The sequence below is a fragment of the Paenibacillus melissococcoides genome (assembly GCA_944800085.1).
Classification (GTDB): domain Bacteria; phylum Bacillota; class Bacilli; order Paenibacillales; family Paenibacillaceae; genus Paenibacillus_B; species Paenibacillus_B melissococcoides.
Map to the genome: position 1 here is coordinate 56324 of CALYLO010000007.1, position 53442 is coordinate 109765.

General features: G+C 53.7%; 74 protein-coding genes, 1 tRNA gene and 3 pseudogenes (2 of these 78 only partly in view). 7 read left to right on the forward strand and 71 right to left on the reverse strand.

What is annotated here, in order from left to right; translation table 11 throughout:
* The 10 genes from aroE to spoVAC form a co-directional block, all read right to left on the reverse strand.
* On the reverse strand, positions 1 to 618 hold the 5' portion of the coding sequence (gene aroE / locus OCY70_RS23085) for a shikimate dehydrogenase (RefSeq protein WP_213428323.1). The gene continues 276 nt to the left of window position 1, outside the view; 618 of the gene's 894 nt are visible here — the first part of the coding sequence; its start codon is at positions 616 to 618; its stop codon lies off the left edge, out of view.
* 27 nt (positions 619 to 645) lie between these two features.
* Positions 646 to 1764: a ribosome biogenesis GTPase YqeH gene (yqeH, locus tag OCY70_RS23090; RefSeq protein ID WP_213428322.1), complete on the reverse strand. Its 1119-nt coding sequence runs from the start codon at positions 1762 to 1764 to the stop codon at positions 646 to 648.
* Positions 1761 to 2285, reverse strand: coding sequence for a YqeG family HAD IIIA-type phosphatase (locus tag OCY70_RS23095; RefSeq protein ID WP_213428321.1), 525 nt, complete (start codon positions 2283 to 2285; stop codon positions 1761 to 1763). Before OCY70_RS23095 ends, yqeH begins: the two co-directional genes overlap by 4 nt.
* 144 nt (positions 2286 to 2429) lie before the next feature.
* Positions 2430 to 3152, reverse strand: a complete 723-nt coding sequence (locus tag OCY70_RS23100) for a DUF4129 domain-containing transglutaminase family protein (protein WP_249725108.1) — start codon at positions 3150 to 3152, stop codon at positions 2430 to 2432.
* Positions 3137 to 4684 (reverse strand): transglutaminaseTgpA domain-containing protein, encoded by a 1548-nt coding sequence (locus OCY70_RS23105; protein ID WP_249725106.1) that lies wholly within the window; start codon positions 4682 to 4684, stop codon positions 3137 to 3139. The genes OCY70_RS23100 and OCY70_RS23105 overlap by 16 nt, the downstream gene beginning before the upstream one ends.
* Positions 4675 to 5928 (reverse strand): DUF58 domain-containing protein, encoded by a 1254-nt coding sequence (locus OCY70_RS23110; RefSeq protein WP_213428320.1) that lies wholly within the window; start codon positions 5926 to 5928, stop codon positions 4675 to 4677. Before OCY70_RS23110 ends, OCY70_RS23105 begins: the two co-directional genes overlap by 10 nt.
* A gap of 1 nt (position 5929) precedes the next feature.
* A complete protein-coding gene (locus OCY70_RS23115) occupies positions 5930 to 6886 on the reverse strand; it encodes an AAA family ATPase (RefSeq protein ID WP_249725105.1) in 957 nt (318 codons plus the stop codon).
* A gap of 556 nt (positions 6887 to 7442) precedes the next feature.
* On the reverse strand, positions 7443 to 7793 hold the full coding sequence (gene spoVAE, locus OCY70_RS23120) for a stage V sporulation protein AE (RefSeq protein ID WP_197255105.1): 351 nt from the start codon (positions 7791 to 7793) through the stop codon (positions 7443 to 7445).
* Positions 7790 to 8815 (reverse strand): stage V sporulation protein AD, encoded by a 1026-nt coding sequence (gene spoVAD, locus OCY70_RS23125; protein ID WP_213428319.1) that lies wholly within the window; start codon positions 8813 to 8815, stop codon positions 7790 to 7792. Before spoVAD ends, spoVAE begins: the two co-directional genes overlap by 4 nt.
* Positions 8816 to 8851: 36 nt before the next feature.
* Positions 8852 to 9355: a stage V sporulation protein AC gene (spoVAC, locus tag OCY70_RS23130; RefSeq protein WP_213428318.1), complete on the reverse strand. Its 504-nt coding sequence runs from the start codon at positions 9353 to 9355 to the stop codon at positions 8852 to 8854.
* A gap of 341 nt (positions 9356 to 9696) precedes the next feature.
* On the opposite strand from spoVAC, the gene OCY70_RS23135 reads away from it, so the two are divergent.
* Entirely contained in the window at positions 9697 to 10833 is a 1137-nt protein-coding gene (locus OCY70_RS23135; protein WP_213428317.1) for a hypothetical protein, read from the forward strand.
* 147 nt (positions 10834 to 10980) lie between these two features.
* Here OCY70_RS23135 and OCY70_RS23140 read toward each other — a convergent pair whose 3' ends face one another.
* Complete coding sequence (locus tag OCY70_RS23140; protein ID WP_249725103.1) at positions 10981 to 11643, reverse strand: carbohydrate-binding family 9-like protein; 663 nt, start codon at positions 11641 to 11643, stop codon at positions 10981 to 10983.
* 102 nt (positions 11644 to 11745) lie between these two features.
* Here OCY70_RS23140 and OCY70_RS23145 point away from each other — a divergent pair, with 102 nt between their 5' ends.
* Complete coding sequence (locus OCY70_RS23145; protein WP_306433932.1) at positions 11746 to 11985, forward strand: hypothetical protein; 240 nt, start codon at positions 11746 to 11748, stop codon at positions 11983 to 11985.
* Positions 11982 to 12131, forward strand: a complete 150-nt coding sequence (locus OCY70_RS23150) for a DUF2188 domain-containing protein (protein ID WP_249725099.1) — start codon at positions 11982 to 11984, stop codon at positions 12129 to 12131. Before OCY70_RS23145 ends, OCY70_RS23150 begins: the two co-directional genes overlap by 4 nt.
* Before the next feature lie 118 nt (positions 12132 to 12249).
* On the opposite strand, the pseudogene OCY70_RS23155 reads toward OCY70_RS23150, so the two are convergent.
* The 51 genes and pseudogenes from OCY70_RS23155 to OCY70_RS23405 all read right to left on the reverse strand — a co-directional run.
* Positions 12250 to 12537: pseudogene (locus OCY70_RS23155) on the reverse strand (sigma-70 family RNA polymerase sigma factor); the annotation flags it as partial.
* Positions 12522 to 12863 (reverse strand): hypothetical protein, encoded by a 342-nt coding sequence (locus tag OCY70_RS23160; RefSeq protein WP_213428316.1) that lies wholly within the window; start codon positions 12861 to 12863, stop codon positions 12522 to 12524. The gene OCY70_RS23160 and the pseudogene OCY70_RS23155, both read right to left, overlap by 16 nt.
* A gap of 199 nt (positions 12864 to 13062) precedes the next feature.
* Positions 13063 to 13431 (reverse strand): dipeptidyl aminopeptidase, encoded by a 369-nt coding sequence (locus OCY70_RS23165; protein ID WP_213428315.1) that lies wholly within the window; start codon positions 13429 to 13431, stop codon positions 13063 to 13065.
* Between the two features lie 12 nt (positions 13432 to 13443).
* The gene (locus tag OCY70_RS23170) at positions 13444 to 13569 is read right to left on the reverse strand and encodes a hypothetical protein (RefSeq protein ID WP_261944622.1); all 126 of its coding nucleotides are present in this window, start codon (positions 13567 to 13569) and stop codon (positions 13444 to 13446) included.
* Between the two features lie 76 nt (positions 13570 to 13645).
* Positions 13646 to 14089: an accessory gene regulator ArgB-like protein gene (locus OCY70_RS23175; protein ID WP_249725096.1), complete on the reverse strand. Its 444-nt coding sequence runs from the start codon at positions 14087 to 14089 to the stop codon at positions 13646 to 13648.
* Positions 14089 to 14757, reverse strand: coding sequence for a hypothetical protein (locus tag OCY70_RS23180; protein WP_213428314.1), 669 nt, complete (start codon positions 14755 to 14757; stop codon positions 14089 to 14091). Before OCY70_RS23180 ends, OCY70_RS23175 begins: the two co-directional genes overlap by 1 nt.
* Before the next feature lie 433 nt (positions 14758 to 15190).
* Complete coding sequence (locus tag OCY70_RS23185; RefSeq protein WP_261944621.1) at positions 15191 to 15847, reverse strand: N-acetylmuramoyl-L-alanine amidase; 657 nt, start codon at positions 15845 to 15847, stop codon at positions 15191 to 15193.
* Entirely contained in the window at positions 15831 to 16235 is a 405-nt protein-coding gene (locus OCY70_RS23190; protein ID WP_261944653.1) for a phage holin family protein, read from the reverse strand. The genes OCY70_RS23185 and OCY70_RS23190 overlap by 17 nt, the downstream gene beginning before the upstream one ends.
* A 134-nt stretch (positions 16236 to 16369) precedes the next feature.
* The gene (locus tag OCY70_RS23195; RefSeq protein ID WP_213431597.1) at positions 16370 to 16507 is read right to left on the reverse strand and encodes a hypothetical protein; all 138 of its coding nucleotides are present in this window, start codon (positions 16505 to 16507) and stop codon (positions 16370 to 16372) included.
* Complete coding sequence (locus OCY70_RS23200; protein ID WP_261944620.1) at positions 16507 to 16848, reverse strand: hypothetical protein; 342 nt, start codon at positions 16846 to 16848, stop codon at positions 16507 to 16509. The genes OCY70_RS23195 and OCY70_RS23200 overlap by 1 nt, the downstream gene beginning before the upstream one ends.
* A gap of 10 nt (positions 16849 to 16858) precedes the next feature.
* Entirely contained in the window at positions 16859 to 18445 is a 1587-nt protein-coding gene (locus OCY70_RS23205) for a phage tail-collar fiber domain-containing protein (RefSeq protein ID WP_261944619.1), read from the reverse strand.
* Position 18446: 1 nt separating this feature from the next.
* Positions 18447 to 19010 (reverse strand): phage tail protein I, encoded by a 564-nt coding sequence (locus OCY70_RS23210; protein ID WP_213431570.1) that lies wholly within the window; start codon positions 19008 to 19010, stop codon positions 18447 to 18449.
* A complete protein-coding gene (locus OCY70_RS23215) occupies positions 19003 to 20121 on the reverse strand; it encodes a baseplate assembly protein (RefSeq protein WP_261944618.1) in 1119 nt (372 codons plus the stop codon). Before OCY70_RS23215 ends, OCY70_RS23210 begins: the two co-directional genes overlap by 8 nt.
* Entirely contained in the window at positions 20108 to 20413 is a 306-nt protein-coding gene (locus tag OCY70_RS23220) for a GPW/gp25 family protein (RefSeq protein WP_261944617.1), read from the reverse strand. Before OCY70_RS23220 ends, OCY70_RS23215 begins: the two co-directional genes overlap by 14 nt.
* On the reverse strand, positions 20410 to 20802 hold the full coding sequence (locus tag OCY70_RS23225) for a phage tail protein (protein WP_261944616.1): 393 nt from the start codon (positions 20800 to 20802) through the stop codon (positions 20410 to 20412). Before OCY70_RS23225 ends, OCY70_RS23220 begins: the two co-directional genes overlap by 4 nt.
* On the reverse strand, positions 20799 to 21278 hold the full coding sequence (locus OCY70_RS23230) for a hypothetical protein (RefSeq protein ID WP_213431544.1): 480 nt from the start codon (positions 21276 to 21278) through the stop codon (positions 20799 to 20801). Before OCY70_RS23230 ends, OCY70_RS23225 begins: the two co-directional genes overlap by 4 nt.
* A 5-nt stretch (positions 21279 to 21283) precedes the next feature.
* The gene (locus OCY70_RS23235; protein WP_261944615.1) at positions 21284 to 22297 is read right to left on the reverse strand and encodes a phage late control D family protein; all 1014 of its coding nucleotides are present in this window, start codon (positions 22295 to 22297) and stop codon (positions 21284 to 21286) included.
* Positions 22294 to 22506, reverse strand: coding sequence for a tail protein X (locus tag OCY70_RS23240; protein ID WP_213431496.1), 213 nt, complete (start codon positions 22504 to 22506; stop codon positions 22294 to 22296). Before OCY70_RS23240 ends, OCY70_RS23235 begins: the two co-directional genes overlap by 4 nt.
* Positions 22499 to 25411 carry a phage tail tape measure protein gene (locus OCY70_RS23245; RefSeq protein ID WP_261944614.1) on the reverse strand — a complete coding sequence of 971 codons (2913 nt, stop codon included), beginning with the start codon at positions 25409 to 25411 and terminating at the stop codon, positions 22499 to 22501. Before OCY70_RS23245 ends, OCY70_RS23240 begins: the two co-directional genes overlap by 8 nt.
* On the reverse strand, positions 25408 to 25554 hold the full coding sequence (locus tag OCY70_RS23250; RefSeq protein ID WP_261944613.1) for a hypothetical protein: 147 nt from the start codon (positions 25552 to 25554) through the stop codon (positions 25408 to 25410). Before OCY70_RS23250 ends, OCY70_RS23245 begins: the two co-directional genes overlap by 4 nt.
* A gap of 8 nt (positions 25555 to 25562) precedes the next feature.
* Positions 25563 to 25859, reverse strand: a complete 297-nt coding sequence (locus tag OCY70_RS23255) for a phage tail assembly protein (RefSeq protein WP_261944612.1) — start codon at positions 25857 to 25859, stop codon at positions 25563 to 25565.
* Positions 25860 to 25874: 15 nt separating this feature from the next.
* On the reverse strand, positions 25875 to 26399 hold the full coding sequence (locus tag OCY70_RS23260) for a phage major tail tube protein (protein WP_213431420.1): 525 nt from the start codon (positions 26397 to 26399) through the stop codon (positions 25875 to 25877).
* A gap of 16 nt (positions 26400 to 26415) precedes the next feature.
* The gene (locus OCY70_RS23265) at positions 26416 to 27822 is read right to left on the reverse strand and encodes a phage tail sheath family protein (protein WP_261944611.1); all 1407 of its coding nucleotides are present in this window, start codon (positions 27820 to 27822) and stop codon (positions 26416 to 26418) included.
* Entirely contained in the window at positions 27815 to 28327 is a 513-nt protein-coding gene (locus OCY70_RS23270; protein ID WP_213431471.1) for a hypothetical protein, read from the reverse strand. Before OCY70_RS23270 ends, OCY70_RS23265 begins: the two co-directional genes overlap by 8 nt.
* Positions 28324 to 28887, reverse strand: a complete 564-nt coding sequence (locus OCY70_RS23275) for a phage tail protein (protein WP_261944610.1) — start codon at positions 28885 to 28887, stop codon at positions 28324 to 28326. The genes OCY70_RS23270 and OCY70_RS23275 overlap by 4 nt, the downstream gene beginning before the upstream one ends.
* Entirely contained in the window at positions 28874 to 29221 is a 348-nt protein-coding gene (locus OCY70_RS23280) for a hypothetical protein (RefSeq protein ID WP_213431576.1), read from the reverse strand. Before OCY70_RS23280 ends, OCY70_RS23275 begins: the two co-directional genes overlap by 14 nt.
* A complete protein-coding gene (locus OCY70_RS23285) occupies positions 29218 to 29511 on the reverse strand; it encodes a hypothetical protein (protein ID WP_213431463.1) in 294 nt (97 codons plus the stop codon). The genes OCY70_RS23280 and OCY70_RS23285 overlap by 4 nt, the downstream gene beginning before the upstream one ends.
* Before the next feature lie 14 nt (positions 29512 to 29525).
* Positions 29526 to 31574 carry a prohead protease/major capsid protein fusion protein gene (locus tag OCY70_RS23290; protein WP_261944609.1) on the reverse strand — a complete coding sequence of 683 codons (2049 nt, stop codon included), beginning with the start codon at positions 31572 to 31574 and terminating at the stop codon, positions 29526 to 29528.
* Positions 31540 to 33000, reverse strand: coding sequence for a phage portal protein (locus OCY70_RS23295; RefSeq protein WP_213431294.1), 1461 nt, complete (start codon positions 32998 to 33000; stop codon positions 31540 to 31542). The genes OCY70_RS23290 and OCY70_RS23295 overlap by 35 nt, the downstream gene beginning before the upstream one ends.
* Positions 33001 to 33008: 8 nt before the next feature.
* Positions 33009 to 33230 (reverse strand): hypothetical protein, encoded by a 222-nt coding sequence (locus OCY70_RS23300; protein ID WP_213431639.1) that lies wholly within the window; start codon positions 33228 to 33230, stop codon positions 33009 to 33011.
* Positions 33231 to 33236: 6 nt separating this feature from the next.
* Positions 33237 to 35084, reverse strand: coding sequence for a phage terminase large subunit family protein (locus OCY70_RS23305; RefSeq protein ID WP_249725666.1), 1848 nt, complete (start codon positions 35082 to 35084; stop codon positions 33237 to 33239).
* Positions 35062 to 35586, reverse strand: a complete 525-nt coding sequence (locus tag OCY70_RS23310; protein ID WP_261944608.1) for a hypothetical protein — start codon at positions 35584 to 35586, stop codon at positions 35062 to 35064. Before OCY70_RS23310 ends, OCY70_RS23305 begins: the two co-directional genes overlap by 23 nt.
* Before the next feature lie 610 nt (positions 35587 to 36196).
* Positions 36197 to 36270 (reverse strand) — tRNA-Pro (locus OCY70_RS23315).
* Positions 36271 to 36467: 197 nt separating this feature from the next.
* Positions 36468 to 36776: a helix-turn-helix domain-containing protein gene (locus OCY70_RS23320; protein ID WP_261944741.1), complete on the reverse strand. Its 309-nt coding sequence runs from the start codon at positions 36774 to 36776 to the stop codon at positions 36468 to 36470.
* Positions 36777 to 36810: 34 nt separating this feature from the next.
* A complete protein-coding gene (locus OCY70_RS23325; protein WP_261944742.1) occupies positions 36811 to 37074 on the reverse strand; it encodes a hypothetical protein in 264 nt (87 codons plus the stop codon).
* A 5-nt stretch (positions 37075 to 37079) separates the two neighbouring features.
* A complete protein-coding gene (locus tag OCY70_RS23330; protein ID WP_213430933.1) occupies positions 37080 to 38387 on the reverse strand; it encodes an SNF2-related protein in 1308 nt (435 codons plus the stop codon).
* 42 nt (positions 38388 to 38429) lie between these two features.
* Complete coding sequence (locus OCY70_RS35850; protein WP_315973934.1) at positions 38430 to 38930, reverse strand: HNH endonuclease signature motif containing protein; 501 nt, start codon at positions 38928 to 38930, stop codon at positions 38430 to 38432.
* Positions 38927 to 39208: a VRR-NUC domain-containing protein gene (locus OCY70_RS23340; protein WP_213430930.1), complete on the reverse strand. Its 282-nt coding sequence runs from the start codon at positions 39206 to 39208 to the stop codon at positions 38927 to 38929. Before OCY70_RS23340 ends, OCY70_RS35850 begins: the two co-directional genes overlap by 4 nt.
* A gap of 282 nt (positions 39209 to 39490) precedes the next feature.
* Complete coding sequence (locus tag OCY70_RS23345) at positions 39491 to 41902, reverse strand: virulence-associated E family protein (RefSeq protein ID WP_213430929.1); 2412 nt, start codon at positions 41900 to 41902, stop codon at positions 39491 to 39493.
* Positions 41903 to 41931: 29 nt separating this feature from the next.
* Positions 41932 to 42186: a hypothetical protein gene (locus tag OCY70_RS23350; RefSeq protein ID WP_213430928.1), complete on the reverse strand. Its 255-nt coding sequence runs from the start codon at positions 42184 to 42186 to the stop codon at positions 41932 to 41934.
* Between the two features lie 132 nt (positions 42187 to 42318).
* The gene (locus OCY70_RS23355; RefSeq protein WP_249725601.1) at positions 42319 to 43143 is read right to left on the reverse strand and encodes a DUF3310 domain-containing protein; all 825 of its coding nucleotides are present in this window, start codon (positions 43141 to 43143) and stop codon (positions 42319 to 42321) included.
* Between the two features lie 37 nt (positions 43144 to 43180).
* Positions 43181 to 43330, reverse strand: coding sequence for a hypothetical protein (locus tag OCY70_RS23360; RefSeq protein ID WP_213430927.1), 150 nt, complete (start codon positions 43328 to 43330; stop codon positions 43181 to 43183).
* A 13-nt stretch (positions 43331 to 43343) separates the two neighbouring features.
* Positions 43344 to 45311 (reverse strand): annotated as a pseudogene (locus OCY70_RS23365) (DNA polymerase).
* Positions 45308 to 46108: a DUF2815 family protein gene (locus OCY70_RS23370; RefSeq protein ID WP_213430926.1), complete on the reverse strand. Its 801-nt coding sequence runs from the start codon at positions 46106 to 46108 to the stop codon at positions 45308 to 45310. Before OCY70_RS23370 ends, OCY70_RS23365 begins: the two are co-directional and overlap by 4 nt.
* Positions 46109 to 46135: 27 nt before the next feature.
* Positions 46136 to 47282, reverse strand: a pseudogene (locus OCY70_RS23375) (DUF2800 domain-containing protein).
* A complete protein-coding gene (locus OCY70_RS23380; RefSeq protein ID WP_213430925.1) occupies positions 47279 to 47731 on the reverse strand; it encodes a hypothetical protein in 453 nt (150 codons plus the stop codon). Before OCY70_RS23380 ends, OCY70_RS23375 begins: the two are co-directional and overlap by 4 nt.
* A gap of 14 nt (positions 47732 to 47745) precedes the next feature.
* Positions 47746 to 48027 carry an AbrB/MazE/SpoVT family DNA-binding domain-containing protein gene (locus OCY70_RS23385; protein WP_261945042.1) on the reverse strand — a complete coding sequence of 94 codons (282 nt, stop codon included), beginning with the start codon at positions 48025 to 48027 and terminating at the stop codon, positions 47746 to 47748.
* Positions 48028 to 48113: 86 nt separating this feature from the next.
* Positions 48114 to 48239 (reverse strand): hypothetical protein, encoded by a 126-nt coding sequence (locus OCY70_RS23390; RefSeq protein WP_261944597.1) that lies wholly within the window; start codon positions 48237 to 48239, stop codon positions 48114 to 48116.
* 263 nt (positions 48240 to 48502) lie between these two features.
* On the reverse strand, positions 48503 to 48955 hold the full coding sequence (locus OCY70_RS23395; protein ID WP_261945043.1) for a hypothetical protein: 453 nt from the start codon (positions 48953 to 48955) through the stop codon (positions 48503 to 48505).
* Between the two features lie 14 nt (positions 48956 to 48969).
* Positions 48970 to 49098: a hypothetical protein gene (locus tag OCY70_RS23400; RefSeq protein ID WP_261945044.1), complete on the reverse strand. Its 129-nt coding sequence runs from the start codon at positions 49096 to 49098 to the stop codon at positions 48970 to 48972.
* Positions 49085 to 49276, reverse strand: a complete 192-nt coding sequence (locus OCY70_RS23405; RefSeq protein WP_213431529.1) for a hypothetical protein — start codon at positions 49274 to 49276, stop codon at positions 49085 to 49087. The genes OCY70_RS23400 and OCY70_RS23405 overlap by 14 nt, the downstream gene beginning before the upstream one ends.
* 104 nt (positions 49277 to 49380) lie before the next feature.
* Here OCY70_RS23405 and OCY70_RS23410 point away from each other — a divergent pair, with 104 nt between their 5' ends.
* Positions 49381 to 49557: a hypothetical protein gene (locus OCY70_RS23410; protein ID WP_213431425.1), complete on the forward strand. Its 177-nt coding sequence runs from the start codon at positions 49381 to 49383 to the stop codon at positions 49555 to 49557.
* Here OCY70_RS23410 and OCY70_RS23415 read toward each other — a convergent pair.
* Complete coding sequence (locus OCY70_RS23415) at positions 49541 to 49672, reverse strand: hypothetical protein (protein ID WP_261945045.1); 132 nt, start codon at positions 49670 to 49672, stop codon at positions 49541 to 49543. The two genes, OCY70_RS23410 and OCY70_RS23415, sit on opposite strands and share 17 nt — an antisense overlap.
* The gene (locus tag OCY70_RS23420) at positions 49669 to 49923 is read right to left on the reverse strand and encodes a hypothetical protein (RefSeq protein WP_261945046.1); all 255 of its coding nucleotides are present in this window, start codon (positions 49921 to 49923) and stop codon (positions 49669 to 49671) included. Before OCY70_RS23420 ends, OCY70_RS23415 begins: the two co-directional genes overlap by 4 nt.
* Before the next feature lie 83 nt (positions 49924 to 50006).
* On the opposite strand from OCY70_RS23420, the gene OCY70_RS23425 reads away from it, so the two are divergent.
* Positions 50007 to 50246, forward strand: coding sequence for a DUF1883 domain-containing protein (locus OCY70_RS23425; protein WP_213431555.1), 240 nt, complete (start codon positions 50007 to 50009; stop codon positions 50244 to 50246).
* Here the strand turns inward: OCY70_RS23425 and OCY70_RS23430 are convergent.
* The 7 genes from OCY70_RS23430 to OCY70_RS23460 form a co-directional block, all read right to left on the reverse strand.
* Positions 50243 to 50449, reverse strand: coding sequence for a hypothetical protein (locus tag OCY70_RS23430; RefSeq protein WP_213431553.1), 207 nt, complete (start codon positions 50447 to 50449; stop codon positions 50243 to 50245). The two genes, OCY70_RS23425 and OCY70_RS23430, sit on opposite strands and share 4 nt — an antisense overlap.
* Before the next feature lie 2 nt (positions 50450 to 50451).
* Positions 50452 to 50829 carry a hypothetical protein gene (locus OCY70_RS23435; RefSeq protein ID WP_261945047.1) on the reverse strand — a complete coding sequence of 126 codons (378 nt, stop codon included), beginning with the start codon at positions 50827 to 50829 and terminating at the stop codon, positions 50452 to 50454.
* Between the two features lie 12 nt (positions 50830 to 50841).
* Entirely contained in the window at positions 50842 to 51099 is a 258-nt protein-coding gene (locus OCY70_RS23440) for a DUF7667 family protein (RefSeq protein ID WP_261945048.1), read from the reverse strand.
* Entirely contained in the window at positions 51096 to 51299 is a 204-nt protein-coding gene (locus OCY70_RS23445; protein ID WP_213431559.1) for a helix-turn-helix domain-containing protein, read from the reverse strand. Before OCY70_RS23445 ends, OCY70_RS23440 begins: the two co-directional genes overlap by 4 nt.
* A 15-nt stretch (positions 51300 to 51314) precedes the next feature.
* Complete coding sequence (locus OCY70_RS23450; RefSeq protein ID WP_005548364.1) at positions 51315 to 52139, reverse strand: hypothetical protein; 825 nt, start codon at positions 52137 to 52139, stop codon at positions 51315 to 51317.
* Entirely contained in the window at positions 52087 to 52329 is a 243-nt protein-coding gene (locus OCY70_RS23455; RefSeq protein WP_005548366.1) for a hypothetical protein, read from the reverse strand. The genes OCY70_RS23450 and OCY70_RS23455 overlap by 53 nt, the downstream gene beginning before the upstream one ends.
* A 101-nt stretch (positions 52330 to 52430) precedes the next feature.
* Positions 52431 to 52670, reverse strand: coding sequence for a helix-turn-helix transcriptional regulator (locus OCY70_RS23460; RefSeq protein WP_005548369.1), 240 nt, complete (start codon positions 52668 to 52670; stop codon positions 52431 to 52433).
* A gap of 91 nt (positions 52671 to 52761) precedes the next feature.
* On the opposite strand from OCY70_RS23460, the gene OCY70_RS23465 reads away from it, so the two are divergent.
* Together OCY70_RS23465 and OCY70_RS23470 are read left to right on the forward strand one after the other, a co-directional pair.
* The gene (locus OCY70_RS23465) at positions 52762 to 53190 is read left to right on the forward strand and encodes a helix-turn-helix domain-containing protein (RefSeq protein WP_249725439.1); all 429 of its coding nucleotides are present in this window, start codon (positions 52762 to 52764) and stop codon (positions 53188 to 53190) included.
* 20 nt (positions 53191 to 53210) lie between these two features.
* On the forward strand, positions 53211 to 53442 hold the 5' portion of the coding sequence (locus tag OCY70_RS23470; protein WP_040736112.1) for an ImmA/IrrE family metallo-endopeptidase. It continues 188 nt past the right edge of the window; 232 of the gene's 420 nt are visible here — the first part of the coding sequence; its start codon is at positions 53211 to 53213; its stop codon lies off the right edge, out of view.

Consider the following 53442-nt stretch of genomic DNA (forward strand, 5'->3'; position numbering starts at 1 on the left):
GATATCCGCCTCGTGCGCGCCGATAGCCGGCCGTTCCCCAAGCTGGACGGCCGCTACCGTCCCGAAGGCGGACAGATCGCGTGCCAGCGCCTCGGCCCGCGCCAGCGTGCGGTTGGCGATATGCAAGCGGCGGCATCCCGCCTTCAGCAGCGCATAAGCGATGCCGCGCGCCGCCCCGCCGGCCCCGATCAGCAAGATGCGGGACTGGCGGAGGTCAGAGATCATCTCCTCCTGCAGCGAACGGACAAATCCGAGCCCGTCCGTATTGTAACCGATGAGCCGGCCATTCCGGTTGACGATCGTATTGACGGCGCCGATGACGCTCGCGCTCTCATCCACTTCATCCAGATGCGCCATGACGGCTTCCTTGTGCGGAATGGTTACGTTCATTCCGCCGATGCCGAGCGCGCGCATGCCCTGCACGGCCTGCCCCAGCTGCTCGGGCGCGACACGAAACGCCGTATATACGGCGTTCAGCCCAAGCTCCCGCAAGGCGGCATTGTGCATCAACGGCGATTTGGAATGCTTGATCGGATCGCCGATAACCGCGAACACGGCGGTCGAGCTGTCGATGCCCGCCGGAGGCCGCATCGCTCCGGCCACATCGTTCCGTACCATAGTATCCGCTCCCCCCGGTATAGTGTGCTAGATCATCGCGCGGCGGGTCAGCACCTTGACCCCTTTCGGCGCGCAGATCTCCACAAGCGCGCCTTCCTTGCCGTTGCATTTGATCCATCCGAGCCCCGAGATGAATATATCGGTCTCGGACCCTTTGGCGATCCGGTACTGATGCTTCGTCCAGGCCGGAAGCTCATCCAGGCGCTCCCGCGCCGGCGGCGCCAGCAGCTCGCCGCGGTGCTCCTCGTACAACGCGTCTGCCCGCTCCAGCTTCGTCCGGTGGATCGGAAGTCCATTCGATATATAGCATGTAAAGGATTGCCGTTCCCCTTCCACAAAATCAAAACGCGCAAACGCCCCGAAAAACAGCGTCTGTCCTTCGTTCAACTGGTAGACGGCCGGCTTAAGCGGCTTGTCCGGCAGCAGGGCCCCCAGATCTTGCCGGCTGGCCAATTCCGTCAAGCGGCTCGTATAGACGATGCCCGGGGTATCAATGATATGCTTGCCGTCATCCAGCGGAATATGTACGACATCGAGGGTCGTTCCCGGATAACGGGATGTCGTCAGCTCGCGCTCCAAATCGCTGTAATCGCGAATAAGACGGTTAATCAGCGTGGACTTGCCTACGTTCGTCGCCCCGACGACATAGACGTCGCGGCCGCGCCGCCAATGGCTCATCTGTTCCACCAGCCGATCGAAGCCGGCATTGCGCTTGGCGCTGACGAGAATGACGTCCAATATGCGGAGGCCATGCTCCTTCGCCTGCCGCTGCACCCAGTTCGTCAAGCGGTTCCAGTTCGTCGAACGGGGCAGCAGATCGATTTTGTTCACGACGAGCAGCACCGGATTGTTCCCGACGAACCGTTGGAGCCCGGAAATGACGCTGCCGTCGAAATCGAACAGATCGACGATATGGATGACCAACGCGTCCTCCTGGCCGATTCGCCCCAGCAAACGCAAAAAATCATCCTGATCCAGCGCCACGGAAGCCGCTTCGTTATAATGCTTAATCCGGAAGCAGCGCTGGCAAATCAGCGGCGAACGTTCCAGCGCGGACGTTGGGACATAGCCGATCTGATCGGGATGCCCGGTCTGCACCGTAACGCCGCAGCCGCTGCATATTTGCTTTTCTTGATTGTCCTTCACCTTTTTTCCTCCTCTTGCCACAATCCTCTCCGCTTCAACCGGGACGTGGCATAACGCTCAATGCGCCGATTGATGCGGGTTCCCCAGCCTTCGTCCTGAATGGCGATAGGCTGCACCAATATCGTAAATATGCCGAGCCGGTTGCCTCCCAGGACATCCGTCAGCATCTGATCGCCGATGACAGCCGTCTGATCCGGCTTCAGCCCCATCAGCGCCAGTGCTTGGCGAAAAGCCCGCTGCGCCGGCTTGCGGGCCGCATGTATAAACGGAAGATCGAGCGGGACGGCGAACCGGGATACGCGCGTATGATCATTATTCGATACGATGACGACCTCGAAGCCGCGTCGCTTGACTTCCTTCAGCCAGGCCGCCAGTTCCGGGGTCGCCTGCGGCACCTTGGCGCCGACCAGCGTGTTGTCCAGATCGGTAATGATGCCTCGAATGCCTTGTTCCGCCAGCTTGTCCAAATCAATATCGTATACGGAGCTTACCCGAAGACGGGGAATAAGCCTTTCCAACAAAACAGTCACCTCGTTTTCATACGAAAAACTATACCATATTCTTTGATTTTCGTGCAAAAAAAAGCCGTTCCCGTGCGGAACGGCTTCATTTCGTCACATTCCGGCTCCCTGCCTCCCGCTTTCCGCGTGACACGATAGCGGGGATCAACGCTTGCGGACGCGCCGGAACTGTCTTACCGCCTCCCGGAATCGGGCCACATCGGCTTGATCCAGCGGCTCGCCGCTGTATTTCGCCTGCTCGAACATCGGGACGATAACCTGCAGGGGAGCTTCCAGCTGCGGCAGGCCCTCGCTCCAGCGCAGGGCGGCTTCGCGCACCGTCTCGTGCGGTTCCTTGCGCAGCCCGCGAAGCCGGCAGTAGCTCAGCCACAGCTCCGTCTCAAGCACGACCCGATCGCTCGCCGATATTCGCCGGCGGAAGGTGCGCAGCCAGCGCAGCGAGAATCCCGCCTGGCCCCATTGACGGACAAGCCACGCCAGGAGTCCGAGCAGCGCAGCGCCCGCGATCGAGCGGGCTGCCGTCACCACCCATGCGGGAAGCGAAGTCTCTTCTTCCGGCTGGCCGGCCTTCTTCTCTTCCTTCACTTCGGACTGCTTTTCTTCCTCCTGCTCGGGCGGCGTGTCGGGCTTTTGCTCCTCATGCTCCGGGCTCGGCATGCTGAATCCCGGGGTCGGCTCGAAGGATATCCAGCCGTATTCCCCCATATATACCTCTACCCACGAATGCGCGTCCGCATTCGTCACGCGGAAGCGGCCTCCTTCATCGGGATCGAAGGAGCCCGTCATCACTTGACGATCCGATCCTTCGCGGGCTCCGGGGGCATAGCCCTTCACCCAGCGCGCCGGCACGCCTACGCTGCGGAGCATGACGGCCATCGAGGTAGAGAAATGTACCCTTCCTTGATCTCGAACAGAAACCCCTCGACGAAATCGCTGCTGGTCCGCTTCGAAAGATCCGGGACGTTGGTATAAGTGAACTGGGTCCGTAAATACTGTTCGATTTTTTTGGCCTTGTCGTAGTTGTTCGTCTCCCCTTCAGTCAGGCTCCGGGCCAGGTCCGCGACTCGTTCCGGAAAACGGTCCGGCAGCTGCAGGTAGACGCTGTCCGGCGCTTCGGCCGGGGGCGCGGCCCGCAGCTCCTGTTCCGAAATGATCGGGACATGGGAGACGACCGTATAGCTTGTCGGATAGCGGGGTGCGCCTCTCCCCTCGTACCGGACTTCGCTCTCTCTCCCGTTCCAGACGAGTCTATCCGTATCGCCGCCTTCCAGCTCCTCCACGGCCGATACCGAATACATGCCGAACAGGACCGGGTATATCTGATCGCTCTGAATCTGCACCTTCTGGATAATCTCCTTCGTCTGAATCCGCTTCGCCGGAGCGTCGTCGGCTTCGAACCGCTCGCCGATACTCATCGGTTCCAGGCTCTCTTCCCGCTTCGCATCGACCCAGCCCTGACCGGTGTATATAGCCTTGGCCTCCCCCCGCCAATAGCCGCGGGCTTCGGAGGTTACCGTCATTACCGGCTCATAATCCATCTGAAAGCCGTCCCCAAGCTGGCTGTCATGGTTGCTGTAACCGGAAGTCGTCGGGGTTGGCGTTCCGGTTCCGGTTCCGGTTACGTTCGAGACGATGCGCTCGACGAAGTTGCCGCCAGTGCCGTTCCGGTTCGTCCAGGCCGTATACGGATCGGTCAGGATCGGTTCCAGTCCGGGCATGTTCACCCCAACCGTGATGATCAGCGCAATGACGACGATGGCGCTCACCGCCATCTGAAGAAGATACCGCAGCGAGGTTCGCTTCATCTCGGGATAGCTGTGCTTCATCTGGGAGAAATGAAGCCCGATCAGCCATACGAGGGCCGCGCCGACGATCCAGGCCACCTGATCCCATAAGATATCCTCGGTGAAAGAATCCAGGATGCCGAAGACGATCACTTGAATGAGCAGCCACATAATGATGCGGCCGGTCCCGCGAACTATCTGGTTCAGCGCCTCATAGCAGAGCCAAATGCCGATAACGAACCAGATATAAGGATGAAAGGCTTGCAGTTTCTCCCATCGGGCTCCGTCCTCGACCCATAAATGATTGCGCACCAGCTCCATATAGATGACACGCAATACGAGCGGCAGCCCGAGAAGCAGCCGGCCAAAAAATTGCCGGGGAAATAATACGCACACTCCCCATATCATTAAGAGCGCGTCCTTGGACATCGCAATCGTCTCGTCATACCAATACGGCTCCAGCATCACGATCCACTGCCATACCATCACGGCGAGGCATGTCCAGAACAGTCGCTCGCTCCAATCGCCTAGCAGCCAGCGCTTTATCATTCCGGGCGGTGCCGGCGGAACGGAGCTTGCCGGGGAAGCGGATGCCGCCTGCCGGTTCACTTCCATGTCATCCCACCTCCAAGCAGCTTCGGAAGATGGTTCAATTCATCCAGCCATTTGTATTCAAAGCCCTGCTTCGCCAAGGCGCGCAGCAAATCGGCTTCATCGGGGCCGGCGGCGGCGTGAATGAACGTGCCGCTTCCGCCGATGGATCGGAGGCCTCCGATCGCCGCCATATCGCCGGATGATATCGCCCCGCTGATCCAGGCCACGGCCGCCCCGCGCAGCAGCGAGGCGCGCTGCGCCAGCATCGGGCCAATCCGGTCATTGATTTGCGGATTCGGCGCCTCCGGCTCAATGGTAGCCAACCATTGCTTGTATGCGGCTGGTTCGCGCAAGAGGGCCGCGGCGTCCCACCAATGCAGGGAGCCGCCGATTGCGGCCAAATAGGCGGGATGCCGGTTCGCCTTCGCATATTGCGCAATCGACACCGCGGCCGACAGCGCCAATTCGAAGCCGGCCGAATTTTCATAGGAGGTTCCTCTCATATCAAGCACGATCAGGATCGGGGCTTGCACTTCCTGATCGAACTGCTTCGATTTCAAGCTTCCGCTCTTGGCGGTGGCGTTCCAATGAATGCGCGAGAGACGATCGCCATGGGCATATTCCCGTACCCCGCTCAATTGCGTCGACTCCCGCTTCCTCTTATCCATCGCTAGCGTCTGTCCGGGCTGGACCGCTTGATGACCGGCTTGGGTCCAGGCAGGGATAGAAACCGTGGCCGGCAGGATGAAAAAGGAGGACGGCGTATAGAACTGTCCGCGCTGCTCGAAAATGCCGAATAAATCTTTGGACAAGCATGTGGTCGCATCCAAGCGGTATGCCCCGCGCGGAAGCGGCGGCGTCCGGTACGTCCATACGGCCTTCCGTCCCGCGTTCAGGGTAACGGCCGCCTCCGCCTGGCTGTACAGTTCATTGAAGCGGTACAGACCGTCCTGCACGATGACGTAGGGCAGCGGAATCCATCCCGGAACGCGAAGCTCCACGGATACCGCGATACGGGATTGGGCAGGGAGAAACCGGCTTGTCCCGGTCCGGACCATGCGCTGGCCCCGAACCTTGGCCACGCCCCCGAACCACGCGCAGGCCCAATAGAAGGCAAGCACGGTCGCCATCGAGAGCAGCATGAAGGACGTCTTGCCGCCCTGGAACAAAAAATAGAAAACACAACTGACATAAATGACAAAAGCAATCAGAAATGTCCGTCTCCGCGAACGCGGACGGCGGGGCACCAGCTGCGGCGAATTCATGCTACAGCTCCATCCGGACCGGGACCGGCACGCCTCGGACCGCATCCATCAGCACTTGCTCCGCGGTCAGCCCCTCCATCTTCGCTTCCATATCGAGCAACAGGCGATGAGCCAGGACGAATGGAAGCAGCGTCTTGACATCATCCGGCGTAACATAGCGCCGTCCCTGAATCCATGCTCGGGCCTTCACGGCCTGCATGAGCGCCACGGAAGCGCGCGGGCTTGCGCCCAGCACGATTTTCGAGTGAGTCCTCGTCGCGCGGACCACATCAATAATATAAGAAGCGACGGCATCGTCGATATGAATGCCGCGAGCGGCTTCCCGCATCTTTTCGATCACGGTAATGTCGGTAATCGGCTGAACCTGCTCGGACGGCTGTCCAAGCACATGGCGAGCCAGCATGGCCCGCTCCATCGCTTCATCCGGGTACCCCAGGTTAATCTTGAACATAAAGCGATCCAACTGGGCTTCCGGCAATGGGAACGTTCCTTCGAACTCGATGGGGTTCTGAGTGGCGAAGAGCATGAACGGAACCGGGAGCTCGAAGGTCTCCCCGTCCACCGTAATATGGTGCTCCTCCATCGCCTCCAGCAGAGCCGATTGGGTCTTCGTCGTCGCCCGGTTAATCTCGTCCACGAGCAGCACGTTGCACATGACCGGTCCGGGACGGAACACGAATTGCTGGTCTTTGGGGTGGAAAATAAAAACGCCGGTAATGTCCGTCGGCAGCAGATCGGGGTTGCATTGGACACGGCGGAACGCCCCGTCCATCGTGCGCGCGAGCGATTTGACCAGCTGCGTCTTGCCCGTTCCCGGCACATCCTCGATAAGGACGTGGCCCCCGGCCACCATGGCGGTCAGCATTAATTCAATCTCGAATGACTTCCCTAATATGCATTGATCCAAGGCAGATTGGATCTGTTCCATAATCGAATGCAGCGATGATTGCGAATGCAAGGAAAAACCTCCTCCACAACGGTTATATAAGGAAATATGCCCAAATTTTATATTTTCTCCAGCATGGGGTTCCTAAGCGAAGTTGCCTTACATTTCCTCATTTTACACCATTCTATGGTGAAGGTACATCAACAACTCCTTTCATCTTTGAGCTAATTAATGGCATAAAACAAGGGGTATCCCAAAAGTAGTATTTCACTACAGTGAGATAGCCCCCCCTGATTCTCAAAGCTCGACTCGCCGAAAAATTGCAAAAATACACCTTTCCTTTATGACGTGTACTCCGTTACAGGGAATCCTGCAAAACGGCATCAATTTCTGACTATTCAATCAATAATAGACAAAAATCGATGAAAATAATGTACTTTTGCAGGAACTTAATCAAGTAGCGGCTTAATGAGCAGAAATTGCTGCATCCACGCAGCATTTCACTGCTTCATCCATCTTTCACCGGTTTGCGTGCCGCCGTTTTTCCCGCATCCACATTCTCTGTTACCTCGTCATCTCCATCATTTTGCCATGCCTATAAGACACTCCCTGTCTGCTCGACCCGCGCTTACCCTTTGGGCCGTACGAAGAGAGATGCCAGGAAGGAGAAGACAATTGCCGCCGATATGCCCGCGCTTGTCGTCTTGAAAATGCCGCTGACGGCGCCGATCCATCCATCCGACTTCAAATCGGTAATCGCCCCGTGCACAAGGGAGTTGCCGAAGCTCGTAATCGGAACCGTGACGCCCGCGCCGGCGAATTCGATCAACGGCTCGTACCAGCCCAAGCCGTCCACGACCGCGCCGGTAACGACCAGCAGCGCCATCGTGTGGGCCGGCGTCAGCTTCGCGACATCGAACAGCAGCTGCCCGATGACGCAGATCAGCCCTCCCACGATAAATGCCCATACAAAAATCATGATTCGTCTCCTCCCATCTCGATCGTTACCGCATGAGCGATGCAAGGAATGCTCTCTCCTTGCTGGTAGGACAGCGGGGACATGAGGGCGCCGGTCGCCACGATCATGACCTTCTTCAGTTCGCCCTCCCTCATCCGCTTCAGAATATGTCCGTACGTGACGACAGCCGAGCAAGCCGCTCCGCTTCCTCCCGCTTGCACATCCCCCTTCTGCTTGGCCATGTCGTACATCATTAGCCCGCAATCCTGATAGTTCGTCGTCTGGATGTTGATGTCGTGTTTTTTGAACAAATCTTTGGCGATCCCGTAACCGACGGTGGCCAAATCTCCGGTCACAATCATGTCATAATAAGCGGGGTTGCGCTTCAAATCGGTCAAATGGGTCTGAATCGTATCGACGGCCGCCGGCGCCATTGCCGCCCCCATATTGAACGGGTCTTTGATGCCCAGATCGACAATTTTGCCGATCGTCGCGGCGGTCACTTTCGGTCCGTGGCCTTTGTTGCCGACGATGGCCACACCGGCGCCGGTCACGGTATATTGCGCGGTAGGCGGCTTCTGGGAGCCGTATTCCGTCGGATAGCGGAACTGCTTCTCTACGGAGCAGTTATGGCTGCATGTGCCGGCCATGACGATATTCGCGTTGCCGGAATCGACCAGCAGCGATCCGAGGGCCAGCGCCTCCATCGAGGTGGAGCAGGCGCTGAAGACGCCGATGTATGGCACCCCCAGCTCGCGTGCGGCGAAGGAGTTGCTAATAATCTGGTTCATCAGGTCTCCGCCGACGAAATAATCCAGGTCATCCTGCGTAATGTTCGCATTGACGATGGCGAGTTGGGAGGCCTGTTCCAGCAGCTTGCGCTCCGCCTTTTCCCAGCTTGGCTCCCTCAAATCCAAATCTTCGTGAACAAAGTCAAAGTCGGCGGCCAGAGGCCCTTTTCCTTCTTCGGGGCCAACTACGGTCGCGGTGCCGATAATGACCGGTTGATTGGCGAACCGCCATGTATGGCGTCCTATACGCATCGGATTGCCTCCTTTACCATCTGGGAACGTCCGGCATCAATGCTCGAACTGTATCCCGAAAATGAAATAGATGAGCGCAATGAAAAAGGCCGCCACCGTTCCGAACACGATGACAGAGCCGGCCAGCTTGAACATATGGCCGCCGACCCCCAGCACGAAGCCTTCGCTCCGGTGCTCCAGCGCCGCGGAGCACATCGAGTTGGCGAACCCGGTCACGGGAACCGCCGTGCCCGCGCCGGCCCATTGCGCGAGTTTGTCATACACGCCCAGGCTTGTCAGAATGACGGAGGTCAGCACAAGAATGACGACCGTCGGGCTTGCCGCCTCTTTCTTCGTCATATCGAAAAACGTGATTAATATTTGTTCAATGGCTTGTCCAATCAGGCAGATCGTTCCTCCCACTAAAAAAGCCCGTACGCAATTTTTCCATACGGGGCGGGAAGGTTCACGCTGCTTGGCGATCTGCTTATACTCTTGCTCCGAGATGGTCTTTCCACCAGAAGTCCAAGTTGTGGACCCGGATTTAGCCGAATTCGCCACTGATACACCTCCTGCATCCAATCTGATTTTCAATTGTATGCATTCAGTATTTGTCATTGGTGGATAAAATATGTCTCATCTCCATGACCCACCAAGTTTACAGCCCTAATCCGAACAGCAGCAGGCACACGATGACCAAGAGGACGAACAATACCAAGATGATATCCCACGCTTGCAGCTTCATTTCCATAAGTCCATCATCCTTTCCGGTTATCCCTTGCTTCTAACGTATGCAGTTGGGCCTGAATGGGGCACACATCCAAATGACACGATTATTAGGGAAAGGCCTCAGGCTAGAGCTGTGATAAGCCCGGTTGGCAACGCTTCCCGCGAGGTGTACAATGGAGGGCGATTCGCATGGCAGGCCACAGCGCCTGGCGGATGACCACTTCAATCAGGAAGAAGGGATGACGATGCTGAACCGGCAGCGCCCTGGCGAGAAGACGGCCTTTCAGGAAATCGCTTCGTACGAAGCTTCGATCGATCTGCAGACCGACATGGTCTTGGTGTATGGAATGGATGACACGATGGAGGAGCGGGTATGCGGCTGGTCGGCGCAAGGGTATCGCGTCGGTCTCATGACCGGCACGGCATGGGGCGAATACCAGCCTTATTTGAACGGGAGGTTCGACGGACGCCAGCATTGGGACGAGGGACAGACCCGGGCCAACGGGACCCGGCTGATTCATGAGACCGATGATGTGCCTTATATGGTGCCGACGGTGTCTTTCGCGGATTACATAACGGAACGGCTGAAAAAAGCCGTGGATGCCGGCGTAGACGCCTTCTTTATGGAAGAGCCGGAATTTTGGGTGGAGGCCGGGTATTCCCCTTCGTTCCGGCGCGAATGGGAGCTGTATTATCACGAGCCGTGGATGCCCCCTCATCAGTCGCCGGATGCCCAGTACCGGGCGTCCAAGCTGAAGACGCATTTGTATGCCCGGGCGATGGAACGCATCAGCTCCGCGCTCAAGTCTTACGCCAAGCATGCGCTCGGGCGTCATATCCATGTGTACGTGGCGACGCACAGCCTCATCAACTACTGCCAATGCTGCAGCGATCCGGTCACGCTGGAAGGCCCGTTCGTCGATTTGTTCGACGGGCAATTATCGGTGCGGCCGAGCGTGACGATCGGGCCGGGGGAGCAGGCCTTGCTGTATGATCTGAAGCAGGCGCAGCAGAGCGGCCGGGAACTGGTCCTCGTCGACGCGGCCGGACGGGTTGTCCCGCAGCCGGACGACGGCCCCGCCGATGCAGGGGACGCGGAGTCACTGCGCTATACGGCGCGCGGGCCGGCCGGTGTCCGGGCGGTGCTGCGGTTCTATGCGCCGACTGCCCCGGCGCAGGCGACCGTGCAAAGCGGCGGCCGGGCATACCCGTTCGATCTCGCCTGGGATGAAGCGTCCTCGACCTTCACGATCAGCTTCATTCACCCGGCGGGCGGTGTGGAGATTGCGATTACGCCAGGCGTAAAATAGCCGCATCCCGGTTGCTTCAGGCATGCGGCAGACCTCATGAGCAAGGCTTCCCGTGTTGGGCTGTTACAGCCGTTTGCGGGAAGCCTTTTTGATAGTTAAAGCCTGTAGGGGCTTGGTGTTGAAACTTGGGGTCATACGCAAGCTTGTCTATGCTTCGAACATAAGGTGCCCGAACCGTTCCGGCACATGGAAATTGACCGCCCCCGTCGGCGACCAGGCATCGAACGTCCGCTTTCCGTCCTCGCCCTCGTCGATCCGGAACCAATTGATCCGCCAGCAATCTCCCGGCTGAGGCGCCCGCCCCAGATCCGCGAACGCGATCGCCGCCTCATAGACAAGGAGCCGCTGCGGCTCGCTGACATAGGTTACCGTCGTCCGCAGCAGCCGGGCATCCCACTCGGGCTGGAACAGCTTGTCCTTGCCCGGTTCGCATACGATTCGCGAATCGAAGACAATATTATGCGGGCTGATATTGAATTCATAATACGCTTCCGCGTCTTCCCCCGGCCGGATGAAGCATTCCACCACGTCCGCTTCGAACAAGGGCTCATCCCGCTTCGTATAAGGGCTGACAATGCGTTCATCCTCGCATTCGAAACGAAGATATAAGCTCCGATCGGACCAGCAGGCCTGAACCTGGGTGCGGTAGCGCGGAGCTTCCCCGGTGGCGACATCGGCCAGGACGGCCGCCTTCGCTTCCTTCCAATCCGGTTCGCCGTCTGGAACGCGGCGGCATATGTAGCTGGGCACCGCGCTATCCGTTGCCTTGCTGGATACTGCTTCTGTGTTCGCCTCTGATGTCATTGCCATCTTCCTTCCTCTGTCCATCTCGTTGTTCCGGCTCGTTCATTATAGCAAATTCGCCCCGCCGGAGCAGGTGCCGGTTTGCCGCGCGGCCCATCCGGGTAAAGTATGGACAACCCTATGCAGCAAGGAGGGAAGCCGAATGCCCTGGAACGAGCACAATTATCCTCCGTCCATGAAGCATCTGTTGTCCGAGGTGTGCCGACCAAGGCGATTGAGATTGCCAACGCTTTGTTGGAGGAAGGCATGGAAGAAGGGCGCGCGATTGCGATCGCGAGCACTTCCCGGACCATTCCGGGCAGGAGCACGTCCTTCATGTCGTCCCGGCCGGCGAGGATTGGGCCGTGAAAGCCGAAGGGCGGGAGCATCCGCTCATGACGGCGCCGACGAAGCAGGAGGCCGTTCAATACGCGCAGCATCGGAAGGCGTCCGATGGAGCCGATATCGTCATTCACCGGCAAGACGGCACCATTCAGAGCCGCCGCACGACATGATGCGATGACCCCTTACGAGCGCGAATGCCCGCGCAGCACGGCTCTGGGGCCGTGTTGCACGGGACAACGGTGGAGCGTATTGGCTCAGAAAAGGGCTGGCCTTTTCGCGATGCGTCTGCTACAAGTGACCTTTATTTTTGTAAAATTCATGGTAAAGCTTCATTAACGCCCGCTTCTCTATCCGGGAGACATAGCTGCGCGAGATGCCCAACTCCTTGGCGATCTCCCGCTGTGTCCGTTCCTCTCCACCCCCATCCAGACCGAAGCGGCCGCGAATCACTTCCTGCTCCCGCTCATCGAGAATGTCCAGATTCCGGTAAATTTTGCTTTTCTCAATCTTGAGCTGCACTTTATCGACTACTTCATCGCCGTCCGTGCCGAGAATATCGATCAGCGTGATCTCGTTAACATCAGGTGTTTATCCGTTTTGTGTTTGCCGTACGCGGAAGTGATCAAGGAATCCAAAAGACCGTCTTTCTTCAAGAAATTACGCTTCAACTCGGTTATTATATTGTGGTTTCTCTGGTCTAAAAAGCATTCCAGTACATCTAACGTATTCAAAAAATCTTCATCTATTTCCAAACTTCTCGACGCATATTCATTTCTTAACATTTCAAAGCGCAGTTCATCCACTTCTAATAAACAGTCCACAATCTCTGGATATTGTTGTCCCATCTCGTAGTAGAATATAGAAATAAGAACCTCTCCATTTTGTGAGTATTGATTGATCATTTCATCAAGTCCCCCTCTATGAGAAAATGATATCCATATGTATTAACGGACATGTTTTCACTCTATCACCGTTCGCCTACATATCTTGTCGAAGGCCGTCGAATTGCATTTCAAAATCGATACTAGTATCGATTTTTCTTTACATTCCCGCATCAAATAGTTATAATAAATATTTTCAAAAACAAAAAAGAAGACCTTTCTAGGCCTTCTTTTGAATCAAGTGTTCTACGTGTTTTTTCTTTACTCTTGCCACGTTGCACGTTGCAGCATTGTCGGCAAAATGGGCGGTTATCGCGTATTTTGTTTCCGTCACCATCTTGATTCGTTTTATATTCACAAGGTTTCCATTATCAAGCTGCTTAAATTGAGGAAAAGCAACTTTACACGATTCGAGGGTCAGCAAGACGGTGAAAACCCCGACAGTCGTATGAAATCGAGGAACAAAATAATTTTTCTTTGGTTGAAATACATCTATGAAGTATATTTCCCCGATTTTGAATGAATCATACTCGCCGGTTAATCGGTCATCTACAACCCTGACTCCGAGTATTTCGATGTCTTCTTTCATTATCAATCCTACTTACTTATATTTCTTTAGTTCTGCCGGAAGCTTCGGGGAACCGATAAATGTCTTTAGATTTCGAGCGGAGATCTTCGCGCTCGTCTCCAATACTTTCGACAGTTTTCTCGCTATAATTTTCTTCATTCCCGCCCCCTCCTTTCCTCGGTAGTATTAGTATTGCCTGGATTAGAAATATTAATGCAATCGAAGATGATTGAAATTACAAATTAGATACGACAATCAAAACAGACGTAGCCTTAAATTTGAAGTTTGTTAATACCCGATCAATCGTCTCCTCATATGTATTCGGCGAGAATAGAATCATTATAATGGTTGCAACACCAGTAAATATTAGCACTAAAATACTATTAAGTACAATATGAGGCGCAATCGAGAAAATTGCTGCGGATACAATAGTGCATGCAGTTAATGATTTCATGTGTACTCCGCCTGAAAAATATCGAAGTACCCCGAAGCCGACAACTGCGATCATTGTATCTATTAATTTCCCCGTAATCCAACCAATCAAACAGCTAATTAACACGGTAAAAATAAAATTAAAGATCACTCCAAGCGCATACTCCATAACTCCGACGCTCGTTTCCCCCTCTGGATCTGCTTCTTTAATTCTGAGGGCAAGCTTATTCGCTAATCCTTCTATCATTAATCTTCAATATCCCTTCTAAGCGACTGAAAATACAATGCCGTGAATGAAATCAGCAACAACGGAGCAACATATACTATCTTCATATTTAACAATGCAGGAAGTGAAATAGATAGAACCAATAATGTCGTAACAGACCAGAATAATAATGCTTTGTTCCGGGATGTTGTATAATCCTCCTTCACACTAAAGTCGTGTGGCGGGCGGATTATAAATGAAAATCCTAGATTGAATTTTTTTAGAACATATCCAATAGTGAACGCAAGAGTGATTGATAACGCCTGAACAAAATTAACCTCAATCCCTGTGTTTTGTAAAACAATATGCTCATTCAGAAAACCAATGCCTAATAAGATACCATAAATCCCAACTTGGAGAATCAAATATCCTCCAAGTCCAGCCCCGGTTATTATCGCGCCATAAAATAGCTTGATCCGCATAACGAACCTCATAAAGAGAGTAAAGAGCAATACTTGCATGGATAAATCCATGGTTGGAACATTTAGGATGATCCTTAAAACGAATGATACAAGAGCAATAAAGACTGACATGGTGCCTAATTCTAATATATACTCCTTGACTGGAAGCCTATAGAGTTTGAGTATAAGAACAAATACCGCAAATGCATCCAGTATTCCAAGGGATATATAAGTCGCTGTTGAGCCCAAATTACCACCTCGATTTGATTTAGGATATTCCTAAGACAACATTATACTATCAGATTGACCAAAAGAAATTAAAAAGCCTCGGGACTACTCCCGGGGCTCTTGTTCTACGCTCGAACAAAAAATAAATACCCCGCCGATCACCTTCAGCGGGGTAGAAAAAGAGTATGGAGGGCCTGAGCGTCAATCAGAGCAATCCTTACCAAGAAGAAACAGGGTGGTCCCTCTGAGGTTTCCGTTGAGGGGAGAAGTCGCCCGCCTCCGCCCCGGTTGCTGGAATTATCTCTTCTTGGTACTCCTAATTTATGCGTTAAACTGAATGATTGACCCAACTAAAACCTAAAGTACACAATAGTAATGATACAATATATCTTTGATCCGCAGAAAAAAGGAGCCCCACCAGCACAATGCCAGCAGAGATCCTTTTCACCAGTGCTTATTTCCCCATCTGCTTCAAGAGCCGATCGGCTACAACGGCCATTTCAGCCCGCGTAATCGGTTCATTCGGCGCGAATCCATTCCCCCGACCATTCATAATGCCGGCGTCCATGACCCTACGGATCGACGCCTCCGCCCAATGGCCGGCATAGTCCGGCTGCTTCGGTTTCTCCAATGCCCCCAGCTCCTTCTCAATCATTTTCACAAACTCCGACCACCGCGGCAGAATCCGGCTCGGACAAGCCTTACCGCTCCAGTGCTTATGCGGTACAACACGGCTGACCGGTATGCCGTGCCGCTTGCACAACAGCGCAATCAGCTCCGCCGCCCGCTGCCACGCCTTGGGCTCATCCATGCCCTGGTACATACAGACCTCGATCCCGATTGAGGTCGTATTGCCGGCGTTGGTTCCCGCATGCCAGCCCTGCTCATCGTCACGCAAATGCTGGTAAATCTCTTTGTCATCAACCGTATAATGCCAAGATGCCTCCCGGCCACCGCTGCCGTTGAGGATATAACGGCTATGCGACTCAGCCGTAGCTCCAGGGGCGCTATTATCCGTATTGTGGATCGTGATATACTGCGGCTTCATCGACCGGCTCGGCTTGTTCGGCCGGCCGTCGGGAAGCAACCGCTGCTTAATTTCGATGGTCATCGTTAACTCCCCCTTTGCCCTTCAGCACTTCGACCGCCTGCTTAATACCGGGCGGGAGTGGCACGCCAAGGCGTCCGCCGTTCTCAATGATCGACAGCAGTTCATTGGCCAAATAGAAAAAAATCGTTGCATCTCTCAACATGTGTTGATCCCCTAGCACGCTGTCCACCTGGTGCCCCACGGCCACCACCAAAAAAATGAACACCTTTCGCGCGATGCCGATAAGGCCGATGCTACTTTTCAGCTTACCTTCGGCTCCAGCCGCCATTACGCCCGTGACATAATCAATCGCCACTACAATCAGCAATACCGTAAGTAAAGACGGCCAGCCGCCGAACGCGTGCGCAATAACAACGCCAAATAAGCTGGCCGCTCCACCGGCTGCCAGCTGCTTAGGCGCGTAGTCTCCTACGATCTGACTCAACGCCAATATTAATTTTTCCACGTCATTTCCCCCTCAATTAAAATAGCCCCCGGGTATCCCGAGGGCATAAATATAGCGCCATACCATAGGGCAGGCGCTTATTTCTCCGTTTCTTCGATGATTTCCCGACACTCTTCAGCCGAAATGTACTTAGGAACATACGACTGAAGCTTATCTTCATCAGCAAATCCCTTGCGCCAGCAGTCCATAAGAAATGCGAAAAATAGGCTCTTCATTATGCATTACCTCCCGGCGTATCCATCATACCCATGAGGGCTAGTTGCATTGCGTCGATCTGTTTGCGTAATTCTTCGTTTTCAGTTTGCAATCTCTCAATGGGTCCGGGTTCACTCTGCTTAACCCGTTCAGCTTCATAAACTGCCTCATATTCTTCAGTTGTGATGAGCAAAATATCCTCGTGTTCCGGGATATCCTCCTGCTCCGTGATGACGTAAAAATCCCTTGTTCCTGTAGGGTATACTTGGGTGCCCGGGACAAATTTTTCGAAATCTAATCCTTTGTAGTCATAATTTCCCCCGCGCTCTCCAATGGCGTTTATAATCTTTACTCCAATCATGTTAGCCCTCCTAATCTCTGTATGCGTGTGCTCCAAGAAAGTTAACAATTCCCGTAATTCCTGTCCCCCTCGCTGCCATTTCGTAGCTGAAGGATAAACCATCCCGTGTGATAAGTGTGTGTTTGCGTGAAGTCGGTGAGTCTTGTCGCGCCACATATAATTTTGTCTTGCTAAGGAAAACAAATTCGTAGGCATTACCACTGCCGTCTGGCATTGAAAAATAGGCTGTGCCCGATTGGTTTACAACCCTAACAGGGTTTCCACTTTGAGCAATGAATATGGAACCATCCCGAGTAATTGCATGTGTTCTAAGAACATCCAAGTAAGATACCTGGCTTTTTGATATAAGTGTACCTGCATGGTCATATACCTCATAGAACCCATTGCCTGCAAGGTCTTCCGTCGTAACAAGCACAACATCATCACCTACCGCAAAACTCCTCGGCGGGAGCGCTTGTGGAGCGCCCAGATGTACTGCCCTCACAACAGTTCCGTTTGGCGACACCTCATGTAGTTCTGACTGAAACCTTGGTGGATCACCTGATGATGTTTGTCGGATTAGTACGATATTATTATCCTTATTGATAAACATCACGCTAATGCCGGTATAACTGTTGAGCATATCAAAAAACGCGCTTGTTAGCGCGAGGTTGCCCCTTGCCTCCTGCATACCCGTGATTGCAGCAGCCAGTTGGTCAAAAGTGCTATTCGCGGAGGCTGGCCCGCCGCCTTTGTCGTTGATGGCCCCCGCGACCTTCCCCTTACCGTCAACGACAGATGACTTTACATTATCGATCTCCTCAAGGACGTTGCGCGATTGGACTGTCAGCGCACCGTTTACGACTAACCCGCCCGTGATTGTGCCGCCTGAGCGCGGCAGGCTGGCATTTTTGGCGTTTGTCTCGGCTTGGTTTGCTTTTTCCTGGGCTCCATCAGTAGTTTCCTTTGCATTCCATGACGTCCGCTCCGCCGCCGTAATATGCTTCACCGCGTCAGTCGCGTGTGCGTCCAGGTCTGCCTGCTTGGCGGCTCCGATAGATTCGGGCGTGATATTAGATAGGTCAATATCATCCACTTTCTGATCGGTGTATGCTTTCGCCTCATTCAAGGCTTTCGCTACCTTTTCCTCCATCTCCTTATTGGTTGCGTATACTAAGGAGCCATCAATTACCGCACTGACATTCTGGGCGTTCTGTATGATCGTAACCGCATCAATGTATTTTTCTATGACGTCCGGTCCACCTTCGGGCGGGATGTACTCCGCATTATCTCCGGCATTGGCGTAGCAAAACATAATTTCCCCAACGTCGGGATCCTGCGCGAACACGCCAATTTCCCTAAAGTAAAACCCTGATTGCAATCCCGCGTTGGAAAGCATAGTCCCGACAACCGCCTTACCGTCCGGGCGCACTTCGAGCTTTTTGATATCAAGGGACTTTTTCGCGCTGATTAGATTGTTGAGGGTCGGGATCGACTGCCCTCCTAATTTTCCGTCCCCCACTTTGATACGAGTATATTTCAACTCGATTCCCGTTTGCGCTTTTGCTTGCAGGGCACGTCCTTTATTCGTGATAATCATTCCACCAAATGCCCCCATGTTACACCACCTGTTCTATTGTCAGATATTCACCCATGTGCAGGGCGTTTCCAAAATACAAATTCAGATCCTCGGCCGTGATGATCTCGATTCGTTCCAGCCATGAGCGTGTGTTTTTGACGGAGTTTACAGCGGCCAGAAACTCCTTGGCGCGCTCATGGGTTGCGGATGGATCAGTTACGATAACCCGGAAGTATCCGGGCTCACCGCCGTATTCCCACCACTCCACCACATCGCCACTGTGAAAGATAGTCCTCACCAGTTCCTCTACCGCCGACGGTGTGCCCTTCCGCCGGTGCCAGGCAAGCGAGTTTTTGACTAGCTCGCGCTTTTGCTCGATAGGCAGCGACGGGTCATAGAAATCCACGTGAAACTGCCATGCAAGCTCGTCTACCCACTGCTCATCCAGCGTGTCGATGTGATGGAGTATCGCAACGGAGGGCATGAGCTCTGTCACTGCTCGCAGCTCGGTGTCGATCGCCTCGGCCGCAGCCCTCACATTCTCATCCTCCCGGAGATTCGGGGGGATGAGGTCAACCAACCGGATCTGTCCGATATCAATCATCTTCCAGCCCTCCATACGTCACCTTCGGCGCGGAGGCAATGGCAACCTGCGTCTTTCCGGCGACGGAATGGACCGGGGAACGCACGTCTACACGGCGAGCGCCAGCATTCATGACCCTGCGAATCAAATCTGACGGAATGATATCGCGACCAATACGGGCTTTTTGCCAGTGGATATACGATTCAACGGCCTGCTGTATGCGGGCCTGAATGTTCGCGGCGTCCGTCGCGTTGCGGCTGTCGATCCAGTACGTAAGATCGATGTCGTAGCTGACGACATCCGGGGCTAAGACGCTGACTTTGTCGGTCAAGGGCCTAACTCGTTTGTCGTTGCAGATGTCGTAAACGGCATCGAGCACGTCCTGGGTTGGTAGCTCCCCGCCCTGCATCAACACCCGGATCTCCACCTCGACAGGAGCAGGGGACCATACCAGGACATCCATGATATCCTTGTTCGCGGATTTCGCCCAATACTCGTATGCGCCGGTTGGCCCCGCGACGGAAAAGCGTTCCGGCGACGTATAGATCCGCTCTCGGTATCGGTCATCGTCTTCCCGGTCTGTTCCGCCGCTGCTCTCCGTCAGGTTTTCCACCCGGTCAACCCACGGCAGCGGATCCACCAGCGTATTGATCTGGCCGGGGATAAAGCCGTTGCCCGTCAGTCCCGGCGCCAGACATTCGCACGGCACATCGACATGCAACGCGCCCGGCTTGACCTCACCGACTGTGACGGTCGCAAAGAACAGCTCTCCGCCTGGACTCACCCGGATGCCCGCCGGGATGAGCACCGCTTCCGGCCGCGGTGCAGACAGGTGGAATCGTACCGTTGTCTTCGCGGGCTCCGCCTGCAGCCGCTCCGTCTCGACCATCGCGCCGAGGTGGTCCAGATAGTCACCAGTTGCATAGCGGAGCAGGTTTTGCTTGGCCGTATGATTTATCACCACGCGCTGCTGTACGATGAGCTGAGCAATGGACAATAAAAAGAGGCGAACCGGGTCCGCTGGATACAGCTTGCGACCAGATAACGCCTCATAACTCGTAATCATATTTTGGACGGTCTTGTTTACGTCAATGTCTACAAACTGTATGTCAGGAAGATCAATCAGCGCCAACGTCCTCCGCCTCCTCCTCAATCAAGTTGTAAGCCACACGAGGGTATACTTTCCCACCCTCCCCAGGCTCTACCGTGACGCCGGTAACCTCCACGCGCGGTTCATACTCCTGGACCGCCTCAATTACCCGCATCGTAAGTTGAGACTCAAGAAATGGAGCCGGCACGTCCTGCGGGACGTCGAGACCGAAAGCCCGGTCAAGCGGCACGGTGACGGCCACGGTGTCAACGATGCACCGGACATTCTGTTCGATTTCTTCGGCCCGCGTGGCCGGATGAAAGTTCACCTTCATTTCAAATACTCCTTTAATTGGATATCTATGTCCGCTGTAAGTAGCCGGCCCTGCGCATCGATGCGCTCCCAAGACTGCTCCAAGTGAGTAATGACCCAACGGTAACGACCGATAGGTGAACCGCCTATCGTCAGAGCATGCGGCTTGCCGGCACGATGTAGCTTCGTGAGCTGGCTGACTTCGTTCCGGACGTTGATGCCGAAAAGGTAGTCAAGCCGTATTGTTAGACGCGCCTCATCGAGTCCTGGGCCAATCGGCTGCAGGACCGGGCTTTTCCCCAATACCTCAATTTCTGCAAAGCGGTATTCGCCCGAGCGGCTGAAGTTATCAAAGGTACGGATTTTGTGAGCTGTTACTAAGAAATTGATAGGTCCTAGGCTACCGATCATGTGACAGCCCTCCCTAGCATCACGGCCGCAAGCGTACTATCCGGCGGAGCCTCGATGTCGATGCCGCTGCTGGAGTAGACAGCTTTGTAGCCGGTCAGCTCCTGCGGCTGCCCCTTGACCACGCCGCGCAACCCGAGGATAAATGTATCTTCCGCCTTCCAGCCGTCCGGATATGGGGCGCTGGCAGCCGTACCGCTCACCTTGGCAACATGGACGGCGGCCGGGGCTGCAGACGGCAGTTGCTCCCCCTGGATGTAATAGCAGCCCCCAAGACAAAAACCGTCGTTCGTGGCTGCCGATAGAAACACACAGACGACGGTATCCTTTAATTTCGGCAACTGCGTGACACCTGGCGGCATGATGACGGGAAGCAAGGCGGACACAGCGGAATCCTCATCGAAAAAGGACACGCGTACCGCGCCTACTTCCGGCGATACCGCCGTAACTGTTCCGATTTTGACTGTTCGTTGGTTCATACTCATCACCACCCCAATGTTCGCCGGATTTCCAGGCGGGTTGTGTATCCTCCGGAATCGATCTGATGCGTCGCCGAATCTATGATGTATGTCCCCGAGAACTGGCCGATGCTCAGGAGCTTGATCGTGGTGGCCGTCATCAGGCGGGGATCACCGACTACGGTCAGTTGCGCCCGGCCCGCCTCCTTGTTCTTGTCCCGGAGGGCATTGCGCGCCACACGTAGCCCCTCCGCCTCGGAATCAACCTGCTGATTCAGTTTCAGCACCGGTCCGCTCTTCGGCGCTCCTGGGACTCGGTACGTGGCGGAAATAGTCTTCTTCTTTTTGGGCGTCGTGTAGGACACCTGGCACGCGACATACCGGGTGTTGCTCGACGCCCAGCGGAACGAATAATCGACGGCGTGGCCGGCGGCGATGTCAATCGTCACCTGCGGAGCCTTTTTCTCGTAGGTTGCTTCATCGAACAGGACGAGCGTCCCGTTTGCAACCTTGATCCCAACGCCCTCTTTCGCGGCCTGCTGGTACAAGAAGGCGGTATCCGTCTGCTCGGTCTGGTCAATGCGGTCATAGGACGGGTTGAACTTGACGTCGTATACAAGCTTCAAACCGCCGCGCTTTGCTATGTCCTCAGCAATGCGCTTCAAGGTGACTTTTTCCCAGACCTTCGTTCGCTTGGTCTGTTTGATTTCATTGGCTGCCGGGTGGGACGTCGCCCGGATCGTAACGAGTGAAGGCGGTCCCGTCACTTCCAGTTCGTCAACGAAAAACGTGCCCAGGTTGAATTTTTTTACGACGCCAGGCTTAACCTGGTCGGCCGTCTCAATAGCAAGATGGACCTTGTCGCCCTCGCGTGGAGCCCAGGAGCTGATCCACTGGCCGGCGCGGTCCTCAACAACCAAAGAAAGATCGTCCAGCTCTCCGCTTGAGCCGTCGGAGTATATAGCTGAAACGATCTTTCCGGTGAAAGTTTTTGTTACCTTTTTGCCGTTGTATGTGACGTGTACGGTCGTCTTTCTCAATCTTCGTCATCCTCCCTCCACGGCGGCAGGTCGGCGTCCGCCTCCTGTTGCGGTTCTGGAATCTGCAGCTCGACGCCGGAACCAAAAATGACCGTATCGATGTAGTCGGGATTGACGTCCATCAGTACGGCCATTTGCGTCTCGCTACCCATCTGCTGCAGGGCGATAATGTCCCAGGTGTCGCCCTGGGTGGTAATGTATCTACGCAAGGCTGACACGTCCTTTCTGGCGGGTTGCTTCTTGGATGGCTCCCAAAAGGTTACGCTTATACTGATCCAACTCGCGGCGTAGCTCTGCAATGGCCTTATCGTCGGCATTGCCTTGGATCGTGATATGCAAATCGCCGATCGTTACATTTCCGGCGCTCGCTGCTGGAACTGCCGCTAAATTTGGGCTTTCCAATTTCGACCTAAGCCCGCCGGTGCTGTAATCCCGGACGCCCAAGGCCTTTCCAACCTTGTCATACAGAGACAATGCGCGGCTTCGCTTGTTAGCTGCCAATGGGATATAGGCTTCCGGACCTTTCTCAGCGAAGATCCCCATATGTGGCTTGGTTCCGATTCCACCGTCTTCATAGGCTTCCACTTTCTCTTTGGGTTTCCCAAAAGATTCCATGCGGGAAACTAGTTGCTCAAGAGAAGGGGGCCCTAAGCCGATTTGGGTGAATAAGGTTTTTATCTCTATTTTCTTCTCATCTGGCAACCCGGCAAGATTTCGAGCAAACTCGTGAATTTTTTTGATTACTGCCTCGGTGTTTGCCTTCTGATCTGTCGTTAGCTCGTTATACTTTTTCGCAGCTTCTTCTATTGGAATCTCAAGACCAGCTTCGATTTCAGCGAGTTTTTTAAAATTGTTGAAGGCCGTCACTGCTGCGTCCGAAAGTTCCTTGACGTTTTGTTCAGCTTCTTCCTTTTTTTGATTGGCTTCATTATATTTTTCGATAACTTCATCCAGACTTTTTTGTAGGGCTTCCGTCGTTGTTGAAATGCCGCCAGATGATATTCCGGTTTCTTCGATTACTTCCTTTGCGAGTTGCCGCAAAAGCTCGTCTTCTTTCTTAGAATCTATTATTCTATGCTCTCTATCTGATTGTATTTTCTGGGCCCGCTCCCTAAACTTAATTAACTTTTGTGCTCTTTCTATTCCTGTGCGATACTCGTTTTCCCACTTTTTTTGTTCCTCTACGGCTTCCTGATACAGCTTCTTTTGTTCAGGCATTTCCGATTCAGCTTCGATTACCGCAGCTTGTAAATCTAATTTTTCAGCCTGCTGTTTCATCTTCAATTTATCACGTTCTATTTCAGCCTGCTCGCGAGATATTTCGGTTTTGGCACCCTCAGACTTCAGTATATTCGGGTTCATGTCGATCAACTGCTGCTCAACTTTTTGTAACTTTGCCCGGGCATTCGCTAATTCCTCCGCCGGTGCCTTTGCCTCGTCGATTTTCCGTTTCAGGCGGTCATATTCAGTTAAAAGCTCGTCCATTTTCTTCAACTGGCCGTCAGCCGCCTTGTAGTTCCCTAACGCGGTTTCCATTTTCTTTCCAAGCTGAATCAGGTCTTCTTTGGCTCGCCGGCTCCGGGTCGATATCATATAGATCCCACCAGCCACGGCCCCGGCTGCCGTAATCGCCCAGCCTACCGGTCCACTCAGCAGCCGCAGAGCCACACCCGCGCCGCCGATAGCCCGGGTAAGTCCTATCACGCCGCGTGTAACCTTTGTGATCGGGTAGGCTGCTGCAGCCATTCCGCCGAGGACCATGACGGCCTTCCCGTGTTTAGACGCGATTTCAGTACCCAAGTCGGCTACCTTTTTGAGCGACGGAGAAAGAGTCTTCATGGCCGTGATCTGCAATGTTTCCACTGCGGACCTGAACAGTTCAACCGACCCCTTCGCATTGTCCAGGCGCGTGGTCGCAACCTCCAAGGCTGTGACCCGGCTTGCCTCCGCGTAGAAGTTCCGAACGCCCTCTGCCCCTTCTTTGTACAAGATGTTCGCGGCCCGAACGGCGTCCGTCCCGAACATCGTCTTGAGCGCAACCTGGCGTTGCTGAGATGTTAGGTCTTTGAGTGCTTTGTTAAGCTCTCCTGAAATGACTTCAAGGTTCTGCATATTGCCCTTGGCGTCGTAGAATACGCTGCTCATAGCGCCGGCGTTGAACGCCATCTCACGGAATGCCTTATTAGCCTTATCGCTTCCGACCTTCGCGCCTGCTATTTTGGCGCTGTAGGTCATCATCGCATCGACGACATCGCGCGTTGCTGTAGATGCCGGCTTGACGCCTTGAGATTGCAAGAACTGCAAGGCTTTGGTTGCGTCGAATGTCATCAAGCCAAGCCGTTCGAACTCGCCGATTGCGTCGGCAGTAACCGGCGTAAGGTTCAGCAGCATCGTTTTTAACGATGTACCAGCATCGCTACCTTTCAGGCCATTGTTTGCAAATAGCCCCAGCGCGGCATTCGTATCGTCAAATGACAAGCCTACCCCCGAAGCGACAGCGGAAGCCTGGGAAAGTGCCATCTTCAATTCCATGACGTTCGTCGCGGAAGCGTTGGCGGTTCCGGCCAACATGTCGGCAGCATGCGACGCTTCCATGGCGTCACTCCGAAATGCGTTCATGGCCGTGGACATGATCTCGGCCGCGTCTGCGAGCTCAAGGCCCCCGGCTGCTGCCAAGTTCAATGCCGCCTCGATGCCGCCGCCTTTGATTTTTTCGGTGGAAAGGCCGGCCTTGACCAACTCTTCGATACCCTGGGCAGCTTCAAGGGCGGAATATTTCGTTTTCGCCCCCATGTCCAAAGCCAACTGCTCAATTTCACCCATCGCGTCCTTGGCAATCCCGCTGACAGCCTGGATGCTGGAAATTTGCTGCTCGAAGTCTATCGCCTTTTTAAAACTGGACATCGCAAAGGCCCCAACGCCGAGTCCGGCCACTGTCTTAGCCATCTTGGATTTGAGATCATCAAAGGCGGCGCTATTATTACGTAGTCGTTTGTCGAGCTTCGTTGACTGGTTGTAAACCTTCTCCAGCTCGGCACCGGCACCGCTCATAGAACGTAAAAAGGAGGCCTGTAGTTGGCCTCCTAATCGGTACGCTATTTCATATGTTTTCATCGGCTTTCACCGCCTAAATCATTGGCTATTTCAATCCACTCCTGCAGTTCGTCAAGCGGCAGTTCGAGCCAGTAGGATATTGGGGTGCGGAAGCGGATCGATAACACGGCCGCCCGTTCCCGGAGCAGCCGCGTCAAGCTCACTCGATCCCCTACTCGTCCCCCAAAATAAAAACCTGTACCAACCGCGTGATTTCCGCCACGTCTTTGATCCCCAAGGAAAGGATCAGCTCAGGCGGGCATTTTGCGGCGAAAGCCGCAATGTAGACCTGCATTTCTTTCATGATCTCTTTTAGGTTTGCGAGTTCGTTTCCCTGTGCCGAACGAACATATTGCCGCTCTGCGTTGATCAGGTCTCGACCTGTTAAAGAGTCAAAATCGAGATTCAATTCGGTATATTCTTTTCCCTCAAACGTGACGGGCTTTTTCAGCTTGTATACTTGTGCCATCGTTCATTACCTCCCTTACAGCCCCAGCATCCGGCGGCGGTTCTCGCTCCAGTCCTTGCCGTTGACGACGTATATATTATTCAACTTGTCAACCTCAAACAGCACTTTTCCGTCCTCTTCAGACTTGATATAGAGGACTTCAAGCTCTGTGCTTGCATCCATCGTTGCCAGATTGTCTGCCTGACCCATGTCAAAGTTCTTTGTGAACGCTTTGACCGTAATTTTTTTGCCAACATCAAAGTAATTAATTGCCGCTTTATCGAATCTCTGAATCACGCCCCGGAAAGTGATCAGGTGCGCTACGGGCTCCATGAGGATGACCGATGCCGGTTCCGGCGCGGTGCGCCATTTGAGACTCATTGTCATGGAGCTGAAATAGCCAGGCGTGATGCTCTCAAATTCCCCGCCGATACCCGCGCCTTTGATCTGCGTCGTGATCCCCTGCATATTCGGCAGCTGTACCGTAGCACTCCCCAAATACAGATCCGAATCTTTAAATACGCTATACTCAATCAGCTTTTCGTCAATTTGATTGCGCATGTTGTTTCCCTCCTTTTTAGGACGCCAATGCCTTGAGGTAACTGGTATCGAATTGCAGCGTGAACTCGATAGCTTCCGCGATCGGTGTCAAACCGACAAAGAGCTTGAATCTGACAATGCCGTTCATTAAGTCCTCTTCAGGGTTTTCCCCCGGGTCGTACTCAATTCGACCACCCAGGATGGCGCCAGCGGAAACAAGCCCATTAAATTTCAGGCTGATTTTATCAATGATCATCTGGATAAAATTCCGGTTGACCTGGCGATCGATGTCCTGGAAGGTGTCAGTGATCACGAAGTTGTTTATCCAAAACATGGTTCGCTTCGATGCAAGCATGTTGTCCTTCATGTCTTTGTTGTCCGGGTAAGCTGATGTCCGATTACCCCACAACACGAAACCGCCGATAAAGCGGAACGCCGTCGTGATGCCCTGGGCATTGAGCTTGTTGACTTGGTCCAGGCCGAGCAGCACCGGCGTGCCATCCGAAAGAACGCAGCCGTCCGCCACCATCTGGCGATTCGACGGCGACGCTGTAGGGATGCCGGCGTTGTCCGTATCCATCTGCCCGATGATGCCCGCAACATGCGTGCTCATGTGGTACTGCAGGCCGTTGTGGACCACCTTCGGCCAGCACACGTATGTGCCCGGGTCGTTCGCCTTTTTCCCGTCGATCGCCGCTGCGATCGTCTTCGCCGTCGTGGTGTCGATGTCGATCAACGTCACGGCCCGGAATATGCCGTTAATGTTCTGCGCCTTCGCGGCCATCGCGTCGGCCACGGCTGGATCTGCGCTAAATTTCGGCGCAAGAACGAGTTTCGGCACGTCTCCCAGCAGCGGCATCATGACATCGAGCAACTCCAAGCCCGTTCTGGTGTCCTCCTGGATGCCGCCGATGATGTCCGAGGCCTTGACCTTGGACACGTCCGGCATGTCGCAAGTCAGCGTCAAGCCGGTTGCCGGCACCTTAACCGCTGATCCCGCTGGAATGGTGATGACCAAATATCCCTCGTCGTTCAGTGCCACTTCATAATCTTTGTCCTTTTCCAGGTCCGCCGCACCTTTGAGCGTGACGGTATCCAGGACAGGGTAGAGGATTGACGTCTCCGTAACCTGTTTGGACAGGTCGATCGTAGCCGTGTTGCTCTTCTTGGCCTTGGATACATCCATCACGTTAACCAGGATGGCGTCACGCTGCTTGTATAACGTGAAATGCGACTCCATCGCCTCGTGAATGGTGTAGCTCTCAAAGTCGGTCGAATAACCGAAAATGGCCGCGGCCTCTGCCTTTGACGACACTCGAACCGGTTCGTTAACCGGCCCCTTCGGTGCCGTACCAAAAAAAACAGGCAACGCCGTATTTGCCGTCGTGCCTGTTACTGGTGTCGCTTTCTCGCGTACCCGCGAGCCGTGAAAAAATTCAGCCATATGCTTGTATCGCTCCTTTTTCATTGATGATATTCGGGAGATCCCATGCTGTAACAGCCGTCCCAAGGTAATACGGATAGGGTTGCTCCTCCGGAATAGTCCATTCGTAATCCGGACGGATCCGGAAACGGCCGCCGATGACCGGCTGCCGGAATAGCTCGATTTCGACGTACTCCATCAGGTTCATTAGGGCATACGCCCCTGGGCTCATGTTCTTGGTTCCGTCCGGTTCTTCTTCCGCCCGTCCGAATACGCCGAAAGTGAGCTCCACAAGCGTGTGGCGCTCAATGCCGGTACGCTTTCCTTGGTACGGTCGCACCTCTACGAATGGATAATCCGATTCTCGCCGCTTTTGGTCCGGCAGGGGAACATACCATTCGAAAACGTTCACCTGCTTGTACATGCCATCCAGTTGCCCGGCCTGTGCCCCCTGGGCCGTGTGATACGTTGCCAGGACGTCGCGAAGATAATCGGACAGGTTGCGCACCAAAAGAGATACTGTCATTTGATTCCAACCCCCTTCATAACTCGATTCATCTCGTGCTCAAGGCGTTGCTCGAGCTTCTTGGTCATTTCGTCCTCCAGCTTGTCCCGAATCTTGGCCGAGTTGAGCATGATCGGCACACCAGGGCCGTAAAGTTGCTCAATTGGCAACCGCTGCTTGCCGCGCCGGCGGAAAACGCCCAGGCTTCCGTTTTGCATATGCTGTACGAATGCGCCGGAAATCGGCTTCTTGCCGCCATCGCGCTTGACCGCAGCCTTTAACACTTTCGGCCGGCGCTGGACAACCCGCGACGGAGTTGTCTTGAATTGGATGAGCCGGATATTCCGGCCGCGTGACCTGAACTCAATCTCGTCATTTCGCTGTGTCAGTTTCAGGTTTCCGTATTTTTTTACATCACCAGCGCGAATGATGTATTCTTTCCGGACTTCCTGCACGGCTACCGTCTGCACCCTCTGCCCGGTTCGTGCGAAAGCGCGGTTGATTGCCTTTGGCGCATTTTGAGCCAGCTTTTTTACGGCAATCGCAGCCTCTTTAAAATTCTTTGAATCAGATGTAATCATTTCCGTTTCGCTCCAATCGGACCGTGACAAGGCCCTTTTCCTCGCCCGCCCCAATGACGGTATATTCCCGCCCATTGATGACCATCAGATCGCCCCGCACCGGGACATAGCCCAGGTCAGACAGGCGGACGTACATCGTCAACGTGACGTGATACAGGCCTTGCGGTTGACCGTCATAGCCGCCTCTGGAGATTAGGCGCTTGCGCTCATCAATGGAGTTGTGCGTGATAGTCACGCGCAACTCCATTCCGTCGACAACGGCCATTTCTCCCATCTCGTCCGGATTGATGAAGATGCTCAAGTCATCGGCCAAATAGTCGTTGAAGCTCTTCATTTGCCACGCTTCCGGCCCGTTGCCGGTGCTTCCGGCTTTCTCTCCGGAGTTTCTGCTGTAGGAGCTTCCTCCGGCTGCTTGTCTGCTGACGGGGCCTCTTCTTCCGGCTGCTCCTGTGCCTCTGCTGGGGCAGGGGCGGCCGACTCCTCGTCCACTTCCGCCGCGTGGCCCTTTTCCAAAAGCAAGGAAATGAATGATTGATCGTGGATATACTCGCGAACATTGTCACCAGGGGAAAGCAGATGACCGGCGTAGCCGATCGGTGTCTTTGCAATCATTTTTTTTGCCATGATATCGTTCCTCCTTATTGGCCGTCGCCGCTGGTTGCCTTACCTGGGTTTTTGTACAAGCCACGGGAATCCAGGACGGTCACACCATAATCAAAGTAAATGCGGAACTCCATACCGAGGCGGTCAAAGGCAACGTGCGTCTCAAGTGTCGGCTCTTCACGGCCCCGTAAGTAAGTGACCTCGATTGTGTCTACTGTGCTCGGATCAGCCGACAGATACCAAGCCGATGGGCTGTACGCATCCAGCTCTGCATCAACTATCAACGTAGTTGCATTGCGGAACACGTTGATTACTGCGCTGTTGCCTTGCGTCATGTCAGTTGGCGAATAGATGAACTTCATCGCCTCCGTTTCCAACGCGGCAGGTACCAGCATGTACTTCGGCGTCAAGTTCAGCGTAGCCAGGCCTCGAATGGCCTTTTGGAGGCGCATCGCGGTGCGCGCCTCGCTCATCGTCTTTTCGTTCGGCACGTCCAGGATGGTTCCCAGGTTTTTATGCGCTGCGTCAAACAGCGGCTTCCCGTCAAAAATGACCGGATTGGTTGCCAGCATCTTGTACACAAGACGATTCAGCCCGCGTTTGGCCGCTGTGACATAGGCGCGTGGTACGCGGTTGAGCATGGACAGATCGTCATTTATGAAGGCCTCACGTGTAAACCCCCAGCGCTTTGAGTAGGTGATCACCGACTTCGTAACTTTCTCATCCTTCATCGGATCGTCATATGGGATTTCCGCATTTTGCGGCGTCTTCTCCAGCTCACCAGCCTCGGAAATGCGGTAGTGCTCAGCGGCTTTAAAGTCGCTGTTGCTGCCCTTGCTTGTCCATGTTTGGAACGTGGTCGGCACCTCTTGATAGGCGTTAGACAACGTTTTGTCAACGGCGTTGGACAAAATGCCTTGGAATGTGCTGTCCGGGAACATGTTGTTGCCATCGCGCTGCAGCACGGTTTTGAGCAGTTCCCTGTCGTCCATACGGTGCGCATTTACCACGCCAGCTCGAGTAGCGCAGTCGATCGCAAGGTCGCGGAGACTCATGCCTCGGAATTCGTTCGCGCCGGGTGCCGGTTTCGCTACAACCACACCTGCGCGCAGAAGTAAGCCATCAGAAGCAGCAGCACGGATCTTGTCCGTTTCCTCCACCGTCACATGAACCGCGCCTAAGGCCGGCGTTTGCGGCTGTCGCGCGGTGCGCAACTTTTCAAGAATTGCATCTTTTACGGCGGATACCTCGGCGCCGCTCCGGATATACTCGTCCGGCTCGACGGAAAAGGTGCGGCACAAGTCCATAATCTCCGTCGTGCGCGCCCGTTCCGCCTCCGCCGCGTCTGGCTCCACTGAACGGGCAGCGGGTTCACTAGCTGGGGCAGCCCCCGACGTTGCGCCTGGTGCTCCTCCTGTGTCTGGTGCATGTACAAGTTCTTGTGCCGCAAGGGCAACATGTTTTAATCCTGGCATATTCAAGTCATCTCCTTCATTGGTTTGTGGTGGCGCTAGCATTGGATCAGCGCTTCTTCCGACGCCGACGGTTGGATCCGCTGGCGTAGGCTCAATACTAATTTCAAATGGCTGCCACTTCAGGGCCACATATGCAGGCCCCTGGTGGCGGCCGTTCGCGGACACGCTGCCCGCTTTGACTTCCTCCCAGTTGGACACCGAATATCCAACAGAAACGCCCTTGATGAAGCCTTTGACGACTTTCCGAAAGACTTTTTCTGAGTCCTCATCATCGTCAAAGCGCACAAGGGCGCGGGCCTTTCGAGTATTCGCATCTATCCAAGCCTTTTCGACGTCCCCGATAGGCATTCGTCCATATCGGGTATCCCGGCCGTGGGAAAAGAGGAGAACTCCGACCTCCTGGAGCCTGGATAAGTCCACTGCGCCGACATCATGGCTCAGAATTTCATTTCCAAACCATCGCTGGTACGGCTCTTCAGAGCTGAAAGACAGTTCGACGGTGCGTTCCTCTTCGTTGATCGTCGATCCGTCGATGCTCCATGCGCGTGTCAGTTCTCCTGTTTTCAGCCCGTTTCTATGCAGCACCGCCGGAATTCGATTTTTTGACACCTTCAGTTCCTCCTTTCATCATTTCCTGTTCAAGCAGCCGCTCGGCAGCGCGCTGCTCGATGACTTCCCGCCAGTCCTCCCCGTTTTCTGCGCAGATGCGCGCCAAGGTGGTTTGACTGGTCTCAAGCGCGATTTTGTTCGCCGCGACTTCCCGCGTCGGATCTATCCATGCGGAGCCCGACGGAATCCATACATGCTTGGCGATCGACTCAATATCCGCTTTCGGCGGTGCCGGCAATGCACCGACAAGGATCTGCGACGCAATAAATTCGTGAAAAATCGGTGTCAGAACCCGGTTTACCAAAGATCGGATATATCGCTTGTACGTCTTGCGATCCTCTACGACACCTTGACGTGCACTGGAGTATGTCACATTGCCCAGGTCGCGGCTGACTGCCTCATAGCTCAGCCCAACACTGGCCCCAATGAGGCGCAACATGGTCGTGACGTGCTGCGCGGTATTTGAGGACTGTCCGGACGGTATGACCGTCTGGACCTCATCCCCCGGGTTGAGCTCACCAATCATGCCGGGCTCAAGCGACATGCCGTCATATCTCCCCTCGACTGGCTTGATCATGTTGTTCAGACGGCCAGCCGGTCCCGCCGGAAGGGCCTTCTTGATGAAGACACCGAGACAAGCAAGTACACGCTCCTTTATATTCACGGCCTCCAAAAATTCGTTCACGTCCTTAACCCGGTTCAGGGCCGTCGCCAGCTCGGAAATCTCCCGGACCTGACGCGGATCTGACTTGTGGTGCCAGAAAATTACGTCTTCCGCCTTTATCCGGACAGACTCCCCTTGAACCTGTAACGTCCCCTTGTACTTTTTGAAGTGGTAGGCGACATGTTTGCCATATGAGTCGATCTCAACACCGTCAATGATCTCGTTTTTATTCGTCGATTCGATGCCGAACGTGCCGCTCGTGGTGTCAAGCTCATCCACGGTGCGTAGCTGCAGCTTAAACGGAAATCTTTTATCCTCGGTGTACACCTTGACAATAAAAATCCCGCCATCCACAATCCGGCGGGTAAGAATAGTCTCCAACTGCTCCGTAAAGTCCTGGGAGGCTGTGACATCACAATTTTCAGCTTTCGTCCACTCTTTCCACAGGCGCGTAATCGTTTCGGCCGCGCCGCCCTCCGCCTTTGATTGCAGCGCCAGGCCTTCGCCGATGACTCCGCGCTGGAAAGCCGCAAGGATGGCCTTGCCGATGTCGCTGTTCCGCTCCATGTCTTGCGCGCGGGCCCGGATCCGCTCGCGCTCCATCCTCACGCGCTGCTCATCCCAGCCCGTGGCCGGGTTCCAGTTGAGCGAGAGCCGATCGACACTCCCGGAATCAAATACGGCCATTCCCCGCCGCCAGGCAGCGCGCTTGTATGCCCAGCGCGGGGACACGGCGGCAATGGCCCTATCTAGTCGATTCATGTTCATTATCACCTCCTCCAAAAGACCGCGGCCGTAAAGATGCCGTCATTTTCGACAATCGCCAGCTCGCGCTCGATGCGATCGCGCTCAACGAGAAGTGTTCCCAAGTCCGACCGGCGCAGCCGGCGATTATCGATCGTGTATTCCTGGCCGCCGAACATGATAGCGTCGATCGCCTCGTTGATCCGTTTCAGTCGCTCCCGGAGAAGCTGCTTTTTCTCGTCATTCATTGGTCGTCACCCTCCTCGTATCCAACTGCTTTTATGGACCGGCGGCCGGGCAGTCTGCACTGCCAATTCAGGCGGGGAAGGCGGGGAAGGCATCCGCTTTAGGTACCGAACTCCCAGGTAATCGGCCGCGAACGCCGCGTAAACCTCACAGTCCAGATAGTGGTTATCAGCGCTTGTCGTCTTTTTCTCCCAAACTTCGATCGTCTTGTTCCCGGCCTTCTTCTTGACCTTGTGTTCCGCCGTCACTTGGGCGGTGTAAGCCTCGTCGCACCCCTCATATACAAGCCAGGCCCCCGGCTGTTCCGTTGGCCGGTTGATGCGGTTGGAAATAAAGTCCTTGTAGTAGCCCGTGTCCAACATAAAAAGCCGGATCCCGAACAGATTACGTTCGATCCGGTCAAGTGTGGTCAAGCTGAATTTTCCTTTAACAGCGCCAGACGCCCCTTTGACCGCCACGGCCCACTCGCTGTTGAGCGCGCAGAAGCTATAAGTGTCATCCGCGTTGTAACCTGAGTCGATACCGCACAGGGCGACAAAAAACTCTACTCCGTCCGGTGTGTAGTACGGGAGATTCATCACCTCCTCGATCTCGTCCCAGGTCTCGCAGAAACCGTGCCGGACATTCCAAGACGTCATGCGCTCGCCCCAGGCGCGGATAGTGTAGTAAAACCGGTCTTTCTGCACATCCACGCCGCCAGTCAGCAGCAGCGCGCCCGGCGGTACAATGCCATCGTCATAACCGCTGGAGCGCTTGGTCAGCTCGGAGCTGTTCATCCGTACTGTCGTTTGTTCCCAAGGCTCCGCAAGCCAACTGTTAATAAAGTTCTGCAGCAGTTCCGGCTCGCTCTTACTGGTCAGGAACTCATAGGCAATATCCCCGAAGCGCAGCCACGGGCTGTAAATGGCGTTGAGCCGGAACGATGTCTTGCCGGCCAGCGTAAACTTGCCGTTTTCGTCCCGCCATTCGCCCGCCCGTAGCATAGCCGGCTTGTGTCGATCCTGGATAATGCCCTGGCACTCCTCACACTCGTAATAGGCGGTCAGCCGGACCTCATCTGGTGTCTTTGAATTGTCGTAGACAATCCCGCCGCCAGTTTCCCGCCGTTTGAAAACGAACGTCTGGTAATGGCCGCAATGAGGGCAAGGGACGTAATATTCCAGCTTGACCGCGCATCCTTCATGAGCGCTCCAAATGGGTCCGGATCGGACCGTCGGCGTCGATGTCTGGATGATTTTCCGGTTGAAGTTAAACGTCCGCGTCCGTTCCCGCGCCAACGCGCGCGGATCCGCTTCTTTGCCGGCGTTTTTCGGGAATTTGTCCACTTCATCCATGAGCAAATACCGAATCGGTCGGGAGGCGAGCGAAGCCGGGCTGTTCGCGCCGGCTAAGACTGCATACATGCCGTCCAACTGTAGCTCAAGGATCTTACTGTCGTCCGCCCGGTACTTTTCGGCGGTCGCCGGGCTAAGCTGGATCATTGGGACCAGCCGGTTTTTTGACGTGTATTCGGCCAACTCCAGAGTAGGATAGACGATCAGTACCGGATCCGGATCCTGCGCAACGATGTAGCCGAGCATATTGTTTAACGTCTCCGTTCCGCCTACCTGCGTTGGCTTGACAAAAACGATCTCCTCGACGCGGTAATCGTTCAGCGCGTCCATGATACCGCGCAAGTACGGCGTGCGGTCTGTACTCCACTGGCCGGGCTCGGCGGATGTCTTGCTATCCAATACACGATGCCGATCTGCCCACTCGGACACGGTAAGCTTTTCGGGCGGTCGAAGGACAGCGGCGGCTTCGATTATCCACCGCGCAACGTCTTCTACTACTTCATTTACTTGCTTTTTTCGCATCGTATACCCCCCTGACGGACATCTGGAGCAATACCCCATGTACGACATCCGCTATATTTTGTTCGATCTGCCGGGCTTGCTCCGGTGTTACGTATGGCGCAACCTCCGTCGCTATTTTCCGGCTGACTCCGGTCAAACTTCGACGCAACGTAACAAAAAAGCGTTGCATATCACCTACGGCATCAGTCCGCCGGATGTACTCGCCTCGTTCAACCTCATTTTTCAATGTAGCCGCCTCGGACTGTTCCTTTTTGAGCAGTGCCTCGTACCTGAGCTTCATTTGTGCAAGCGACTCTTCACCGTCACCTGCTGAAGCTCCTTTTTTTTCGGCCATGAACTGAATCACCGATAGGAGTTGATACCATCCAATTTGTTCTCGCTCCAATCCTTGCTTTACGTAGTTTTGAAGCGTATTCCGGTGAATCCCCAAAACCGTTTTAATGCCAGCCGACGAAATACATACTTTTCCATCTATAACTTTAAATAGCTTGGAAACATCCAACGCAATACACCTCCTAACATGCACATGCACAAGGATTTAAAAATTTCATACTCGGCCGGATTTCGGGGTCGCGAGTACCCGCATACCCCCCACCCCCTCCGGAAGGACCCGTTTACCAATTTCTACCAAATTTACCCTCCCAAGAAGGTTACCCGAATCCTGCGTTCCATGTCTCGCTGACGCTTCAGCTCCGCGTTGTCAGCTTCTGCTTCCCGCATCGATCACACGTAATGGCCGCCATCGTCTCACTGATAACGTTAACTTGGAATGTACCCAACCGATACGCACCGCTGAACCTCTTCTTTAAGATCCGCAACCATCTTATCCACTTGGCGCTTGAGCTTCTTCATACGGTTTACATCACCACGGGCTGTAGCCTTCTGGATCTGCTTTATCTTTTTGCGAATATTAGTATCGGAAACCGTAATGCTGTAATGCTCCGAACAGCTAGGGCAAGTGAAATACATCTCTTCCACGTCTTCGTAAAGGACGCGGCTTTAAATGTCTATATCAAATTCATACTTGCATTTGTTGCACTTGCAATTCACTGCTTTCCCACTCTCCTTTGAAAAATAAAAAGCCGCTGAATAATCAGCGACTTGTCTGCTAATACGAATGGCAGGACTCGAACCTGCGGCCTCTTGCTCCCAAGGCAAGCGTGCTACCAAACTGCACCACACCCGTGCATTGTACCGGCGCTGCCACTGAGCTACACCGGCATATTGCCGGAAAGAGATGCGGCCGCCTAATGTGACTGAAAGTAGGGCCGCGACCACATCTCTAATTCTTCCGACGATATCATTTTAGCATGTCAAGTTTGGTCTATGTGGGACATTGATGCGACACAAATGCGACATAAATGCGACACGAATGCGACATGTTTAGGAAATGCCGCTTAACTTGCTGTATTTATCAATGGCCCGTTGTCTCCATCGGTCAAATGTACGCCTTACGATCCCTAATTCCTCGGCAACCTCTATTGCCGGCAGCCCCTTAATATATCTCAGTCGGAGAAGTTCGGCATAGTGAGGTTGCTGCCCCTTCATCGCATCCAGCACCGTATCGATCCTCCGCTTTTCCGCCACCAAGTCCTGATACTCGCTCAGTTGCGCCAGAATCGCCTCATAACCCTCCGGCGTTCCGGTCCGCGCCTCGATGACTTTTTGAATCTTCTTCTGCAACTCTTTCAAGAGCCTCCGATCCTCCACGTCGCTTGAGAAGCACTCAGAGACCGCCTGACGCTGTTTTCTGGTTCCGGCAGGGTAATGCATGTGCAATTGATTCTAGGCGCTGTTCTCGCGCTGTGAGGTACATGTACGAAGGTAACCCTCTCAGCTTGCGGTGCAGCTCCTGCAGGTGGTCATCTTCGTTGAGCCGGGACACGGTGATCCCGTTCCCCACGCTGTACGTCTCCAGGACGCGGAGGCGGCCCACAATGTCCCGGTACCCGGTCAGTTGCTCAATGACTTGCTGTTCTACATGTTTCATAGACTTCAACCCCCACCCCTGATTTTCTCTGCCCGGACCTTCAACGCATTCAACAATGCGTCTTGTGTAGCCGCCTTGCCTTCTAGGGCGGACATCACATCCTCATCCATCCCGCTTTGCACAACGAGATGGTGAAGGATCACCTTCTGCTTTTGGCCCTGCCGATGCAGCCGGCCGTTCGCCTGTTGGTAAAGCTCCAAGCTCCAGTTTAGGCCGAACCATACGACGTGATTTCCGCCTTCCTGGAGGTTGAGGCCGTAGGCTGCGCTGGCCGGATGCGCAAGCAGGATGTCAACCTGTCCCGCGTTCCAGTCGATCTGATCCTGCGGCGTCCTCAGCTCCCGCACGCGAAGGCCCGACTTGGCAAGTGCCTTTTGTATCCGCTCCCTATCGTGTTGGAAGCTGTAGAACACAAGCGCCGGCTTACCGTTCAGCCGCTCGACCAATTCCAAAAATGCCTCCAGCTTGCAGTCGTGGATCTCGTGCACATTGCGATCCTCGTCGTATAAAGCCCCGTTGCAAAGCTGAAGCAGTTTGTTCGCAAGTACCGCTGCGCTCGGCGCGGTAATCTCGGTATCGTCCAGCTCCAGAAGCAACTCCTTCTCCATCTGCTTGTACTGCTTCTGTGCCTTGTCGTCTAGGACTACCGGGATCACGTTGGTAACGCAATCGGGCAGCTCCAGATAATCCTCGGCCTTCATGCTGATACAGATATCGGCGATCCTTTGCTGTATGGCGTCGTCCGCGCCGGGCTTGGCCGTATACCCGAAACCGTTGTAATTCTTCTCGAAATACTTCGCCCTATAGTGAGTTATGAATTTCTCCAGGCGCTCGCCTTGGTCCAACAAGAATACCTGCGCCCACAAGTCCAAAAGGCCGTTCGGTGCGGGTGTCCCGGTCAGTCCGACAATCCGCTGAATATGCGGCCGTACCCACGTCAGCACCTTGAAACGCTTAGCTTGGTGATTCTTAAAGCTGCTCAGCTCATCCAGGATCACCATGTCGAACGGCCAGGCATTGCGGTAATGCTCGACCAGCCAGGCGATGTTGTCCCGGTTGATTACCCACACGTCGCCTGGCGTATTCAGCGCCCGGATTCGTTTGGCCTGGCTTCCTAGCACCGGGATCACCCGCAAATGCTTTAGGTGCTCCCACTTGGACGCCTCTGTGGTCCAGGTGGCCTCCGCTACCTTTTTCGGGGCAATGACCAGCGCCCGACGGACGGCGAAGCGATTGTATTTCAGGTCGTTTACAGCGGTTAGCGTGATGACTGTTTTACCTAACCTAAGCCCATATCCAAAAACAGACCTAATGCCTTTTCGGCCAGCAATCGGTTAATGCAATATCGCTGATAGTCATGGGGTATGAACTTTTTCATCGGCACCACCTCCTCGCCCAAGGAACGTGCCCTTAAAAAACTTCTCCTCGGCAATGTGCCAAGCTGCATGCTCCTTTTGAGAGGCGAATACTCGGAGATTTTCAAGGCGATTATCCCTTTTATTTCCGTTGATATGATGGACCACCTCACCAGGCTTAAGTGGCCGCCCTATCTTCTGCTCTGCAATGATTCGGTGTAAATGCCGTCCGTAGTATTTCTCATACGTTCTACCTTTTCCCGAATCCAATCTTGCCAATCTCAGCTTTTTCCGCTTCTCATCAGTCATTCTACCCGGGTTCAGCTTTCGGTTAAGCTCGCTTAAATGTGGGTGTCTTTGATATCCCTCTGGGTTATGCTTCCGCGACCTATGCTTCCGAAGGCATTCCCTGCTGCAGAAACTGTTTTTGCTAAGCTCACTCTTATACCGCGTCACCTTAATTCCGCACCAAGCGCATGGTACTTCCACTTTTCGACTCATACGCCCATCAACTCCTGCAGCAGCCCATCAACCTGCGCGATGCTGTCCACTATCCGGACATCACAGCCAAGCGCCCGAAAGTGCTTGTGCTGGACCAACTGTAGCGCGGTAGGCTTTCGGCCGGGCGCTTTCAGCTCCACGAATACGATACGGCCACCTGGAAGGATGACTATCCGATCAGGCACCCCAGAATTACCCGGACTGACAAATTTATAGGCACGGCCACCCGCAGCCTTTACTTTCTCCCGCAAATACTTCTCTATGTCTCGTTCTCTCATTCCGCTGCTCCTTTCTCCGCTCGTCAACGTTTTCTTGTGCGCACGTATATGAGTCAAAATTTAGGGGGATTAGAGAGATTAGGGGGGAGTATAACTCTCTAATATCTCTAAATACCTTCTCTATTACTATTTATGTTGACAATGTTGACAGATATAATAAGTACAGTATTATCAAGGGTTTAGGGGACTTATCCACAGTCAACATTTCGTCAACACGTCAACAATTCCAATTTTTAGGCGACGTTGACAAGTTGACGTGTTTTGTTGACGTGTTGACGGTGATCAAGCCCTCCGGTACCCCCGCTGCCGACCGTAATCTGCCCCTGCTCGGATGGTGCTGGCAGGCACCCAGCCAGGCATTTTTTGCAGGATTGCATTAATCCGGCGCGTGTCCTGCTTGCTGATTGGGCGGCGCTCCTGGAGGCATTCCCGCCAGATTTCGGCTGCGCATACCCGGTCCCGCGCGGCTAGCGGCCCGTCATACTGCATCCCGCCGCCCCAGAATATGCGGCGTTGGTCTGCGCCCCAGGAAAGCCAGTTTTCCGGAATCGGTCTATTCAAAAAGTCTTCAATCAATCCTTCCAGTGGGTCACTGGACATATGTTCTTGGCGTCGCCGCTCCGCTTCGGCTTCCAGTTCAGATGAGAGATATAGCGGCTCACCTAAACGCCACCGGGCGACGGCCTCCGCCCATATCTGACTAACCTCCTCGGCTTCCATCTGAAACGCCGATTTGGTTGCATGCTCTGGCCGCGCATCAATCGGCCAAAAACGGCGGTTCCCCGTCGGGTCATGGAGATATTCATGATCGTTTGTCGTACCAAAAAAGACAGCCCGGCGCACCTGGTGCTTGACGTTGCGACCATATGCGGCTCTGTACTGATCGTCCTCCTTGGAAAGAAACTGCTTGATACGGTTGACATCCACCTTACTAAAAGCTTGCAGTTCCGCAATTTCGACAATCCATTTCCCCTCGATCAGTTCCTCGGCCTCTTTGCCCTCAAAGCTTTTGATCGAGTCCGTAAACCAGTCCATGCCCATACGCCGGAAAAACGTGCTTTTCCCAAGCCCCTGCTGCGCGCTATATAGCACCGTCATATAATCGAATTTTGCGCCTTTCGGCAGCATGACGCGTGCAACAGCAGCCACGAACGCCTTGCGCGCGACAGCTCGGACAAAAGGGCAATCCTCCGCCCCAAAATAGTCGATATATACGCTATCCAGACGCGGCACGCCGTCCCACTCCTGCGCCTCCAGGTATTCTGCAACCGGATTACGCGCGTTTGCCTCGGCGGCATACGTCACCGCATCGCGGATGGCCGTCTCTGACCGGAATCCTAATACGCGCTCTACATACAGCCGCAGGCAAGCATCGTCGCGATCCGTCCACCGGAACGGCCCCTCGGCACCGGACCGCTCCGGCCACGGCAGCGGAGCCAGCCCATATAGCGTTTCCGTAAATGTGTCCCGGTATATCCTTCCTTTTAGATTGGGATCATACAGCAACAGCGTCGCAACATTTTCGGACGACTTGAGATACATCCCGTTGCTGTTAATCTTTAGATGCTTGATCCAATCCATATCGGCGTCGTTGCTCTCCACAGCCCCCGGCTGTGCCTCCAGCGCGGACAGAGCCTTTTCATACCGTTCCTGCTTGAGCAGCCCTGCAACCGGCTCCTGTTGCATCGCAAAGGCCGACATCGCCGCATAGGACGGCAGCCGATTGGTCGGCGTACCCGGCTTGGCCTCGTCGTCTTGATCCCCAAAGAGATGCAGACGCACCAGGTCAAAGGCGTTGACGAGCCGGCCGCCGCACGGATCCGTAGCGTGGTGAGAGTACAAAAATGCACCATCGTCGTATACGATAGCGCCGCCCGTAGTAGAGCCGCCCACAAAGGTATAGCGCCCGCTGCCGTCATCGGTCGGTGAATAGATGCCAGGCAAAAAGGTTTCCATCGCCTGCAGGACGTCGTAGACCCGGCAGAATGCCCCTACAACCCCCGGCTTTACTTTTGGATCCCCCTGCTTCGCAGCAAGGCGTACATGCGTCTGTTGCGTGCCAGGGACCTGCGGCCACTCCGCCACATTGCGCCAATCCTGGTACATCGCGAGTACACCGTCAGCACTGAGGAACGGCTTATCGCCAAAGGTAAAGACGTACTGACTATCCGCGCAGCAGCTCGGCCAGTACATCAACCGATGCGCCTGGAAGGTAGTCGGGTCACACAGCTCAATGCCAATGATAGCCGCCAGCTTGCGCGCCAGCGGCTCATATTCATCAGCAGATATCGTCCGATCGGTCGGAACAAGCACCCGGAGACGAGGCTTTGCTTCCTCGTGCTTCCGGGTAGAATAGACGGCATAGGCGCAGCCGAGACCGTCCAGGCGGCGCAGTATGTCCATTGTGCCGCCAGCAGGAACGCTGTCCAGGTCTAGCGTCAGCACGTCCCGTCCTGTCACCGCGTTGGCCTTCCGGCGGCAGCCTGAAAGGGAGCCGGCGACGAAGCCGCCGACGTCCTTCAGGTCATCTTGTTTGGATTTTGGCATCGCCAGATACTCGGCCAGCGTCTCCGTGCCCCTCGCAGCTACCCGCAGCCGCTCCACAAGCTCGGACCAATAGAGCGTCTGTCCCTGCCAGCTGGTGCTATGGCGGCTGCCGGCGCTAGAGATGGTCAATTGTCTGTCGTAATTCACAGCGCCTTGCCCCTTTCGCTTCTACTCTTTCACCGGAGCATGATTTCATAGTCGAAAACTTCGACTTCCGTTTCATCCGGGGAACTCAGATCATAATCAACACCTTCAACAATGCCGCACCCTAATTTCCGCAAATGGTGTATGACCTCATCGGCCATGTCCGATCTTCTTTCAGCCTCATCCAAAAGCTTGTTTATTTTGGATTCAGGGACATCTTCCGGGATCGAAATAATCGCCTCTCTGTCATACGTCAAAACTTCTTTTATTCGGATTCTCACTTTCATTTATTCATCATCCTCCCCATAACCAGCATCGCTTTCAAGCATGTGGCAATCTGGACAAAACAGCGTTCCACAGCATGGACAACCTTCCCACCATGTATCACAATCTGGGCACTTATCTTCATCCTTCATCCTTCATGCTTTCTCATCTCCCAACATAAACTCGATATATTTCCGGGTCTTCTGCAAGTCTTCGTCGCCACCTTTCCAGCGCTCCCGACAAACGTATTTGAGTACATTACCCTTGCAATAACCGCGGAACTCTTCTGGCGTTAGCTTGGCACGGATAATATCGATCGTCTCGATGCCACCGACGGTGTAATGAGATGGCCGCTCCACTGGGTCATGTTCCTCTTCCAGCTCGGCGATGCGCTGCCGATTGTCCGAGTCTATCTGCGCCCAGCGTGCGAGTTCGCTTTCGTAGTCCATGATCCGATTACTTTGCTCAAGAATGCACTGAGCTTGGCTATCACACAGCTGCTTCCAGGACTGCAGGTCGCTGTCCGCTTCGATTAACGTATCCAGTGGATCTGCTTGAGGCTCCGCCGACGGGGTAGGTGTCCGGTCTTCCGCCTTCTCAAGCAGTTGCCTGGCCTTCTCCGGAGTAATCCCTCTCAAGTCCCACTTTTTAACCCAATATTGCAACGTTTGGTTTTTCACCTTCCAAGCCCGCTCGATGCTAGACAACGATTCTCCGGCGGCAACGGCCTCGAGTAAATCCCGTTTTGTAAGCCCGCAATCCGGCCCCTGCTTTTCGTTTCTTCCCTTCTTGCTTTCCCGCCTCCCCTCATCATTACCGGCTATCCGCAGTCCAACCGGCATTTTAACTTTTCCATCCGGAGTCGGCATGGCCCGGTAGCGCTCCAGTTCCTCCGGCGACAGCTGGTATTCGACAACCGGACCGCTGCCGCTCGATTTTGCTTCAACGTCCCGTTTGGGAATGGATGTTCTTTTGTCCACCTTCAATCCCTCCACTTTCCCGAATATACGTTCGATTTTATGGCGCGATGCGCCCCCGTCGTGCCTTCTGTCTTCGCCGTGGCGGCGGATCGGGGAGGAGCACATAAACCGCCCCGATCACCTCTCCGCTATCATTTGTGATAATGTCCCAAGGAATATCCTGAAAATACGGATCAACATTTGACATGGGGCAGGCCCCCCTAATCCTTTTGATAGAATGATGTTGCGAATCCATCAGCCTTCAGCGGCAGCCCTGGAGCCCATGGGACAGGCTGCCCCATAATCTCAAGCACATGATCCAGCTTATCAGGGCTATCAGCCTCTATGCCCGCTTCATCGTGTACGTGCAGCACGGTCTCGTAACCCGCCTGTTCCAAGCGTGTCAATGATACGGCCAGACAGTCCCGAGCAATCGCCTGCACAACGTTCTCCGTCAGCTTCCCGCCGTAGGTGCTGAGTACCGTCCATTTCTTCTTGGTTTGATCCACGCCCCAATAATGCAGCGCGGGCTTGCCGAAGTCATTTTCCTTTATGAACGGTTTTGCATAATACAACTTGCGCCCACTAGGCAGCGTAATCGTGAAAAAGTCCTGACCAGTACCATAATGGCTTTCCCGTGCAAAGATGAGGCCCTTAATGCCGATTGACTCCCCGCGATCCATGACACCAAGCGCGGCAGCTTCGAGGCTGTACCATAAGTCAACGATGCGCCGATTAGCGTTGCGCCAGCGAAGAACGATGTCCGGAAGCTCATCTTCGGTCAACCCCATATCTAGTGCACCCATGCTAATAAGTGCGCCTTTCCCGCCCTGGTATCCAAGGGCCAGTTCTGCCACCTTACCCTTTTGCCGCAGGTCACTGCCTTTGCCGATCTGTTCGATAGGGACTCCGAACATTTGCGACGCTGACGCTTCGTAAATCTTCCCGTGTGTATTAAAGACGTCCAGCCGCCATTGTTCGCCAGCCAGCCAGGCAATTACACGGGCCTCAATTGCCGAGAAGTCAGCAACAAGGAGTGTCTTCCCCTCCGGGGCGACGAACGCAGTCCGAATGAGTTGAGAGAGCGTATCCGGGACATTGCCGTAAACAAACTTGAGCATATCTACTTTCTTTTCTTTGACCAGTTGGCGCGCGTACTCCAACGTGGAAAGGTAGTTCCGTGGTAAGTTTTGAATTTGGACAAGACGTCCCGCCCAGCGACCGGTTCGATTCGCACCGTAGAACTGCAAAAGCCCCCGAACGCGCCCATCCTCACAGGCTGCCTGTTTCATGGCCTGGTACTTCTTGACGCTAGTTTTAGAGAGCTCTTGGCGGATCTCCAGAACCCGCCGGGCCCGGCCTTCGTCAAGGACATCAATGAGCTTCGATACCGTCCCTTTCTGCAGGTTTTCGATCTCTTCGCCTGTCTCTTCCTCCAGCCATTTCGTGAGCTGCTGCACGGACTTTGGATTGTCCAGGCCGGTGATCTGGATAGCCTCGGCCTTTAACCCTCCCGTCACCTGTTCGTCAATCGTCAGGGCCCCCTCCACCATCCGCAAGTCACAGGCCAGACCGCGAGCATTGATTCGCTGGTCAAGCTCCCATAACCTCCATTCTTGCTCGGGCACCGGGAACAACGATAGCCGGCGCAAAATCTCCATTTCGGCCACAACATCGCCAGCGCAGTATTCCTTAAACAGATCCCATTTCGCCGGCTCATGGTGCGGCAGCGTTCTTGTGCGCATCCCGTTCTTCTTGCTCGGCTTACATGGCACGCAGAACGTCCGGATAAGCGATCCACCCGTTCCGAGTTTACGTTTATCCTGCGGGATGCCCAGCGCCTCGCCCAAGGCGGCCAAGCCCGCAGGATAACCGCAATACAGGCCATGGACCTGAGTGCAGCGCCATTGCTCAAGTGGTGAGGGCCAAAACTTGTTGAGACAGTACCACTCAAATGCGGCATTGTATGCGTGCTTTATGACCGTGGGGTCATTCAACGCTTGGAGCACTTCCAGCGGTAAAGACTCACCTTGCGCCAGGTCAACAATCTGCACTCAGCGGTCAAAGTCGAAAGACCAGGCGAAGAGAAGGATTTGAAAATCTGGGGACTGCACGTACTTGTACAGTCCCGCTTTTTTGATGTCGATCGACGAATACGTTTCGATGTCGATTGACAGATGCCTGGTCATATGCCCCACACGCCGCCATTCAGCGGCTTACCGGTGATCGGATCAATCTGTGGCTGCTGAGGCTGTTGCGGTTGCTGCGGTGCCTGGGCATAACCTTGTTGACCATATTGCGGCTGCTGCGGAGCAGGTTGGCCGTACCCTTGCGGCGCTGGCTGCTGGCCGTATTGCGGATACGCTTGAGGAGCTGCAGGCGGTTGCTGGCCGTATTGCTGCGGTGGTGCTGCCTGCTCCCAGCCAGTCGGTGCCGGTGCTGGTGTGAAGCCGGCACCGAATGCCTGCTCAGCGCTGACGCGGCCGCCCAGCGGCTCACCGTCACGAGTTTTCTGGACAGGTCCAAGGCCAGCCCCGATACCTTTTTTCTTGTTGTTATACGGATAAAAATTTATGTGTACCCGGCCGTACATGCCGCTATAGACCTCGGATTGATTAACGATTGGATTCAAATTTACATCAACTACTGATTGTTGCTGTTTGCTACTCAAAGCAATAACCCAATGGCCTTTACACTCGGGACCATACGGCTCGCCACTTTGAGGCTTGCGTCCGTCTCCGTCCCGGATCGGCACTTCCGGCTGAGCTGTACCCGTCCAATAATTCAGAGTAATCCCCTTTTGAATTGCAGCTTGAACGGCAGCATAGATACGTTGCATCGTTGCAGTATCCGTCTTTGGGATAAGTACAGTAAGGCTGTATTTCGGCTCCTCCCCGGGATTGCTCGCACGAGGCGTAAACAAATTCACATAGCTAAGCCGTACCTCACCAGTCGTAACGCTTGTCGATTCGATTTGATTTGTCATTTGTCATTTCCCCCTAATCGGTTATTTTCATTGCCCGAATGCTTGCTCGGGCGAGATTTGATTCACTAATGCTGGACGCTTGTCGTCAGCCGGTGCCAAGGTTGGCGCGCCCGGTCTACTGATTACATGCCCCGGCTCCTCCAGGAGCTCCCTATATTGCTTTTTACCTAGCGTTTTTTCCAGGGCTGGAGGTGTTATTGGCTGGCGCTCGAATAACAACGCCTCGTCGATCCCGTTTTCCTGCAGGTGCTTGAATGCTGCATCTAAGTCGGCATACTCCCGGCTGCCGCGTCCCGCTACAGCCTTCCACCCGGGGACGTCGCCACCTTTCAGCGATTCAGCTAACGCCAACTTCTTCAGGCTGCTATACCATGACACGATACCCTCGGCACGACGCAGTACATCCCCGACCTCATCCCAACCGATAAGCGGAGGCTTTAACTGAACCAGCGGCGCAACGGAAAGCAGCTGCTCAACCCTCGCCCGGCAAGTCTCCTTCGCTCGGCAGAATCCGCAATGCTCACCGGGGACATACTCGCCTTTGCCCTCATAGGCCAGGGCAGCAATTGGCTTGATTGAATCCCCCCATGCAAGCAGTTCGGCTGCGGATATTGACCACTCGGATGCGTGCTCCCTCACACGGGGTTGCACAATCGCCATGTGGACCGTTTCGATATCATACAGCAGGGAGTAAGCCTGCAAGGCACCGAGAGCATACAGCTTTAAAATCGATGATGTGGAGCTGGCCGCTGCCGATAATGATGCAGTCCGCCGTCCCGAAGCCTTCCGGAGCATAGGCGGAGTAGTCAACCCGTCTTTCAATCGTGATGTACGGCGGAGCTGGGAAGGCATGCACCACACCCTGGACATACTCCTGATAGGTGTCTGTATGTCGAAGCATTTCCTCGTCAAACAGCGGCTTGCCTTCGTGCGTTTGCTCTTTTAACTTTTTAAGCCTTGTATTAAAGGATCGGGTGCTCATAGGCTCTACCAGCGCCCGGCGCAGCTTTAACTCCGCGATTTCGTGGGCAAGCGTGCCTTCCCGCGCCGCACCGGATGTCGTATCCGGTAATGTGTCCTCCAAGCGGGCCGATGGCGTACAGACCAGCCAGCGGTGTGCGCTGCTGGCTGACAGCAGCGCATGCGCCCGCTCTGCATGGGCAATCTGGGTCATATCTTTGCCCCCAAGCTGCGGAGATACGTTGCAAACTCGCCATAGAGCTCCTTTGGCAACTCCATGAGTGTGTTCGCCCCGTGCTGCTGCAACCAGGACGTCAGCTCGCCTGACCGGCCCGCGTCAACAATCGGGCCGGCTGCGACCCCAAGCTGCTCAAAGGTGTATGCCGGCGCAGCCGTCGGCACACCGACAGGGGCGGTCGGAGCTGGTGCAGCAGGAGCCTGGGCAGGAGTTACCGGAACCGCCGATTGTGTCGGAACGGCTGGGGTAGGTGCTGCACCGTAAGCCAGTTGCATTGGCGGCTGTTGGAATGCGGCGGCCGCTTGTTGTGGATCGTTCTGCGGGGTAGGCGCAGCAGCTGCCATCAACTTGCCGCCAAGAGATGCAGCCAGGTTATTGATTGCCCCGACCAATTCAGGGGCTTGGATAGAAATTGTGATGTTCATGTGTAAGTCCTCCTTTATTTCGTATCTTCTTGCTCAAGCAGTTGCTGCTGGCGATCGGCAATGAGTTTGATACACCCGACGCATATGCTTCTGTCGCGCGTGTACCTTTTTAGGCTCTTTTCCGTCGAGCCGCAAAGGCTGCAGCCAGAAAAGTACCGTTTAAGCACAATCCGATCACCATCCGTATAGATTTCCATTGGCTCCTGTTCACCGATGCCCATTGTTCGGCGCAGCTCCATCGGAATGACGACACGGCCAAGGCTATCAAGATTACGTACAATACCAGTTGCTTTCATTGATTTCTCCTTCCGCCAGTGCTAAACTGGCTTTGAATATGGATTGATTAGCTCCGCGCGGCTCCTACCCCGCAAGGAGCTGTTTTTCATTTCAGGCGACATATTGCCTGGCAGTATTGCCGGAAATACATCATCTGGGTGCGACCGCATTCGGTTGTCTTCAGCAGCTCGTGCAAGTTGTCGCATATATTGATGCGCTGTTCCTTCGTCATCGCTTCACCTCCTCGCCGAAGTGTAGCTTCAGAAACTCAATCAGGGCGGCATAGGAACGGCCATATTCGTTGTTTCCATGTGTTCGCTCCACGGCCCTTAAGAAATTTTTTATTGTCCCAGAGAAACAGCCGCGAGTAACCATAATTCCGTCATGACCTCGATATGCTGTCAAAATCCCATCTTCGGAGCCAATTGGGCCGACTGTAACCAAGTCCCGACTAGATTCTATGTGTCCGCAAGAGATGTAACACGGCACCCTGATTTAAGCTTCTTTTACCATACTGTTCCAGATGTAAGCGAAGTCCCCGATCTCCGATCTGCAAACATGTGATCCCACTATACGAGCATGTTGGTATGCCCGACTTTGATCCTCTATACGGGCGTGATATGCCACTTTTGCACTGCCGAAGACATCGGAATTATCAATGATGGCGTCATCGGTAACCTGGCCGTTATCGTATACACTCGAATTGTTCATGACCTTCGCATCGTGCCAGACTCGACCACGCCCGAATACCGCCGAATCATCGTAAACCCAGCATTTCCCTTCATGGCTGAGATTGTCCTCGGATTCAACCCATCCGCCCAGGTCCCCAGCCTTTACGTCCCCAAAGTCCCGCACGGCCCGAATACGGTGAAGCGTGGCACCCGCGGCGATACGGTTTGCGGCGATACGGTTTGACGTCTCGCCTGTGAACTCGTATTTCTTTTGCACGTCCGTTTCCTCCCTCATATTTGATATCCCATGCATTCGGCCTGCATGGCCGCCCAGGTCTGGAACGGGCATTTGCTTGGGTCGATATACTCCAGCTTGTAGCGCTCGGCCAGGTGGTCCAGGAGCTCGTCAGGAATCGGCATCAGGCTCGCCTCCCCCAACATCAATCTCCTTGCCGGCAATCACGATGACCACCCGGGCATGCTGGACCATGTGATCCACCGAGCAACACAGGTCAGATCCTACTTTCCAAGCTACTTGGCCGAAATAGATTTCCCGCCCGCATACCGGGCAGCGGTCGATGACTTCATTAGTGCTCATCTGGTTTCATTTCCCCTTTCCAGATTTCCTTATTTTGGCTGTAATCTCTCAACCTTCCCTATTACAATAGAGTTGTCCAGACACCATTGAAGGGAGGTGAAACTATGTCTAAAACAAACAAAGAACTAGCTGTTGAACTTTATTCCGAGTTCATGAGATCGTCTTCGACGATATTTTCGAACCCGAATTTCAAAGGCACTATCAAAATGCCAGATCTTCAGGAAATGGCTGATAACGTTGAGAAATTAACAAAGCTTCTTTCAGCTATTGAAGACAAATAGTGTAAGTACTACCTAGCAACACTGGTCGCTCATCTTGGGCGGCCTTTTCCTTCTCACCAATAACAACAATTGCACCCGGTTCCAAATGTATCCCTTCGCTTCCCTGTTGCTTCATTCGTTCATTCTCCTATCTGAATTGGTTAGAATTTTCTCAACCGAAGCATGCAGCCCGGCGTATATGGACCATCCGTATATATCTGTCTTATCTAAAATCCGCTTGAATGGGGCATGCTCGAACTTACCGGCATTCAGGACCTCGATGCGATCATCTTTGCTTAATTCCGTTATGCTGCCGTCGTCATGTTGCAGTGATACTTTTCCATCCTCTACGACAAGGCGGCCGGTCAGCAATTCAACTTGGTTCATGTCATTCTCCTTTCAATAATTTCCCTTTCTGCTAGAATGGAAAGTGTCCAGCTTGTCATTCTATGAAGAAAGGAGGTGATTATATGGCACGAATCCCATATGCTGATACCAATGGGCCATTAACTGTTGAAGTTGAATTACAACACGCCGCAGATGTATTTCTTGTAGATCGCACTAACTACCAAAAATACACATCCGGTCAGAGCTTCAAATACTATGGCGGGCACTATACTCGAACACCGGTAACCATTTCAGTAAATGATGCTGGAAGATGGTATCTTATTGTTCGCGGAAGCGGACAGTACAAATACCGATTCTACTAATTTGTTAGAGTCTGGTTCTTTTGGGCAACGCCCTTCGGGCTAGACTCTTTCTCTAAAGTCGCATTATCCAACATGTGCTTCTTCACGCATTCATTGAGTTCTTCCATCATGGAAATCGTTAATTGATGTTCTTCCGCAAGTTTCAAAACAGCACTCACAACTTGCTTTTTTACACCTTCAGTAAAAATTTTTTTAGTTTCCATCTTCATATCTCCTTCCATTGCGATCGGTTCAGGCGCCCCTGCGTTTTTCTCAAATCAACGGGTTCAGCGTTTTCTAGCAAGCTCGCATCAATCTTGTGTTTACCCTCGACAGTGATAAACTCTTCAGCCTCTGAAGTCTTATTATTGATTTTGCTACCAACTGACAAGTAAAACTGACGAGCACTCATGGAAATAAAACTTAGGATTTCTTGGTAATCTTCCGGTGCTAAGTCGGCGAATTCGATAGATAGATTAATCTTCGCTTTTGTTCCACCGGGAAAGCATTGTGTGTACTCTTCAGCCTCTGTTCCAGCAGGGGCTTCTTTGTTCAATTCCTCCCGCACGATCTCCCTAATACGTTGTTCATCTAATTGGTTCATGCTCCCCCTCCTTCAAAAAATGTCCATTTTGGACTGGAGCTTTTCGATCTGGCTGCAGATATCATGCTGCCAATCGGTATCGCCCATCTCATATGCATGCAGGCTCAACTGCTTGAGGCCGTCCAGCCGCTGAATGAGGTCATAATTGGCCTGCATGCAGTTGATCATCTCCAGCTTTTCAAGGTCAGTCCATGGACGCCGCTTCTGTGCCAGGTGGAGCTCCGCCATCCGGCGGTGTACCGGGTGGATACCGATTTTGATGTCGGTCATGGTAATTCTCCTTTCTCTATGCACCGCTGCTCATACTCCAGCACCCATTCACGGCGGTAACGATACTCCTGACCTTCTTTGTAAAAGCGGATATCTCCGTTTTTAGACCGTCGCCGTATCGTCCATGTGCTGCGCTGAAAATACGCTGCAACGTCCTTGAGTTTAAGGACGGCCGGTAAGCTTGTCGGTAGCTCTGTCACTGTGCATACCTCCTCTCATGATGCGCTAATGAGCTGTAACAGATCGTCAAACTTGCTCGCATAGTAGTGCGGTTGAGTCTCTCGCGGGTTAACCGGGCTAATGATGTTCTTCCCATAAATCAATCCGTCATCGGTCAACGATTTAAATGTCTTGACTCTGCCATTGCTTGATGGCCGTTCCCTCTCTTCCAACAAGCCACGCTGAATTAATAAGGTGTTGAACTTGGCGGCCCCAAACGGTGCACCGTGCTTTTTCAGTAAAACCGTAGCCGATTCCGTGACATCCTCATTGACCGCATAGGCAGGTAATGGGACGTTGAGATGATGCACTTTAGCAAAGTCGCCCATCAGCTTCAGTTTCCCGCTTTCCGGCAGCCGGAGTATATTGGCGGCTGCCTCAAGGAACATCATCTCCTTCCGGAAGTGCAGCGTATCGACTGTTTCCCTAGCCGGGTGGGACTGCTCTGCATCCAGTAGGTAGCTCCTTACTGTCTGCGCAATGATGCTGTCCCGTAAGAGCATTCCGATGCGGAGGACTGCCCGCCGTGGGATGACAGTGAAGGCCGATGCTGTTTTTCCAATTAAACCCATGTCCTTGTAGGACTTCAGTTCATTTCCCATCAATACCCGTAACCCGTCAGACTCCAATTCACTTCTGTTATCTTTGATACAAGAATTTATTGCTTCTTTGCCTACTTCGTAATACTCCGCTGCCATGTCTATGCTTACGTTCATGTCGTCCGGCAACATGGCCAACTTCTTCACCTTGTCCAATACGTCTGTACGGTCAATGACTGATTCCCGCAGTGTCTTGCTTTCGATTAATGCCAGTTGATTCATTTGCCCGTCTCTTCCTTTCTTTCTTTTGTGCATACCGCATTCTCGAATCCATTTTTTTATAAAGCTGTCTCCATCTCTTCCAACTGACATCCCCCGGCTCTTTTACCCAAGCAGGATTTTGTGGATGGAATACTATCGAGGTGCCAGCCCTTTCAGCCATTCTAAGTAAACATTCCTTTTTAACTTTCATAATTGCCTCCCTTTGGATAATTTTTTTATCCAATAATGTTAAAAAAATATCCATACCCATTGACTGGATAAATATTATTATCTATAATGCATTATAGATAATTAATTTATCACTTTTTGGACAGACTTATCCCTAGACTGTTCAAAATAGTCGGGAAATAACATCTCAACTGGCTCATCAAAATACGTTGAGAGTTGGAACATCAGGTCCCTGCCAGGAGTGAAAGTTCCATTCTCAATCATGCGAAGGTACACTGTTGAGATTCCGTTTTCTGAAGCAACTTGTGCTTGAGTTCCTTTTGACTTGCGACACTTCGCAAAGTAAGGGCGCTTCTCTGCCATTCGCTTCCCTCCTTTCGATAAGTCGATTATACCGGATAATATTTTTATCCGTCAAGGGGTGGTGGATAATTTTTTTTTGGAGGATAGATGAATGATGACTCTTGGAGAAAAACTAGTTCGTCTTAGGGAAGAAAAGGGGCTTTCCCAGTATGAAGTAGCCAACAGGTTAGGCATAAAGAGACCGCGATATAACTCTTGGGAGCAAAACATTGCCAAACCTCGCTTAGAAATGTTGAAAAAACTGGCCGAGTTTTATGACGTGAAACCGGAATACTTGCTTGGTTATGAACCAGCGGAAAGTGCAACAATCCCAGAATGGGCCAACGCCAAGGATAAACGGGATTTCAAAAAAATGCTTGAGGAAGACACGGGTTTAATGTTTGACGGTGTTCCGATTGAAGATGAAGATAGAGAAAAAGTCATGCAGGTTTTAGAAGTTCTTTTCTGGGACGCTAAAAAAAGAAGTAAGGAGAAGTTTACAAACAAGCGCTATAAAAAGAAATCAGACGAAAATAGATAGTCTGGAGTGAGTCTGGAACTATGAACCGCGCCATCAGAAGGCTACTACAGAGGTACAAAACAAACTGCCCTTTCGCATTGGCAAAGCGAAGGGGGATTATTCTTGTGTTTGAGGATTTGGGGGACTCAACCTACGGAATGTATTACACCAAGTTTCGGCAACGATATATTGTTATCAACAATAGACTCTGCGAGATATGGCAGCGCGTCGTGTGTGCACATGAATTGGGGCATGATGTTCTGCATCGAGGTG

Coding starts and splice junctions, on each gene's coding strand:
- OCY70_RS23390 (WP_261944597.1), bottom strand. CDS start 48,239: ATGACGAAGGAACAGCGCATCAATATATGCGACAACTTGCACGAGCTG.
- OCY70_RS23385 (WP_261945042.1), bottom strand. CDS start 48,027: ATGAAAGCAACTGGTATTGTACGTAATCTTGATAGCCTTGGCCGTGTC.
- OCY70_RS23275 (WP_261944610.1), bottom strand. CDS start 28,887: ATGATTACATCTGATTCAAAGAATTTTAAAGAGGCTGCGATTGCCGTA.
- OCY70_RS23200 (WP_261944620.1), bottom strand. CDS start 16,848: ATGATTGGAGTAAAGATTATAAACGCCATTGGAGAGCGCGGGGGAAAT.
- OCY70_RS23265 (WP_261944611.1), bottom strand. CDS start 27,822: ATGGCTGAATTTTTTCACGGCTCGCGGGTACGCGAGAAAGCGACACCA.
- OCY70_RS23430 (WP_213431553.1), bottom strand. CDS start 50,449: ATGGAAACTAAAAAAATTTTTACTGAAGGTGTAAAAAAGCAAGTTGTG.
- OCY70_RS23100 (WP_249725108.1), bottom strand. CDS start 3,152: ATGCTCCGCAGCGTAGGCGTGCCGGCGCGCTGGGTGAAGGGCTATGCC.
- OCY70_RS23340 (WP_213430930.1), bottom strand. CDS start 39,208: ATGAGAGAACGAGACATAGAGAAGTATTTGCGGGAGAAAGTAAAGGCT.
- OCY70_RS23230 (WP_213431544.1), bottom strand. CDS start 21,278: ATGAACCAACGAACAGTCAAAATCGGAACAGTTACGGCGGTATCGCCG.
- OCY70_RS23145 (WP_306433932.1), top strand. CDS start 11,746: ATGGACAACCCTATGCAGCAAGGAGGGAAGCCGAATGCCCTGGAACGA.
- OCY70_RS23225 (WP_261944616.1), bottom strand. CDS start 20,802: ATGATCGGTAGCCTAGGACCTATCAATTTCTTAGTAACAGCTCACAAA.
- OCY70_RS23435 (WP_261945047.1), bottom strand. CDS start 50,829: ATGAACCAATTAGATGAACAACGTATTAGGGAGATCGTGCGGGAGGAA.
- OCY70_RS23465 (WP_249725439.1), top strand. CDS start 52,762: ATGATGACTCTTGGAGAAAAACTAGTTCGTCTTAGGGAAGAAAAGGGG.
- OCY70_RS23165 (WP_213428315.1), bottom strand. CDS start 13,431: ATGAAAGAAGACATCGAAATACTCGGAGTCAGGGTTGTAGATGACCGA.
- OCY70_RS23370 (WP_213430926.1), bottom strand. CDS start 46,108: ATGACAAATCAAATCGAATCGACAAGCGTTACGACTGGTGAGGTACGG.
- OCY70_RS23110 (WP_213428320.1), bottom strand. CDS start 5,928: ATGAATTCGCCGCAGCTGGTGCCCCGCCGTCCGCGTTCGCGGAGACGG.
- OCY70_RS23260 (WP_213431420.1), bottom strand. CDS start 26,399: ATGCGCAATCAAATTGACGAAAAGCTGATTGAGTATAGCGTATTTAAA.
- OCY70_RS23220 (WP_261944617.1), bottom strand. CDS start 20,413: ATGAAGGTGAACTTTCATCCGGCCACGCGGGCCGAAGAAATCGAACAG.
- OCY70_RS23350 (WP_213430928.1), bottom strand. CDS start 42,186: ATGAAAGTGAGAATCCGAATAAAAGAAGTTTTGACGTATGACAGAGAG.
- spoVAE (WP_197255105.1), bottom strand. CDS start 7,793: ATGATTTTTGTATGGGCATTTATCGTGGGAGGGCTGATCTGCGTCATC.
- OCY70_RS23415 (WP_261945045.1), bottom strand. CDS start 49,672: ATGAAGCAACAGGGAAGCGAAGGGATACATTTGGAACCGGGTGCAATT.
- OCY70_RS23295 (WP_213431294.1), bottom strand. CDS start 33,000: ATGAATCGACTAGATAGGGCCATTGCCGCCGTGTCCCCGCGCTGGGCA.
- OCY70_RS23160 (WP_213428316.1), bottom strand. CDS start 12,863: ATGATCAATCAATACTCACAAAATGGAGAGGTTCTTATTTCTATATTC.
- OCY70_RS23400 (WP_261945044.1), bottom strand. CDS start 49,098: ATGCCGATTCCTGACGAGCTCCTGGACCACCTGGCCGAGCGCTACAAG.
- spoVAD (WP_213428319.1), bottom strand. CDS start 8,815: ATGCGTATAGGACGCCATACATGGCGGTTCGCCAATCAACCGGTCATT.
- OCY70_RS23280 (WP_213431576.1), bottom strand. CDS start 29,221: ATGAAGAGCTTCAACGACTATTTGGCCGATGACTTGAGCATCTTCATC.
- OCY70_RS23210 (WP_213431570.1), bottom strand. CDS start 19,010: ATGATTGATATCGGACAGATCCGGTTGGTTGACCTCATCCCCCCGAAT.
- OCY70_RS23270 (WP_213431471.1), bottom strand. CDS start 28,327: ATGACAGTATCTCTTTTGGTGCGCAACCTGTCCGATTATCTTCGCGAC.
- OCY70_RS23410 (WP_213431425.1), top strand. CDS start 49,381: ATGTCTAAAACAAACAAAGAACTAGCTGTTGAACTTTATTCCGAGTTC.
- OCY70_RS35850 (WP_315973934.1), bottom strand. CDS start 38,930: ATGAGTCGAAAAGTGGAAGTACCATGCGCTTGGTGCGGAATTAAGGTG.
- OCY70_RS23380 (WP_213430925.1), bottom strand. CDS start 47,731: ATGAACATCACAATTTCTATCCAAGCCCCTGAATTGGTCGGGGCAATC.
- OCY70_RS23195 (WP_213431597.1), bottom strand. CDS start 16,507: ATGAAGAGCCTATTTTTCGCATTTCTTATGGACTGCTGGCGCAAGGGA.
- OCY70_RS23135 (WP_213428317.1), top strand. CDS start 9,697: ATGGAGGGCGATTCGCATGGCAGGCCACAGCGCCTGGCGGATGACCAC.
- OCY70_RS23455 (WP_005548366.1), bottom strand. CDS start 52,329: ATGAAAGTTAAAAAGGAATGTTTACTTAGAATGGCTGAAAGGGCTGGC.
- OCY70_RS23460 (WP_005548369.1), bottom strand. CDS start 52,670: ATGGCAGAGAAGCGCCCTTACTTTGCGAAGTGTCGCAAGTCAAAAGGA.
- OCY70_RS23255 (WP_261944612.1), bottom strand. CDS start 25,859: ATGGCACAAGTATACAAGCTGAAAAAGCCCGTCACGTTTGAGGGAAAA.
- OCY70_RS23425 (WP_213431555.1), top strand. CDS start 50,007: ATGGCACGAATCCCATATGCTGATACCAATGGGCCATTAACTGTTGAA.
- OCY70_RS23305 (WP_249725666.1), bottom strand. CDS start 35,084: ATGCGAAAAAAGCAAGTAAATGAAGTAGTAGAAGACGTTGCGCGGTGG.
- OCY70_RS23245 (WP_261944614.1), bottom strand. CDS start 25,411: ATGAAAACATATGAAATAGCGTACCGATTAGGAGGCCAACTACAGGCC.
- OCY70_RS23420 (WP_261945046.1), bottom strand. CDS start 49,923: ATGAACCAAGTTGAATTGCTGACCGGCCGCCTTGTCGTAGAGGATGGA.
- OCY70_RS23285 (WP_213431463.1), bottom strand. CDS start 29,511: ATGGCAAAAAAAATGATTGCAAAGACACCGATCGGCTACGCCGGTCAT.
- OCY70_RS23170 (WP_261944622.1), bottom strand. CDS start 13,569: ATGAAGAAAATTATAGCGAGAAAACTGTCGAAAGTATTGGAGACGAGC.
- OCY70_RS23405 (WP_213431529.1), bottom strand. CDS start 49,276: ATGAGCACTAATGAAGTCATCGACCGCTGCCCGGTATGCGGGCGGGAA.
- OCY70_RS23205 (WP_261944619.1), bottom strand. CDS start 18,445: ATGGGGGCATTTGGTGGAATGATTATCACGAATAAAGGACGTGCCCTG.
- OCY70_RS23140 (WP_249725103.1), bottom strand. CDS start 11,643: ATGGCAATGACATCAGAGGCGAACACAGAAGCAGTATCCAGCAAGGCA.
- OCY70_RS23360 (WP_213430927.1), bottom strand. CDS start 43,330: ATGTCAAATGTTGATCCGTATTTTCAGGATATTCCTTGGGACATTATC.
- OCY70_RS23185 (WP_261944621.1), bottom strand. CDS start 15,847: ATGACCATCGAAATTAAGCAGCGGTTGCTTCCCGACGGCCGGCCGAAC.
- OCY70_RS23450 (WP_005548364.1), bottom strand. CDS start 52,139: ATGAATCAACTGGCATTAATCGAAAGCAAGACACTGCGGGAATCAGTC.
- OCY70_RS23300 (WP_213431639.1), bottom strand. CDS start 33,230: ATGAATGACGAGAAAAAGCAGCTTCTCCGGGAGCGACTGAAACGGATC.
- OCY70_RS23325 (WP_261944742.1), bottom strand. CDS start 37,074: ATGAAACATGTAGAACAGCAAGTCATTGAGCAACTGACCGGGTACCGG.
- OCY70_RS23175 (WP_249725096.1), bottom strand. CDS start 14,089: ATGATAGAAGGATTAGCGAATAAGCTTGCCCTCAGAATTAAAGAAGCA.
- OCY70_RS23105 (WP_249725106.1), bottom strand. CDS start 4,684: ATGGAAGTGAACCGGCAGGCGGCATCCGCTTCCCCGGCAAGCTCCGTT.
- OCY70_RS23440 (WP_261945048.1), bottom strand. CDS start 51,099: ATGACCGACATCAAAATCGGTATCCACCCGGTACACCGCCGGATGGCG.